Genomic DNA, 57,043 nt, shown 5'->3' on the forward strand with positions numbered 1-57,043 from the left:
GGTGTCCGGGTAGTAGATGTAGCGCGATCGCGGCGGCTCACTCTGCGGACGTTCCACGCTGATCATCTCCACCGCGGTCCGATCATCCAGCGGCAGAACGAAATTCGCATCGGCCTCCTCGAACCAGGCCTGGATGAGTTCCTGGAGTTTCTCCGGATGCTGATCGGCGAGGTCGTGCGCCTCCGCCCGGTCCTCATCGACGTGGTAGAGCTCCCACCGATCCTGGTCGAAGTGGCCCTTGCCGCTGATCGGGGCGTGGATCGCAGACGCCTTCCAGCCGTCCTGCCAGATGCCGCGGGTGCCCAGCATGGCGTAGTACTGCCGCTTCTTGGTGGTCGCAGCGTGTGCGTCGTCGAAGCTGTAGCGCATCGACACGCCGTTGAGCGGGAACTGGTCGACGCCCCGGTACACCGTCGGCATCTCGAGGCCGACGGCGTCGAGGATGGTCGGCACGATGTCGGTGGAGTGGTGGTACTGATGGCGCATCTCGCCCTTGGCCTTGATTCCCTTGGGCCAGTGGATGATCATCGGATCGCAGGTGCCGCCGGCGAACTGCGAGTATCGCTTGAACATCTGGTACGGGGTGGAGAATGCGGCCGCCCAGCCGGTCGGGTAGTGGTTGTAGGCGTCGGGCCCGCCGAGCGCGTCCAGGTAGGACAGATTCTCCTGGAGGTCGTCGGGATAGCCGTTGAAGAACTTGTTCTCGTTGACCGATCCGTTGGGGGTGCCCTCGCCGGAGGCCCCGTTGTCGGCGCAGTAGAAGATCAGGGTGTTGTCGAGTTGGCCTGTGCGCTCGAGGAATTCGACGATCCGGCCGATCTGCACGTCGGTGTACTCGGAGAAACCGGCGAACACCTCGGCCATCCGGCTGAACAACCGCTTCTCGTCTTCGCCCAGCTCGGACCACGGCCGTACGTAGTCGGCGGGGTTGGCCACGTCCTCGGGCATCGGGTTCAGCGGCGTCAGATCGGTTCCCTCGGGAACCACACCGCGTTCGATCATCCGCTGCAGGATCCACTCACGATAGGCGTCGTAGCCGTCATCGAACTTGCGCTTGTACTTGTCGATGTATTCCTGCGGGGCATGATGAGGCGCGTGGTTCGCGCCGGGGCAGAACCACATGAACCACGGCTTGGACGGTGCGACCGAATGCTGATCGCGCAGCATCGTGATCGCCTGATCCGCAAGGTCCTTGGAGAGGTGGTAGCCCTCCTCCGGGGTGGCCGGCGGTTCGGTGAAGTGGTTGTCCACCACCAGATCTGGATACCACTGGTTGGTCTCACCCCCCAGGAAGCCGTAGAACCGATCGAAGCCCTTCGACAACGGCCACTCCGAGCGGTTGCCGCACGCCGAGATGTCCTCCACCGGGACGTTGTGGTTCTTGCCGATCCAGTAGGTGGAAAAACCGTTGTCCTGCAACACCTGACCGATGGTCGCGCACTCGGCGGGCAGGCGCGCGGCGGCGCCCGGGAAGCCGTTGGATCCCTCCGTGATCGAGGCGCACCGGTTGACGTGGTGGTTGCGGCCGGTCAGGAACGTCGACCGCGTCGGTGAGCACAGGGCGGTGGTGTGCCACTGGGTGTACGTCAGGCCGTTGTCGGCCAGCCGATCCAGCGTCGGCATGTTGATCCGGCCGCCGTAGGGCGACCAGGACGCCTGGCCGGTGTCGTCGTAGAGGATCACCAGGACGTTCGGTGCGCCCTCCGGGGCCTTCGGCAGGACGTAGGGCGTCCAGTCCGCAACGGAATCCCGGACATCGAGTTTGATGACGCCATTGAATGTCTTCGAGGGCTTCGAGGCTTCGGTCATGGTTCCTCCTGGTTCTTGATGCAGCGAAATCCGATGTGGCTCATGCCGGTGTCGATGGCCTGCGGGCGCCGGGCCGCGGGGCGGTAGCGCAGGCAGTAGCTGTCGGCGCACAGGAAGGACCCACCCTTGATCACCTTGCGGCCGATCTGGAACTGCGGTTGATCCGGGTCGTAACTCTCCGGGGCACAGCACGGAGTGTGGGCACGGTCCGCGCCGTACCAGTCGGTGGTCCACTCCCAGACGTTGCCCGCCATGTCGTACAGACCGTAGCCGTTGGGTGGGACGCTGCCGACGGGGCTCGTTGTGCCATAACCGGTTTCGGGAAGGTAGGGGAACTCGCCGTGCCAGTAGTTGGCCAGCTGCCGGCCGTGCCCTTCCGGGTCGTCGCCCCAGGTGTAGGTGGCGTGCGGTAGTCCGCCGCGGGCGGCGACCTCCCACTGCGCCTCGGTCGGCAGCTCCACACCGGCCCAGTCGGCGTACGCCTGCGCATCCTCGAAGGCGACGTGCACGACGGGGTGGTGCCCCCGGCCGGTCAGGCCCGAGCGCGGTCCGCGCGGATGGTTCCAGCAGGCGCCGGGCGTCCAGGTCCACCACTGCGAGATGTGCCGCAGATCCACCGGTCCGGGGGTTCGGTGGAAGACCATGGAGCCGGGTTGGAGGTTCTCCGCCGGGGCGCCCGGGTAGTCGGCGGGATCGAGATCGCGTTCGGCCACGGTGAGATAACCGGTGGCCGAGACGAATTCGGTGAATTCGGCGTTGGTGACCTGACGTGCGGCCATCCAGAATCCGTCGACGGTGACCTCGTGCGCGGGTGCTTCCTCGGGGTAGTGCTCGTCGGAGCCGACGACGGTGGTCTGGGCGGGAATCCACACCCAATGCTGTGCATCGAGGTCAGAGCGGTGCTCGGTGCGCTCAGGTGAAGACATTTGCCCAGTCGCTCTTGATGCTGGCGATGGTCCAGCCGCGAGCCTTCGCCTCGTCGAGCGACTTCTCCGCTCCGGCAACGTAATCGAACTCGCGCTGGGCATCGTCGTGCAATACCAGTAGACCGAGCGAGGGGCCCGGGCCGGAAGTGGTGTACTCCAACATTGCGATATCGCCATTGGAGTTTCCGGCGGCGAAGATCGGCCGGCGTCCGATGCGGCCCCAGATCCGGACCGCTTTGACCGGGCCGTCGTTCAGGAACTCCGGGGTGGACGTGGTGACCAGGTTCCCGTCCGCGTAGTCCAGTCCCACCGAGCTGCCGACCACTCGCTCCGGCGGCACCCCGTACATCGACGTGGTGATGGGCCGCATGAAATCCCGGCCGCCGCCCGAGACGATGTAGTTGGTGAAGCCGTTGCCCTCCAGGTAACGCAGCAACTCGACCATGGGCGTGTAGCCGCACGCGGTGTACGGCCGATGCAGGGTGGGGTGTTGCGCATCGGCGAAGAAGCTTCGCACCCGCTGGGCATGGTCCTCCACCGTAAGGCCCTGGTAGGCCGAAAAGATGGCGCCGGCAAGGGCGTTGAAGGCCGAATCGTCACCGTTGTAGTGCTTGGTGACGGCGTCGCCGAACCATTCCAGATCACCCGAAGCGGCGGCCCGGTACGGCGGATTGTCGAGTAATCCCGGATCAGCGGCCGCCTGCTCGGCCAGTCGGCGCACTAGGAAGTCCAGCTGGACGTAGGCCGGCTTTTCGACCCACAGCGTGCCGTCGTTGTCGAACACCGCCACTCGGTCCTCGGCGGCGACATCCTTGACCGCGCGGTTCACGAAGTCGACGATCCCCGACTTCGCGGGCCCGTCGTTCCAACTGTCGAGGTCGCCCATCGTCACCCGGCGGTCGAACCCAGGAAGCGTTCCAGCTCTTCGACCGCATCGTTGATGGTGAACGATGCCGGCTCCTGACGGGGCGGGAACTCCTTGAAGGTATCCAGGAATCGCTTCACCAGTGCCGATGCGTAGAACATCATGAAGATTCGGTCGATCAACCAGTCGTAGTACGTATTCGACGTGATGTCGGCCCGCTCGAACGGGTCGGTGCGCAGATTGAACAGCTTGGGTGCGCGCAGCTTCGTGAACGGTTCGAACCACACCTGCAGCGTGCCCTGGCAGCGCTGCTCCATGAACACGACCTTCCAGTTTCCGAATCGGATGCCCAGCACGTCGCCGTCGTCGGAGAAGTAGATCATTCCCGGCCGGGGGCTCTCGTCGGCCTCGCCGGTCAGATAAGGCAGCAGGTTGTAGCCGTCGATGTGCACGCGGTAGGTCATATCGCCGACGGTGTGACCGGCCTTCAGCTTGTCCATGATGTCCGGGTCGCCCGCGGCGGCCAGGAAGGTGGGCAGCCAATCATGATGTTGTACAACACCATTGGACACCGAACCGGCCTTGATCTTGCCGGGCCAGCGGATCATCTCCGGGATCCGGAACGCACCCTCCCAGTTGGTGGCCTTCTCGCTGCGGAACGGCGTGGTGGCCCCGTCGGGCCAGCTGTTGGCGTGCGGCCCGTTATCGGTGGAGTAGACGACGATGGTGTCCTCGGCGATGCCCAGTTCATCCAGCAGGTCGAGCAACTTCCCCACGTGGCCGTCGTGGTCGATCATCGTGTCGTGGTAGGGCGACTGCCAGCGGCCGGCCTGACCGCGGCTCTCCGGTTTGGTGTGCGTCCGGAAATGCATGTGCGTGGTGTTCATCCAGACGAAGAACGGCGTGTCGGCCTCATGCTGACGTTTGATGAAATCGACACAGGCCGAAGTGGTTTCGTCGTCGATGGTCTCCATCCGCTTCTTGGTCAGCGGCCCGGTGTCCTCGATGCGCTGCTTGCCCACCGGACCGTACCGGTCGTCCACCTCGTCGCTCTCGGAGTCAGTGGCCCAGGAGTGGATCACCCCGCGCGGCTTCAGTGCGTTGTAGAGCAGCGGTGCCTCTTCCGGGGTCGGATAGTCCTCGTGCTCCGGCTCCTCCTCGGCGTTCAGGTGATACAGATTGCCGAAGAACTCGTCGAAACCGTGCACCGTCGGTAGGTGCTTGTTCAGATCGCCCAGGTGGTTCTTGCCGAACTGGCCGGTGGCATATCCCAGCGGCTTGAGCAGTTCGGCGATGGTCGGATCTTCCTTCTGCAGACCAACATCGAAGCCGGGCATGCCCACCTTGGACAGACCGGTGCGGTAGACGCTCTGGCCGGTGATGAACGATGACCGGCCCGCGGTGCAGCTCTGCTCGCCGTAACTGTCGGTGAACAGCATGCCCTCCGCGGCAATCCGATCGATGTTCGGTGTGGAGTAGCCCATCATCCCGCGGCTGTAGCAACTCAGGTTCCAGATTCCGATGTCGTCGCCCCAGATCACCAGGATGTTGGGCTTCTTCGGCATGCATGCTCCAGTTCTCGAGTTCCCCGCAGATCCCCAGCGCGAATGCTAGTCGTGGGCGAGGAACTGGTGCAGCTTTTCCACGGCCTGGTCGACGCTGAAACTGGCCGGTGGGTGGCGCGGCGGAAACTCCTTGAAGGTGTCGAGGAACTTCGCCGCCATTGCCGTCATATAGAAGACGAAGTAGTCGTGCCGCATGAACCATTCGTAGTAGGTGTTGGACGTGATGTTGGCGAACTCATAGGGGTCGGTGCGGAGATTGAACAGCAGTGGCACCCGGAGCACCGTGAACGGCTCCGCCCACACCCGCAGTGTGCCCTGGCAGCGCTGCTCCATGAACACCGCTTTCCAATTCTCGAACCGCATTGCCACCAGATCGCCGTCGTCGGAGAAGTAGAAGAACCCGCGCCGTGGGCTGGCGTCGACCTCGCCCGTCAGATAGGGGAGCAGGTTGTAGCCGTCGATATGGACCTTGTACTCGGTCTTACCGTCCGCGCCGGCGGTGTGCCCCTTCTTCAGCCTCTCGACGATGTCCGGTTCCCCGGCAGCTGCCAGCAGGGTGGGCAGCCAGTCGTGATGCTGGATGATCTCGTTGGAGACCGTGCCCGCCGTGATCTTGCCGGGCCACCGGATCATCTCCGGCACCCGGAAAGCGCCCTCCCAGTTGGTGTCCTTCTCACTGCGGAACGGTGTGGTGCCACCGTCGGGCCAGGTGTTGCGGTGCGGGCCGTTATCGGTGGAGTAGATGACGATGGTGTCCTCGGCGATGCCGAGTTCATCCAGGCAGTCCAGCACGGCGCCGACATTACGGTCGTGGTCGATCATCGTGTCGTGGTAGGCCGACTGCCACAGCCCGGCCTGCCCGCGGCTCTCCGGTTTGGTGTGGGTGTACAGGTGCATGTGCGTGGTGTTCATCCACACGAACCACGGTTTGTCAGTGCCCTGCTGGCGCTTGATGTAGTCGATGGTGGCGCTGGTGATGTCGTCGTCGATGGTCTCCATCCGCTTGGTGTTCAGCGGGCCGGTGTCCTCGATGGTCTGCTTGCCGACGGGACCGAACTTCGGGTGGTCCGGTTCGGTGGACACCTCGGCGGTGGCCTTGCACTTGAGCACGCCGCGCGGCAGCGCGAAGTCGTGCAACCGCGGGAATTGATCGGCGTGCGGGTAGTCGTAGTTCTCCGGTTCCTCTTCGGCGTTGAGGTGGTACAGGTTGCCGAAGAACTCGTCGAACCCGTGCACCGTCGGCAGGTACTTGTTGAGATCGCCGAAGTGGTTCTTGCCGAATTGTGCGGTGGCGTAGCCCAGCGGCTTGAGCAGTTCGGCGATCGTCGGATCCTCGGCGGCCCAGCCGATATCGACGCCCGGCACGCCGACTTTGCTCATCCCGGTGCGGTACACACTCTGGCCACTGATGAACGCGGCCCGGCCCGCGGTGCAGCTTTGCTCGCCGTAGGAGTCGGTGAAGCGCATTCCCTCGTTGGCGATCCGGTCGATGTTCGGTGTGCGATAGCCCATCAGGCCGTCGCTGTAGCAACTGAGATTGCTGATTCCGATGTCATCGCCCCAGATGACCAGAATGTTGGGCTTTCCGTCAGGCATCGATGCCCCCTCGGTCGGTGGATTGAAGCTGTCCCGAAATTCACCGTAGGCGACAACGAGCCCGCTGGAAAGGTGCTCGACCAGTTCTCAGCCAGAGCTCAGCCGGCGAACATTGGTTAGTGGCAATAGCTTTCGATGCCTTTTTAGGGCTACTGCCGCGCCGTCCCGCCCTCGCGGCGCTGCACCCCGGCCAGTACGTCGTCGGCGGCGCGGAATTGCAGATGGCCCACCCGTCCGCCCTCGACCGTGAAGTCGAACGCCACCTTGACCTCGCCGCGGTGGATCCACGCGGCGCCGGGACGACCGTCGACGAAGACGGGGAAGGCGGCCTTCGCGGCGCCATTGAAGAAGCCCGCAACCTGTCCGCGACCCTCCATCCGGGCCGGCGTGCCGAGCGCCACGGCGGCCGCGTCGGCGGACACCACCACATCAGGAGCGAGCAACTCGAGTAGCCGCCGGAAGTCACCCTCACGAGCGGCGGTCATGAAGGCGTCCACCACCTCCCAGTCGGCCAGCGCGTCCTCGGGTGCGGCCGGGCGTACTTTGGCCCGCGCCCGGGACGCTAGCTTGCGTGCCGCGGCCGGCGTCGAATCGAGCATCGCGGCGATGGATGCGAAGTCCACCCTGAAGCTCTCGTGCAACACGAAGGCCACCCGCTCGGCGGGCGTGAGCCGGTCGAGAACCACCTGCAGCGCGATGCCGACGGTATCGGCCAGCACCACGTCATCGATCGGATCGGGCGCAGTCGCCTCGATCTCGATCGTCTCCGTCGGTGTGGGTATTCGCGCGCGCAGCCGGTCCAGGCACAACCGTGAGGTCACCGTGGTCAACCAGCCCGCCAGGTTGTCGATCTGGCCGTCGTTGCCGTGCAGCCGCAGCCACGCCTGCTGTACGACGTCCTGCGCGGCGTCGGCGTCGCCGAGGATCGCACTGGCGACGCGCTGCAGGCGCGCACGCTGGGCCTCGAAATCCTCGAGAAGGTTGTCGCTCGGCATACCGGTCACACTTTCGTCGTCGGGCGCGTCACCATCCTGACGTACCCGGACCACCGGGTGTGACCACCAGAAGGAGGACCCCTATGAAAGCGATGACGTGTCAGGACCTCGGCGGCCCCTGTGGCCTCGTGCATCACGGTGAGAGCGCCGACCAGATCATTAACGCGCAGGACCAGCATCTGAAGGAATTGGTCAAGGGCGGCGATGACGCTCATGTGCCCGCTCGCGAGGACATGAAGGGGCGCTGGCGCCATCCGATCAAGTCGATGGGTTGGTACAACGACGTCAAGAAGAGGTTCGCCGAGTTGCCGGACCAATGACGGCGAAAGGTAGTAATGGATTGAACGGAAGGCTAAATTCGATTGATGGCCAACTCCGAGGAATCCCCGTCCACTGAAGCCGCTGGAACCAATACTGCCGCCGGATACTGGTCGCGCCGAATGATGTTGGGCCGTCTCGGCCTGCTCGGTGTGGGCGGCGTTGCGGCAACGAGTTTGTTGAGCGGATGCGACAACGGCAACGGTGGTGGTTCGGCGTCCAACGGCGGTGGCGATCACCAGCTGGACAACTCGGTCAAGGGGGCCACCGACGCCACCAAGGCGGCCAACAGAAAGATCGCCGACTCGCTGCCGTTCAACGAGCGCGGCGATTTCGACGACGCCAAGCGCGGCCTGATCGCCCGACCGGACACGCTCACGATCAAGAACGACAAGGGTGACGTCGTCTGGGACCTCGAGGAGTACAAGAAATACATCGGCGACGACAAGGCCGCCCCGGATACCGTCAACCCCAGCCTGTGGCGCAACGCCCAACTCTGCATGGAATACGGTCTTTTCGAGGTCGTCAAGGACAAGATCTACCAGGTCCGCGGCTACGATCTGTCCAACATCACCTTCATCAAGGGTGACACCGGCTGGCTGGTCTACGACACCCTGATCTCACCCGAGACCGCTAGGGCGGCGCTCGACCTGGTCAACGAGAAGCTGGGCCCGAGGCCGATCATCGCTGTGCTGCACAGTCATTCGCACGTCGACCATTACGGCGGCGTGCGTGGGATCATCGATCAGGCCGACGTCGATGCCGGCAAGGTGAAGGTGATCGCCCCGGCGAACTTCGTCGAGGATGCCGTCAGTGAGAACGTGATCGCCGGCAACGCGATGTCGCGGCGCGCGGTGTACATGTATGGGGCGCTCTTGCCGCGGAACCCGCAAGGTGGTGTCAACGGCGGTCTGGGTCAGACCGTTTCGACCGGTGTGCCCACATTGATCATTCCGACCGACATTGTCACGGCAACCGGGCAGAAGATGACCATCGACGGCGTGGACATGGAGTTCCAGTTCACCCCGGGCACCGAGGCGCCGACGGAGATGAACACGTTCTTCCCGCAATTCAAAGCGATGTGGATGGCGGAGAACACCACGAACACCATGCACAACCTGCTGACACTGCGGGGCGCGCAGGTGCGTGATGCCCGGATCTGGGCACAGTTCCTCAACGACACCATCAACACGTACGGGCCCAACACCGAGGTCAAGTTCCAGAGCCACCACTGGCCGATGTGGGGGCATGACAAGATCATCGACTACTGGAAGCGTCAGCGTGACATGTACAAGTACATGCACGACCAGTCGGTGCGCATGATGAACAACGGCATGATCGGGTCGGAGATCGCCGAAGAGATCCAGATGCCGCCGGAACTGAACAACTTCTGGCCCGACCGCGGGTATTACGGGACACTGAAGCACAATTCGCGCGCGGTGTACCAGCGCTACATGGGTTGGTACGACGGTAACCCGTCCGACCTCGACGACCTGCCACCGGAGCCGGCAGGAAAGAAGTACGTCGATTACATGGGTGGTGCGGACGCCATCATCGACAAGGCCAAGAAGGACTTCGACAACGGTGAATACCGTTGGGTGGCAATGGTGCTCAAGCATGTGGTGTTCGCCGATCCCAATAACACCGACGCCAAGAATCTGCTGGCCGATAGCTACGAGCAGATGGGCTATCAGGCCGAGTCCGGTCCGTGGCGATCGGTCTACCTGCAGGGCGCCCATGAGCTGCGCAACGGTGTGCCCACTGCCGGCGGCACTGATACTGCCAGCCCGGACACCATCGAGGCGATGCCGCCGGAAATGATGTTCGACTATCTGGCGGTCCGGCTCAACGGACAGAAGGCCGCCGGTCAGAACATCAAGCTGAACGTGACATTCGACGATCTGAAGAAGGACTACACCCTGACCGTCGAGAACGGTGTACTCAACTATGCACCCGGCCATGTTCCCGATCCGAGTGCGAGTCTGACGTTGTCCAAGGAGACGATGAACCAGATCCAGCTGGGCAAGCTCAAGCTCACCGACGGTATCGATCAGAAGAAGGTCACCCTCGACGGCGACCGACAGTCGGTGGACCAGTTCGTCGGCATGCTCGACACATTCCCATTCTGGTTCAACATCGTCACTCCGTAGCCGCGGGTGCTTCGCTCGGTCGTCCTGCTGTGGCTGTTGCTTCTCGTTGCCCTTTCGGGCTGCGGGAGGTCCGCCGAGCCAGCTGGCCCGGGGGAGCCCGGGGCGGGCACGGTGGTCGCCGCCGCCCCGCTGCCCGACCTGGACCCGGCGTTGCGGGATGCCGCCGCCTGGTCGAGTGGCATGACCTATCGGTCCCGCTCGGGGATCGACGATGACAACACCCACGTCACCGGTTCGGTGTTCGTGCCCAGGGGCAACGCGCCCGCCGGTGGCTTCCCCGTGGTGGCGCTGGCGCCCCGGTCCGTCGGCACCACGCCCGAATGCGCCGCGTCATTGTCGCCGGATCTGCTCGGGAATTCGGCCGCCGCACGGGCATTGCTCGACGCCGGGTACGTGGTCTTCGTCCCCGACTACCAGGGTCTGGGGCAGACGGGTGACAAGGCCGGCTATCACCCCTATCTGGACTCCACCACCGCCGGCTACGTGCTGATCGACGGTGTCCGGGCCACCAAAGCCCTTGTGCCCGTGCCGACATCGAATTCCTGGGCCGCGCTGGGCAGCGTCGAGGGCGGGCAGGCCGCGTGGGCCGCCAACGAACTGGTGGAGGACTACGGATCCGGTCTGGACCTGATCGCCACCGCCAGCCTGTCGCCGGCGGCTGATTTCGAGGGGCTGGCCGACGCGGCGGCCGCGGGCGCACTCACCGCCGAGCAGAAGCTGATGTACGTCAGGTTCCTGGCGGCGTTGAAGAACGAACACCGCTACGACCTGGAGCTCGACGACTACCGGCGCGGTGTGGCACAACAGAATTGGGACGCGCTGCTGGCCTGCCGCGGCGCCGACGCCTTGGCGCTGGCCGCGCAGATTCCGCCGCAGGACCTGCAACCTGTTGACGCGCCGGCGCTGGACAGGCTGCGGGGCTACCTCCAGAAGACCACCTTGCCGCAAGGGCCGACCTCGGCGCCGATGTACGTGATCTACGGCGGCCGCGACCCGGCGACGCCGGCGGCGTGGACCGATCGCGCGCTGACGCGGGCCTGCCAGATGGGCGACAGCATCCAGATGTCGTTTCGGCCCGACGCCGGTGGGGTCGAATCGCTCGCGGCGGTGGGCTGGATCATCGACCGGCTGAAGGGGAGCGGCGCGGCGAACGACTGCGCGGCGTACCTCGCCGCCCGGAACGAGCCGCCGACGACGACCTACGTGCCCTCGCGCGAGCGGCGGGTGCCGAGTGAAGAGTCCGGATCGTCCGCGACATCGGGTGCACCCCATCGTGGCGGGATCTCACTCACCACGGGTTGGCTGCCGATGGCCGTCCAGCTCTTGGCACTGGCGTCCGTGATCGTTTCGGTGGGACGGCGACCCCCTGACTGGATCCGCCGCTGGATTCCGGGTGCGTTGATGGTGGGCTTCGCGACCGCGGCCGCGTTGCGGTTGTTCGTCGCACACCAGGGCTGGACGGCGCGAGCGGTGTCCTGGCAGGCGGTGTTCTGGAACGTCGCGCTCGGCTTCGCCGTGGCGGCCGCGGTGTTCGGGTGGCGCGGCGTTGCGTGGTGGCGCCGCACGGTTTCGCTGCTGGCTGTCGGGTTGTGCGTCCTGTCGGGAGGCCTGGCGCTCAACGCGGCGACCGGCTACTTCCCGACGATGTCCGCGTTGTGGCGGCAGGTTACCGGCAGCCATCCCGACGACTGGGTGGACGAAGAGACGCTCGCGCAGCTGGTTCGGGACGACGTCCGGCCCGCGGAGGGTGTCGTCGTGTGGATCGACACTCCGAACGACCACTCGGGATTCGGCCACCGCCGGGAGCTGGTGTACCTGCCGCCGGCCTGGTTCGGATCCAAACCACCGCCGGAACTTCCGGCGGTGATGATGCTCGGCGGCGAGTTCAGTCAGCCGTCGGACTGGCCCGTTGCCGCGGACGCCGTGACGACGCTCGATCGGTTCGCCGCGGCCCATGGCGGCAATGCGCCGGTTGTCGTCTTCCCGGACACCACCGGCAGCCTGAGCAACGACACCGAATGTGTCAACGGTCCACGCGGCAACGCGGCGGACCATCTGATCAAAGATGTTGTGCCCTTTGTCATTTCGAAGTTCAGAGTCAGCGCCGACCCGTCGCGTTGGGGTCTGGTCGGGTGGTCCTCCGGTGGGACATGTGCGGCCATGACGGCGGTGATGCACCCGGAACTCTTCGGCGCATTCGTCGCGCTCGACGGCCAGCTCGGGCCCAATGCCGGAACCAGGCGGCAGACCATTGCCCGGTTGTTCGGCGGTGACGAGCAGGCGTGGGCGGACTTCGATCCGCGGACGGTCATCGAGCGGCACGGGTCCTATCCCGAGATGGCGGCCTGGTTGGGGGTGTCGGAGAAGATGGCGCCCGAACATTGGGCGGCGGGCAGCGCTCCGCCGTCAGCGCACGAACTCGGTGACTGGGACAACTACTCGGAGGAACACGCAGCGAATGCCCGCAGATTGTGCCTGCTGCTCAGCGGGCACAACGTGGAGTGCTCGGTGGTCGGATACGGCGGTGCGCACGACTTCGCCTCTGCCGGTATGGCTTTCGCTTCGGCGCTGCCATGGCTGGCGGGCCGGCTGGGAACCCCGGAGGTGCCTCGAATCCCGCTGCCCGGGGCGGGCTGACGACCGCCGAGCGTCCGTTTCTGTACGCCTGACCCCGGCGGGTCCCTGTACAGACGGACGTTCGCGGGGAATGCGGGGATCGCGGGGAATGGAGGTCAGCGCATCAGACCTGGGCGAGGGTGTCGGTATTGGGCAGGGCCTTGGTCTTGTGCACGTGCTCCATGGTGTGGAACAGCTCGACGTAGTACGGCAGGCATTCGTCCATCGCCTGGGCGGTGGTGAACACCGGCTCGTAGCCCAGATCGCGCTTGGCCTTGGCGGTGGAGAAGTAGTTGTCGAGGTAGAGCCGTTCCACCGCAGTCGGTTCCAGCGGCGGCTGGGGCAGTCCGAACTTGAAGTGCAGCCGCTGCCACACGGTGACGGCCTTGTGGACCAGCGCGCCGGACACCCAGAACTTCGGCCACGGCCGGCCGCACGCCTCGAGCACCGGGCGGGAGAACTCGAACATGTTGACGGGGTCCGCGTCGTTGATGAAGTACGCCTGACCGGGCGCGGTGCCGCCGGGCACCAGATGCTCGGCGGCCAGGATGAAACCGTGAATCAGGTTGTGCACGTAGGAGTTATCCAGCTTGGCATTCTTGTTGCCGATCAGCACGACGACCAGGCCGGCCAGCACGTTCTCGAACACCTTGCGGAACATGGTCTGATCGCCGCGGCCCCAGATGCCGCTGGGCCGGATGGAGCAGGTGAGCATGCCCTGCTCGCCGTTGCTGGCCAGCACGAACTTCTCGGCGGCGACCTTGGTCTCGGTGTACAGGTCGTTGAAACGCGTTGTGTAGGGCAGGGTCTCGTCGCCACCGGAAATCCGCTGGCCACCCATCACCACACTGTTGGACGCGGTGTAGACGAACCGCTGCACGCCCGCGCGCTGGCCGGCGTGCACCAGGTTCTTGGTGCCCTCCACGTTGACGGCGAAACTGCGCTTGCGGTATTCGTCGGTGACCGCCGCGCCGCCCATCAACTCGATCAGGGCCGCGGTGTGGATGATCGTGTCGATCCCGTCCACGGCCTTCTCGACATCGGCCGTATCGGTGATGTCGCCGACCACCGTCTCGAGCCCAGGATGCTCGGCATGCCGGGACGGCACCCGGTCGAAACTCCGGACCTGCAGTCCGCGGTCGAGAAGTGTCGCGACCAGGTTGGCGCCGACGAAGCCAGAACCCCCGGTGACGAGCACGCGGCCGAGTTCGGTGGTCAGTGATGCATCTCCCATGTGGCGAGGATAACTGAAACGTGTTCTATTTTCGAGTATGGGACCGGGATCAGCCGCGCTCGCGGTCGTCCCCGGCGTCCTCGGCGGCCAGCGCGTCCTCGACCCTGCGGCGTGCTCCGGCCAAGTGCTCCTCGCACCGTTTGGCCAGCTTCTCGCCCCTTTCCCAGAGTTGCAGCGACGCGTCGAGATCCAGCCCGCCCTGCTCCAGGGTCTGCACCACCTCGATGAGTTCGTCGCGGCATTCCTCATACCCGAGCTCACTAATGTCTCTAGTCATCATCCTTCCCTCCACTCACGGCAGTCACCGCGCCGTCGGCGACCCGGATCCTCAGCGCGGTCCCGGCCGGGGCGTCGGAAACCGACCGCAGCACCCGGTCACCGGTTTGTACTACCGCATAACCCCGGGCCAGCGTCGCGGCCGGGCCCAGCGTGCCCAGCCGGGCCGACAGGTGACCGACCCGCTCGGTCTCGGCGCCGATCAGCCGGGTGATATCGCGCCGCGCGGCGGCTCGGGCCCGCGTGACCTCATCGGCGCGCACCTCGAGCATCCGCAGCGGCTCGGCCAGCACCGGCCGGCTGCGCAATTGCGCGACGTGGCGTTCCTCCCGGGCGACCCAGTTGCGCAGGGCGCGTGCGCTGCGCGTCCGCAGTTCCCCAATCAGCGCCTGTTCGGCGACCGCGTCGGGCACGACCCGTTTGGCCGCATCGGTCGGGGTCGCCGCGCGCACGTCGGCCACCAGATCCGACAGTGGGTTGTCCGGTTCGTGCCCCACCGCGCTGACCACCGGCGTCGTGCACGCGGCGATGGCCCGGCACAGCGTCTCGTCGGAGAACGGCAACAAATCCTCCACGCTGCCGCCGCCGCGGGCCATGACGATCACGTCGACCTCGGGGTCGCGATCCAGGGCTGCCAGTGCCTCGACGATCTGGGCCACCGCCGTCGGCCCCTGCACCGCGGTGTTACGCACCGCGAACCGCACCGCGGGCCAGCGGGCCGCAGCCACCGACGTCACGTCGTGCTCGGCGGCGCTGGCTCGCCCGGTGATCAGCCCGACGGTCGACGGCAGGAATGGCAGGCGCCGCTTGAGGCGCGGGTCGAACAATCCCTCGGCGTGCAGCAGCTGGCGCAGCCGCTCGATACGGGCCAACAGCTCGCCCATGCCGACGGCGCGAATCTCGTTGATCCGCAACGAGAATGACCCGTTTCGGGTGTAGAACTGAGGCTTGCCGAGCATGATCACCTGGGTGCCTTCGGTCAGCGGAACCGGGGAATTGGCGACCAGGTCCCGCGGGCAGCTCACCGACAGCGACATATCGGCTGCGGGGTCGCGCAGCACCATCCAGGCGGTCGACTGACGCACCTTGATCTCGGTCAGCTGCCCTTCGACCCAGACCATCCCGAGCCGGTCGATGTACTTGGCCACCCGCGTCGCGACGGCGCGCACCGGCCACGGATTCTCCGGGGACCTACCCTGTTCGGCGCCGCTCCCGGCGTCCCCCGCCGTCACTTCGCCGACGCGCGCGTGATCCTGTTGGCCAGCAGCGTCTGGAAGGGGGCCCGGGCCTTGCCGGTCTCCTCGTAGGCCAGCAGTTCCTCGAGTTCGTTGACCGAGAGCGACTGCAGCCGTGCTCGCACCTGGGCCAGGGTCAGGCTGTCGTAGTCGATCTCCACCGCGACGTCCGGGACGTTGGCGATCACACCGCGCACGGGCTTCGGATCCTCGACCGAGGGCTCGGTGTCCGTCGAGTACAGCGCGAAGCGCCCCTCGGTCCGGCGCGGTCCCTCGGTGCCGGCAACGCCGTCGTCGCCGGCCGGGTTCGTCCCGTCGACCGCAGCCGAGTCGTCCTGGTCCTCGTCGAACGTGGCCCATTCGGGCTGCTCGTCCTTGGGCGGGAAGAAGTTCTCCAGTGTGCTGTCGCCCTTGATCACCAGGTCGGCCACATCCTGCTGCATCTTCATCACCAGCTGTGCCATCTGGCTGGCCAGCGTCATGGGATAGGTCAGGATGGTGTGCGGCAGCTTCATCGTCTCCTCGACGGCCGTCGCAGCGACACCGACCAACAGCCGAACCCCATACGGTGCGTTAGACATGGCTGTCAGAGTACTTCCGGTCTGCGAAGTGGCTCCGCACAGTCAGGGGAAAGTACCCTGGGCACCATGCCGCCAACGGTCAACATGGGAATCCCGGGTGCCTCTCGGTCAGCCGGGATCTCTGCTGCTGAGGGCAAGCGCGTCCTGCTCGCCGAGCCGCGGGGCTACTGCGCCGGAGTGGACCGGGCCGTCGAGACCGTCGAGCGGGCGCTGGAGAAACACGGCGCTCCGGTCTACGTGCGCCACGAGATCGTGCACAACCGGCACGTGGTGGACACTCTGGCCAAGGCCGGCGCGGTCTTCGTCGACGACACCGATGAGGTTCCCGAGGGCGCCATCGTGGTGTTCTCCGCGCACGGGGTCGCGCCGACGGTCCACGAGACGGCCGCCGAGCGTCGCCTGAAGGTGATCGACGCCACCTGCCCGCTGGTCACCAAGGTCCACAATGAGGCGAAGCGCTTCGCCCGCGACGACTACGACATCCTGCTGATCGGCCACGAGGGCCACGAGGAAGTGGTCGGCACGGCCGGGGAGGCGCCCGACCATGTGCAGGTAGTCGACAACCCGGACGCCGTCGACGCTGTCACCGTGCGGGATCCCGCCAAGGTGATCTGGCTGTCCCAGACCACGCTGAGCGTCGACGAGACCATGGAGACCGTCCGCCGGCTGCGCGAGAAGTTCCCGACGCTGCAGGATCCGCCCAGCGACGACATCTGCTACGCGACCCAGAACCGGCAGGTCGCCGTGAAGGCCATGGCTCCCGAATGTGAGCTCGTGATCGTGGTGGGGTCGCGGAACTCATCGAATTCCGTGCGGCTGGTGGAGGTGGCGCTCGGTGCCGGCTCGGACGCCGCCCATCTGGTCGACTACGCCGACGACATCGATCCGGCGTGGTTCGACGGGGTCACCACCGTGGGTGTGACATCCGGCGCGTCGGTGCCCGAGGTGCTCGTGCGAGGCGTGCTCGAGCGGCTGGCCGACTACGGGTACGACACCGTGCAGCCGGTCACCACCGCCAACGAGACCCTCGTGTTCGCGCTCCCGCGCGAGATTCGCCCGGCCCGCGCGTAGGCGGTTCGCCCAGCGTCAGCGCGGCCGCCGGTACCGGCGGTTCTCGTCGTCGTCGTTGTAGCCGTCACCGCCGTCGACGTCGCCGCGATAGCGCACATTCGAGTACGGCAGATGCGTGTCCGGGGGCGGCACATAGGAGTCCCGGCGCGGGGGCTCGTACGGCTGGTAGGGCTCGTACGGTTCATAGGCGTCGGCGTACCGGCTCGCCCGCCGCGGTCGCGGTGCTGCTTCCGGCGCCCGCGGCGACCAGTCTTCCTCGCGCGGCCGGGTCCGGTATTCGCGCGGTGCGCTGCGGGGATCGGCCTCGCGTGCGGGACGCCGGCGTCGTGGCGGAGGTTCGCCGCGGCGCCGCGGCGGGGCGGCCTCCTCGTCGGCGTCCGGTCGGCGGGTGCGTGGGGTCCGCGATCGGGTGGTTGCCTCGGCCGCGGGATCCCGGCGCTGCCGAGGCGTCCTGGCGCTCGCGGTGTGGTCGGCGGTGCGCGGGCGTCGTGCCGGCGCCTCCTTCGTCCCGCGGCTGAACAGCCCCGCGAATGCGGCACCGAACCCGGCGAGCAGGGCGGCCGGCTTGGCCGTCGTGCCCTCCGCCGACCTGGGAGCCGCGGCGCGCACGCGTCCGGGCGCCCCGAAGTACCAGCGGGCCATGCCGATCAGCAGGACGACCACGGTCGCCGTGAACATCAGCAGGAACCGCTCGATCAACGGGTAGCCGCAGTTGATCAGGATGTCCTTGAGTCCGGCGATCTCGTTGCGGTGGAACAGGTAGTACGCCGCCGGCACCGCGACGAACAGGATCAGCGGTGGTTGCACGACGGCGGTGAAGATCCCCGACTGCCGGACCGCGAGGACCGCGGCGACGCAACCGATGACATAGAGCACGGCGAAGATGGAGGTGAGCTCGCCGTGGCCGGAAGCCGCGTCGATCACGAAGCCGGCAAAGGTGCAGGCCACCGCGATCAGAATGGCGCCCCACCACGGCACACCGGGGATGCCCGGGTGGGCCGAGCGATCCTCGGCCGCAACCGTGGATCTCGCCCGCTGCGCTGACACACGTAGACCGTACCGGCTGCCGGTGGCAGGCGGCTGCCAGCATGGTCACCGGGGATTGCGGTGTCGCACTCTCGTAGACTCTGGACTCCGTGAGCCTGAACCTCGGAATCGTCGGTCTGCCCAACGTCGGAAAGTCGACGCTGTTCAACGCGCTGACGCGCAACGACGTGCTGGCGGCCAACTACCCGTTCGCGACCATCGAGCCGAACGAGGGCGTGGTGGCGCTGCCGGATCCACGACTGGACAAGCTGGCCGAGATCTTCGACTCGGAGAAGACGGTGCCCGCGCCGGTGACGTTCGTCGACATCGCCGGCATCGTCAAGGGCGCGTCCGAAGGAGCCGGGCTGGGCAACAAGTTCCTGGCCAACATCCGGGAGTGCGATGCCATCTGCCAGGTGGTCCGGGTGTTCGCCGACGACGATGTGGTGCACGTCGATGGCCGGGTGGATCCCAAGAGTGACATCGAGGTGATCGAGACCGAGTTGATCCTGGCCGACATGCAGACCCTGGAGAAGGCGCTGCCGCGGCTGGAGAAGGAGGCCCGGAACAACAAGGAGCGCAAGCCCGTCCATGAGTTGGCCGTGGCGGCCGCCGCGGTGCTGGACAGTGGCACCACCCTGTTCGGTTCGGGTCAGGATTATGGCCTGCTGCGGGAGCTGAACCTGTTGACCACCAAGCCTTTTCTGTATGTGTTCAACGCCGACGAGTCGATCCTGACCGATGCCGATCGGGTGGCCGAGCTGCGCGCGCTGGTGGCCCCGGCCGACGCGGTGTTCCTGGACGCCAAGATCGAGGCCGAGCTGCAGGAGCTCGACGACGAGTCCGCAGCCGAACTGCTCGAGTCGATCGGCCAGAGCGAGCGTGGTCTGGATGCGTTGGCGCGCGCCGGTTTTCACACCCTGAAGCTGCAGACCTATCTGACGGCGGGCCCGAAGGAGTCCCGCGCCTGGACGATCCACCAGGGTGACACCGCGCCGAAGGCGGCCGGGGTCATCCACACCGACTTCGAAAAGGGCTTCATCAAGGCCGAGATCGTGTCCTTCGACGACCTGGTCGAGGCCGGGTCGATGGCCGCCGCCAAGGCCGCCGGCAAGGTGCGCATGGAGGGCAAGGACTACGTGATGGCCGACGGTGACGTGGTGGAATTCCGGTTCAACGTCTGATCGACCGGGGCGCCGCTCGTTGATTCACGAGCGAGTCCAGCGGAGTTATGGTGACTCCATGCCGGTGAAGAGGGTGCCGACGCTCGAGCTGGACCCGATCGGCGCGCCGCCGAGATGGACGAGCGTGAACGCACCCTTGCACGACGTGAGTTCGAGCAGTCACGGCGTGAACGGGTGGCGTCCGAGCGAGACCGGGTCGCCGATGAACGGGACCGGATCGCCGACAACCGGGAGTGCGCGGCCGATGAGCGCGAGCGCGAGCGACTGCAGCGCCCCGATGAGGGAAAGAGTCGCCTCGAGGCATCCGGAAGACGAGACGACGCCGAGATCAGACGTGCAGTGGCAGAGACTCGCCGGTCGCTCGGTGAAACGCCGTCCGAGTAACGCTGACAAGCTGCGACGTCGACGGAATATGGCGGCACGTGCTAGACGATGATCGAAATCTCTTGTCCCAGCTCGTATCCGGCCTTCAGCGGTAGATCGTCGCCGCTCCAGAACGAACCGGGGTCGAAGAAGTTCTCCCGCTTCTCGGTGACCAGCAGCCCCATCTCCTCGTAGGTGATGGCGACGGTCTCGGCGCAGTAGGCGGTTTCCAGCCCGGTCGAGCGGCGTTCCTGCTTGTCCCGCTCGGCGGAGTTGCGAACAACCTTGTGCAGCAAGGGAACTCCGCGGGTCCAGTCGCTGACGGTCGGCAGCCGGCCGCGCAGCCATCGGCCGGTGAGCCGGGCCGTGGACGGGAACGGCGTGCCGTTCATCCGGGCGACGACGCGCAGCGCGCGGTCCTCCTGGTCCTGACTGGCGTACGGATTGAGTTGACGCAGCCAGCAGCGCTGGTGGTAGGTGCCGGTCCATTGCTCGACGGCGGCCCGCAGATCGTTGAGCTGAACCCCGCGGTGATGGGTACCCGTCCACATGTCCTGCAGCTTGTCGCCCAGTTCGGCATGCCAGATCAGCGGGGGCAGGTCCTCGATCGCCACGGTCATCCCCACGTGGTTGACGGGGCTGTTGGTCAGGGTCTGGATCGCGCGGTCGGGACGCGAGCCGCCCCGGAACAGCCAGATATCACCGGTGCGGGTGGCTTCCAGCGCCTGCTCGAGAGGCGCGCTCGCGGTCACCCCCGCAGCTTAAGTGGCCCGCGTGGAGATGTGCGGCATGGGGCGACAGGTGTCGCCGATTCGACGCCGCGTCACGGTGGTGAATCCTCTTGGTGCTCTTCTGGTTTTGGTGGTTCGTCGGGTCTGGGCGGGTCGAGATAGCGCTCTGGGTGGTGGTAGTTGTTGGTGCGGGTGGGGATGGGGATGCCTGGTGGGGGTTGCCATTCGGTGTGGCCGTAGGGGTTCTTGCGGGTGGTCCAGCCGTGGTTGGTGACCAGCGCGTGGTGGTTGGGGCAGGCGAAGGTGAGGTCGTCGATGTTGGTCTGGCCGTCGTTGATCCAGTCGAGGACGGCGTGTGGACCTGGCAGTGGTAGCCGGGCATGGTTGTGCACAACCGCAACAGGGCAGACTGGGGGAATGGGCAGCGTCTGGAAATGGATCGGTCTGGCGGGGGCAGTCGGTGTAGCGGCGGGCGGTGTTCTCATCGCGCGGGACCAACGCCGGCGCGACTCCTACACACCCGACGACATCCGGGCCCGCCTGCACCAGCGGGCGGCGGGTTCGGATACCGGAGAACGACCTAGCTGAACGCGGCGGTCACCGTCGCCATGTCGAAATAGTCCCGCCAGGCCGCGATCTTGCCGTCGCGGATCTCGAACACACCGGTGACCGGCAGTTCCACCCGGTTGCCGTTCTTCAGCCGCATGATGTCGGTGCGCTCGTTGAACACCAGGTCCCCGTCGGCCACCTGGCGGTGCACGACGAAGTCGATGCCGTCGCACATCGCGGTGAATCCGGCGATGAACTCCCGGATCGCCGCCCGGCCCTGCGACGGCGGCATCGGCATGTTGTGGTAGATCCCGTCCTCGGTGAAGTACTCCGCCAGCTGAGCCGGGTCGGGATCGGCCCACCGGGCGCAGAATTCGGTCACCAGTTGATCGGCAGAATGGGCCATGCCCTGTTGTATACCGCGCGCTGCCCGGCACAGTGGAGAACATGCGGATACTTCTCGTCGGTCGATTCGAGCCGGTCCTGGTCGAGGCGCTCGACGGCCATGACGATCTCATCGAGCTGCCCGAGGGTCCGCAGCGCGATCGTGTCCTGGCAGAACACGGCGAGTCGGTCGGCGCCATCGTCCGATCGGGCAAGGGCCGCGTCGACAAGGCCCTGCTGGATGCGCTGCCCCACCTCGAGGTGATCGTGAACAACAGCGCCGGCGTCGACGCGGTCGATCTGGGGGAGGCGCAGCGGCGGGGGATCGGCGTCTCCAACACTCCCGACGTGCTGACCGACAGCACCGCCGACACCGCGCTCGGGCTGATCCTGATGGCGCTGCGCCGATTCGGTGCCGCCGAGCGTTACCTGCGGGCCGGGCGCTGGGCGGCCGACGGCGACTTCCCCTACGGCCGCGACGTCAGCGGACTTCAGGTCGGGATCCTGGGGCTGGGCCGGATCGGTTCGGCGATCGCCGCCCGATTGAGCGGATTCGATTGCGCCATCGCGTATCACAACCGCCATGAGGTCGCCGGCTCGCCGTACCGGTACGCGGCCTCGGCGCGGGAACTGGCCGAATCGGTCGATCTGCTGGTCGTGGCGACCGCCGGCGGCCGGGGCACCGACGGCCTGGTCGACCGCGAGGTACTGAAAGCGCTTGGCCCGCAAGGGTATTTGATCAACATCGCCCGGGGCAGTGTGGTCGACCAGGCCGCCCTGATCGAGTTGCTCGCCGGCGGCGGCCTTGCCGGTGCCGGGCTCGACGTCTACGCCAACGAGCCGCAGGTGCCCGCCGAACTGCTGGCGCTGGACAACGTGGTGCTGCTCCCGCACGTCGGAAGCGCCACTGAACGCACCCGGGCGGCGATGGCGCGGCTGGCGGTGCGCAACCTCGACAGCTTTCTCACGACGGGCCGGCTGCTGACACCGGTATCCGCACCTAACGAGTGACGAACTCGACGACGACCTCGCTGAACGCGTCGTTGTCGTCGCCGGCGGCGGTATGCCCCGCCTCCGAGAGTTCCACGAATTCGGCGGCCGGAACCTTCGCCAGGAAGTCGTTGACGCCCTCCGTGCTCACCACATCGGACAGCTTTCCGCGGATCAGCAGGATGGGGATCTGCAGCCGCATCGCGGCGTCCTCCATCTTCTCGGCCCGTTCGAACGGATCGTCGCGCGGCTTGGTCAGGAATGCCGGATCCCAGTGCCAGTGCCAGCGCCCGTCACGGAAGCGCAGGTTCTTCTTCAGCCCCTCGGGGCTGCGGGGCTTGGCGCGGTGCGGTAGATATTCGGCCACGGCGGCCGCCGCCTCCTCCAGCGAGTCGAAACCGTGTACGTGGCTGAACATGAAGTCGCGGATGCGCGCCGAACCCGATTTCTCGAAGCGGGGCACCACGTCGACGAGCACGAGCTTGGTCACCTTCTCCGGACCGGCCTCGTCGGCGACCATGATGCCGGTCAGCCCGCCCATCGAGGCCCCGATGAGCACCACCGGCGTGCCGATCTGGTCGATGACGTGGAGCACGTCGCCGGTCAGTGACTCCAGCGCGTAGTCGGCCTCGGGCGCCCGGTCGCTGTCGCCGTGTCCGCGGGTGTCCACCGCGACGACGCGAAACCCCCGGTCCGCCAGGATCTGGCCGGTGTTCTTCCACGAGTGCCGGTTCTGGCCGCCGCCGTGCAGCATCAGGATGGTCGGACGGGCCGTCGATTCGGCACTCCCGTCGTTCCATTCGTCGCCCGCCAGGGTGATGCCGTCGACTCCGCTGTACTGGACCGGCCGTGGTGTGCTCACGGGCTGACGTTACCCAACCGGTGGGTTCGGCGAGCGGACTCAACGGGTGAGTCGGTTGATCAAGGCGATGGCGGCGTCGATCACGAGCTCGGCGTCCGCATCCGTCTCGCACGTCATGAGCATCACCGCGGAGTCAGTGAGCAGGGTGATCGCCGCCCGGCCCAGCAGTCGGCCCGAGGGCGACACATCGATGTCGAGTTCCGACAGCCAATCCCGGAACCACGACCGGATGCCGTCCCGGTAGACGCGCTCGAATCCCGGCGGCACATCGTCCGAACTGAGGACGACGGCGGTGTCGCGGTAGTCCCACACCGTCTGCAGGTAGGACCGGGCCTGTGCGTCGAAAGACTGCTCGGCGTCGGCGATATGGGCCTCGATGACCGCGGCCATGTGGTCGTGGATGGCCAGGAACAGCTCGTTCTTGCCGCCGAAGTGGTGGTAGATGCTGCCGATACTGGCCCCGGAAGCGGTGACGACCTCGCCGATCGTGGCGGCGCTGTAGCCGCGTTCACGAAAAACGGCGGTCGCGGCGCTCAGTATGCGCTGTTGGGTCGCATCCGTCTTCGACCAGCGCCGCCGGGGCTGCGGCATCAGCCGACAGCCCCCGCCGCATCCCCCGTGATCATTCCCAGACCCTAGCCGAATCGGGCCGCAGAAGCCCGTTGACCTGCCCCGTTCCACCGGATGCATTTGCCAAGGTTGCGACTCGCCGACGGAACTGTGCGAAGCCGTACCCGGGTGGCCCGGATGTGCGAAGATCACGGCACTGTGGGAGCCGTTACACGCATCCGCGGTACCTGTAACGAGGTTTGCGGACGTGTTGCTCGGCCGGAAAATGGTGGTGTACGTTCTCCGCAGTCTCGTGGCAGGGGTCACACTTGTCACTTTGGGAACGGGCTCGGGGTAACGGAGGTAAGCAGCGGATGACGTCGTCGGGAACGGCACCGCGGGCCCGTCAGCTCGACTCCGGGCACGGTGGGGTGTGGCGTGGCAGCTGCTGATTCGCTCGCGAAACCCATCCGCTCGATCGGCGGCTTCTTCGCGATGGCGCTGGACACCTTCGTCGCGATGTTCCGGCCGCCGTTCGCCTGGCGGGAGTTCATCCTGCAGTCGTGGTTCGTCGCGCGGGTGTCCATCGTGCCCACCCTGATGCTGGCCATCCCGTTCACCGTCCTGCTGGTCTTCACGTTCAACGTGCTGCTCGTCGAGTTCGGCGCCGCCGACTTCTCCGGAACCGGCGCGGCCATCGGGACGGTGACACAGATCGGCCCGATCGTGACGGTCCTCGTCGTCGCCGGTGCCGGCGCCACGGCGATGTGTGCCGACCTGGGCGCCCGCACCATCCGCGACGAGCTCGACGCCCTGCGCGTCATGGGCATCAATCCCATTCAGTCCCTGGTGGTTCCGCGCGTTCTCGCGGCAACGCTGGTGGCCCTGATGCTCTCCGCCTCGGTGGTCGTGGTGGGCATTGCCGGCGGCTTCTTCTTCTCGGTCTACTTCCAGCACGTGACCCCGGGCGCATTCGTGGCCGGGCTGACGCTGATCACCGGCCCCGCTGACGTGGTCGTCGCGCTGGTCAAGGCCATGCTGTTCGGCCTGTCGGCCGGCCTGATCGCTTGCTACAAGGGCATTTCCGTCGGCGGTGGCCCCGCCGGCGTCGGGAACGCGGTCAACGAGACCGTCGTGTTCACGTTCATCGCGCTGTTCGTGATCAACGTGCTCGCGACGGCGGTCGGCGTGCAGGCCACCGCATGACCGCGCGTTCGATGACCGGCCACCTGCGGTTGCGGCGTTTCATCGACGATTCGGTGGACGGCTGGAACCGGATCGGCCGGCAGACGAAGTTCTACGGCCGCACGCTGCGCGGCATCTGGGACGCGCTGGTCTTCTACCCGGGCGAGGTCATCCGGCTGATCGCCCAGATGGGCCTCGGCGCCGGTGCGTTGGCCGTCATCGGCGGCACCATCGCCATCGTCGGCTTCCTGACGTTGTCCACCGGTGCGCTGGTGGCCGTCCAGGGCTACAACCAGTTCTCCACGGTCGGCGTCGAGGCGCTGACCGGTTTCGCCTCGGCCTTCTTCAACGTGCGGTTGATCGCGCCGCTGACCGCCGGCGTGGGCATGGCCGCCACCATCGGCGCGGGCGCCACCGCCCAGCTCGGCGCCATGCGGATCAACGAGGAGATCGACGCGCTCGAGGTCATCGGCATCCGCGCCATCGCCTACCTGGCGTCGTCGCGCGTCGTGGCCGGCATCATCGTGGTGGTGCCGCTGTACTGTGTGGCCGTGCTGATGTCGTTCCTGGCAGCCCGGTTCGGCACCACCTACATCTACGGCCAGTCCACCGGCGTCTACGACCACTACTTCCGGACGTTCCTGAACCCGACCGACCTGCTCTGGTCGTTCCTGCAGGCCGTCGCGATGGCGTTCGTGATCATGCTCGTGCACACGTTCTACGGGTTCACCGCACACGGTGGGCCGGCCGGCGTGGGTGAGGCGGTCGGCCGTGCGGTGCGCACGTCGCTGATCGTCGCCGCGCTGGTGACGGTGATGATCTCACTGGCCGTTTACGGTCAGTCCGGCAACTTCAACCTGTCCGGATAAGGGGGTGCGGGACCGTAATGGATGAAGATGACGGCACCGGCCTGCATCCGGCGTGGTGGACGGCGATCCTGATCGCCTTCCTGGCGTTCGCGGTGTGGCTGACCGGGGCCCTGTTCACGGGCTCCCTGACGAAGTACGTGGACGTCACGGTCACCTCGGACCGCTCCGGTCTGGTGATGGAGAACGGCGCCAAGGTGAAGATCCGCGGCGTGCAGGTGGGCCGCGTCAGCGGCATCCAGGGCGGCCGGGAGCCGGTGAGCCTGAGGCTGCAGATCGACAGTGACAAGGTGCAGTTCATCCCGGCGAACGTGGGGGCGCAGATCCGCGCGACCACGGTGTTCGGCGCCAAGTTCGTCGACCTGACCTATCCGGATGCGCCTGTCTCGCAACGGCTTCACGACGGACAGGTACTGAAGTCCAGCAATGTCAGCGTCGAGGTCAACACCGTCTTCCAGAATGTTGTCGGCCTGCTCGACCAGGTCGATCCGTCGAAACTGAACGCGGTGCTGACCGCCATCGCCGATGGTGTGCGCGGCCAGGGTGAGCGGATCGGCCAGGCCACCACCGACGCGAATCAGGTTCTGGCAGCGCTCAATCAGCGCAGTGACACCATCCGCGCGGACTGGCAGTCCCTGAAGGGCTTCAGCGACGCCTACAGCGGCGCGGCCACCAACATCGTCAATACCCTCAACGCGCTCAGCACCACCAGCGTGACCATCACCAACAACGCCAAACCGCTGGATGCGTTGCTGCTCAACGTGATCGGCCTCTCCAACAGTGGTATCGCACTGCTCGCGCCGAACCAGGCGAACCTGATCAAGGCCGTCAACGTGCTGGAGCCGACCACCAACCTGCTCTACAAGTACAGCCCCGAGTACACCTGCATGCTGGTCGGCGCGAAGTGGCTGCTGGACAACGGCGCCTACGAGGCCACCGGCGGCAACGGTAAGTCGTTCATCGTCGACGGCGGTGTGCTGGCCGGCGACGATCAGTACCGCTACCCGGACAACCTGCCCATCACGGGCGCCAAGGGCGGCCCGGGCGGAAAGCCGGGCTGCGGTTCGCTGCCCATCGTCGACGACAACTGGCCGGTCCGGCAGTTGATCACCAACACCGGCTGGGGTACCGGCCTGGACATCCGTCCCAACCCGGGTCTGGCGTCGCCGTTCTACATGGACTTCCTGCCCCAGACTCGCGGGAACCCCAAGCCGCCCAGCATCCGGAACCTCATCGAGGGACCGGCACCCGGGCCGAACGCGGGCAACCCGCCCGCGGTGGTACCGATGCCCGGCGACTACCCGTGGAACGCGCAGATGTACAACCCGGATGGCACACCACGGTGGAACAACCTGCCGCCGGCGCCGCCGCCGGGAGCGCCCAAGGATCCCGGTCCACGGCCTGGTTCGGAACCCTTCGTGGTGCCGTTCCCCGGTCAGCCGGCCTGGACACGGTTCCCCAAGCCGCCACCCGTCCCGGCGGCACCGTCGCCGTAACCACCTGACCGCACAACAGCTTTCGACACCTGAGAGGTAACCGGCAGTGAAAGACAACCTGGGAGGCGCCACCTGGCGCTTGGCCATCTTCTTGATGGTCTGCCTGCTGGGTGTCTTCGCGCTGTTCGCGGTCTTCGGTCAGCTGCGGTTCGAGAAGGCGCGCGACTACCACGCCCACTTCGCCAATGTTTCGGGCCTCGAGGCCAACGACTTCGTCCGGATCGCCGGCGTCGAGGTGGGCAAGGTCAAGAAGATCGGCGTCAACGACGACGGCACCCTGACGGTGGACTTCACCGCCGACGACTCGGTGGTGCTCACCGAGGGCAGCCGCGCGGTCATCCGGTACGACGACCTGATCGGCGGCCGGTACCTGGCCCTGGTGGAAGGCGCCGGTGGCACCAAGCGGCTCAACCCCGGCAGCACCATCCCGCTGGCCCAGACCGAACCCGCTCTGGACCTCGACGCCCTCATCGGTGGTTTCCGGCCGTTGTTCCGCGCCCTGGACCCCGATCAGATCAACAAGCTCTCGGGGCAGCTGATCAGCGCACTGCAGGGCCAGGGCGCCACCATCTCGTCGTTCCTGTCGCAGACGGCATCGCTGACCAACACGCTCGCGGATCGCGATCAGTTGATCGGAGAGGTGATCACCAACCTCAACACCGTGCTGGGTTCGCTGTCCGGGCAGAGCGAGCAGTTCGGCAAGGGCGTCGACGCGCTGTCGGATCTGGTGACCGGGCTGGCCGATCGCCGCACCGACATCACCAACGGGCTGGCCTACACCAACGCGGCCGCGGGCAGCATCGCCGATCTGCTGGACCAGTCCCGTGCGCCGCTGCACGAGACCATCAAGCAGACCGACCGTGCGGCCGGCATCGTCGTCGCCGACCACGACTACTTCGACAATCTGATCAACACCTTGCCGGAGGCCTATCAAGTGCTCAATCGCCAGGGCCTCTACGGCGACTTCTTCAGCTTCTATCTCTGCGACATCGTCCTCAAGCTCAACGGCAAGGGCGGACAACCGGTCTATGTGAAGGTCGTGGGCCAGGACACGGGGAGGTGCACACCGCGATGAAATCCTTCGGTGAGCGCAACCTGTTCGTCATCGGCCTGGTCGGAATCCTGGCACTGACCGGATTCGTCATCACGGCGGTGAACTACCAGAAGCTGCCGTTCTTCTCGCCCGGCAAGAGCTATTCGGCGTACTTCGCCGAGGCGGGCGGGCTGGCCGGCAACGCCGAGGTCCAGGTGTCCGGCCTCAAGGCGGGCCAGGTCACCGGCATCGAGCTCGACGGTCAGCACGTGCTGGTCAAGTTCAAGGTCAACAAGAACATCCGGCTGGGCGACCGGACCGAGGCGTCGATCAAGACCAAGAGCCTGCTGGGCACCAAATACCTCGAGGTCACCCCGCGTGGCGACGGACGGTTGTCCCAGACCATCCCGCAGGACCGCACCACCTCGCCGTACCAGCTGCCCGACGCGCTCGGCGATCTGGCCACCACCATCAGCGGCCTGAACACCGACCAGCTCTCGGATTCGCTGCGCGTGATCAGCGAAACGTTCTCCCAGACACCGCCGTCGCTGAAGGTCGCGGTCGAGGGCGTGGCCCGGTTCTCCGACACGCTGAACCAGAAGGATGCGCAGCTGCGTGACCTGCTGGCCAACGCGAACAAGGCGACCGGCGTGCTGTCGGACCGCAGCAACCAGATCGTCAAGCTGGTCAACAACACCAACTCGCTGATGGCCGAACTGCAGACACAGAGCGCGGCCCTCGACGAGATCTCCGGCAATATCTCGATGCTCAGCAAGAGCCTGCAGGGTTTCATCGCGGAGAACCGCGAAACCATGAAGCCCGCGCTGGACAAGCTCAACGGTGTGCTGACCATCATCGACAACCGCAAGGACCGGGTGCAGAAGTCGATCAAGCTGCTGGGCACCTACGTGATGGCACTGGGTGAGTCGGTGGGTGCCGGACCGTTCTTCAAGTCCTACATCGCGAACCTGCTGCCCGGCCAGTTCGTGCAGCCGTTCATCGACGCCGCTTTCTCCGATCTCGGCCTCGATCCCAATGTGCTCAAGCCGTCCGAACTCACCGACCCGCAGATCGGCCAGCCCGGCACGCCGGCGCTGCCGGTTCCGTTCCCGCGCACGGGCCAGGGCGGCGAGCCGCACCTGAACCTGCCCGACGCCATCACCGGAACGCCGGAGGGTCAGCAGTGCGGACTGCTCGCGCTGTCGGGACCCGGGTGTTACCCGTACCGTGAGCCGCTGCCGGCACCCCCGCCCGGCGGGGCACCGCCCGGACCTCCCGCAGACGCACCGCCGGGGGTGGCCACCACGCCAGTCCCATCGGTGGTCCCGCAGGTCCAGCCGGCGCCCGGCCAGGTACCCGAGGTGACCCAGACGCTGGGCCCGCCACCCGGCCCCGTCGATAGCGCCGGGGGTGGCCAATGAACCTGTCCCGCAATTCGAAGATCGGCATCGCCGCCGTTCTGGTGCTGACGTTGCTGGCCGGCGTCGCGGTGCTGCTGCGCAGCGGGGGTCCGGCCAACCGGGTCAACGTCACCGCCTACTTCGACAACAGCAACATGGTGTTCGTCGGGGACGACGTGCGCATCCTGGGTGTGCCTGTCGGCCGGATCGAGAAGATCGAGCCGGAGGCCAAGCGCGCCAAGATCACCTTCTGGTACGACGGCAAGTACAAGGTGCCCGCCGACGTCAAGGCCGCGATCCTGTCGCCGGCGCTGGTGACGGGCCGCTCCATCCAGCTGACCCCGGTGTACTCCGGTGGCGCGGCCCTGCAGGACGGCGCGGTGATCCCGCAGGAACGCACCGTCGTCCCGATGGAGTGGAACGACATCCGCACGCAGCTCGAGCGGATCGCCGACAATCTGCAGCCCACCGAACCCGGTGGCGTCAGCACGTTGGGCTCGGCGATCAACTCCGCCGCCGACAACCTGCGCGGCCAGGGCGCCAACATCCGCGACACCCTGATCAAGGTGTCCCAGGCGTTCTCGGCGCTCGGCGACCACAGCACCGACATCTTCAGCACCGTGAAGAATCTGTCGATCCTGGTCTCCGCGCTGCAGGACAGCACCACGGTGATGCGTCAGCTGAACCAGAACCTGGCCAACGTCACGGGTCTGCTGGCCGACGATCCCGGCGAGGTGGCCGCGGCCGTCAGCGATCTCAACAACGCCGTCGGCGATGTGCAGTCGTTCGTCTCGGAGAACCGCGAGGCGCTGGGCACCACCTCGGACAAACTGGCCGGCGTCACGACAGCGCTCAACGACAGTCTCGACGACATCAAGCAATTGCTGCACGTCGCGCCGAACACGCTGCAGAACTACGTGAACATCTACCAGCCGGCCCAGGGCGCGGCCACCAGCGCGCTGGCGATCGCCAACTTCCAGAATCCGGTGTCGTTCATCTGCGGCGCCATCCAGGCGGCCTCCCGGCTCGGGGCCGAACAGTCGGCCAAGCTGTGCACCCAGTACCTCGCCCCGATCGTCAAGAACCGGCAGTACAACTTCCTGCCGATCGGGCAGAACATGGCGGTCGGCGCGCAGGCGCGACCGAACGAGGTCACCTACAGCGAGGACTGGCTGCGGCCCGATTACATCCCGCCGGCCGGCGCCAACCCGCTGGCCGCACCGGTCATGCCACCCGATCCGGCCCAGGCGCCGGCTCCCGCGCCCGCCGAAGTCGCACCGCCGGGGCCGCCCTCGCCGATGGCCGCCGAAGCGACGAACCCGCAAGAGGGCTTGCAGGGCATGATGGTTCCGGCCGGAGGCGGATCATGAACAACCGCTGGACCAGGATCCTCACCGGTGGGCTGATCGCCGCGGCGGTCACCGCGCTGCCGGCCTGCTCGGAGTGGCAGGGCCTGAACACCCTCGACCTGCCGGGTACCGAGGGCAAGGGGCCGGGCGCGTACACCATCCAGGCGCAGATGCCCGACGTCGACAACCTGGAACGCAACTCGCGGGTCCGGGTGGGTGACGTCAACGTCGGCAACGTCGTCAAGATCGAACGCCAGGGCTGGAACGCCCTGGTGACGATGCGCCTCAACGGCGATGTGCAATTGCCCGAGAACGCCACCGCGCGCGTCGGGCAGACCAGCCTGCTGGGCTCGCTGCACATCGAGCTGGCCCCGCCGGTGGGCACCGCGCCCGAAGGCCGCCTGCACGAGGGCTCGCTGATCCCGCTGTCGTCGGGCAGCAGCTACCCGACCACCGAGCAGACGCTGGCCGCTGTCTCGTTGCTGCTCAACGGCGGCGGCGTCGGCCAGATCCAGGACATCACGAAGACGTTCGCGACGGCGTTCGACGGTCGCGAGCAGGATCTGCGGGATGTGATCCAGCAGCTGGACACCTTCATCAGCTACAACAACGACCAGAAACAGGACATCATCTCGGCCACCGAGAGCCTGAACAGTCTGGTCGGTCAGTTCGCGGCCCAGAAGCCGGTGGTCGACAAGGCGCTCCAGACCATTCCGGACGCGCTGACCGTGCTCAAGGACCAGCGCAACCAGCTGGCCGACGCGCTCGCCCAGCTCGGCAAGTTCAGCGCGATCGCCGCCGACTCGGCGAATCAGACGAAAGAGGCTCTGGTCCAAGAGTTTCGGGATCTTGGTCCGGTGCTGAAGTCGCTGGCCGACGCCGGCACGGACATGACCCGCGCGCTGAGTCTGTTCCTGACGTTCCCGTGGCCCAAGGAGACGCTCGACAACTGGATGCGTGGGGATTACGGCAACCTGAGCCTGATCTTCGATCTGACCCTGAGCCGTATCGACAGCGGCCTGTTCACCGGCACCCGGTGGGAAGGTGACCTGACGGAGCTGGAGATGCAGTGGGGCCGCACCATCGGCCAGCTGCCCAGCCCGTACACGCACACCAACCCGCTGGTCGTGCCGTACCACTGGGATCAGGGGCGCTGATGAGGCATCTGCATCTGAAACGCAAGACCATCATCCAGATGGCCGTCCTCTCCGTGGTCGCCATCGTCGCCGGTGCGGTGATGGTGTTCAGCTTCATCGGATTGCCCGGCATGCTGTTCGGCATCGGGCAGTACAAGGTCACCCTGAAACTGAACGAGGCCGGCGGTCTCTATCCGCGGGCCAACGTCACCTGGCGCGGAACCGAGGTAGGTCGGGTCAAGAGCGTGAATCTGACCGACCACGGCGTCGAGGCGGACCTCGCGATGAGTTCCAAGTTCAAGATCCCCGCCGACCTGGACGCGGCCGTGCTCTCCGTCTCGGCCGTCGGCGAGCAGTACGTCGCGCTCTCGCCGCGCACCGACAACGGTCCGTACCTGTCCGACGGCGACGTGATCCCGGCCGATCGGACGTACATCCCGCCGGATGTGAACTCGGTCCTGGAAGCGACCAACCGTGGGCTGCAATCGATTCCGCACGACAACCTCAAGACGGTCATCGACGAGTCCTACACCGCGTTCGGTGGGTTGGGCCCGGAGATCTCCCGTTTCGTCAAGGGCTCGACCGCGCTGGCGACTGATGCCCGCAAGAACCTCGACCAGCTGACGGGCCTGGTCGACCAGTCCAAACCGGTGCTCGATTCGCAGGCCGACACCTCCGGGGCGATCCAGCAGTGGGCGGCACACCTGGACAGCATTACCGGCCAGTTGCAGCAGCAGGATCAGGCCGTCGCCGGCGTGATCAACAAGGGCGCCCCAGCCGCCGATGAGGTCCGCGCACTGTTCGACCGCCTGCAACCCACCCTGCCGATCGTGCTGGCGAACCTGGTGAGCCTCGGCGAGGTCGCGATCACCTACCAGCCCAACCTCGAGCAGTTGCTGGTGCTGCTGCCGCAGGGTGCGGCGGTCACGTCGGCGATCGGTGTGGCGAACCGCCATACCCGTCAGGACTACCGCGGCGCATACCTGAGCTTCAACCTGAACCTGAACCTGCCGCCACCATGTGTCACCGGCTTCCTGCCCGCGCAGCAGAAGCGGGTGCCCTCCGACGTCGATGCTCCCGAACGGGCAGCGGGCGACCTCTACTGCCGCATTCCGCAGGACTCGACGTTCAACGTTCGCGGCGCCCGCAACATCCCGTGTGAGACCGTGCCCGGCAAACGGGCCGCGACGGTCAAGCTGTGCGAGAGCAACGAGTTCTATCAGCCGCTGAACGACGGTTACAACTGGAAGGGCGACCCCAACGCAACGCTGTCGGGGCAGGGCATCCCAGATCTCGGTCCGGGCACGCGACCTGCACCGGAGCAGGGTCAGGCCGCTCCGCCACCCACGGCGATCGCCGCCGCTGAATACGATCCCAGGACCGGCACGTACGTTGGACCGGACGGCCAGGTGTACACCCAGGCCAATCTGGCGACGCGTGCGCAAGGAGAGCAAACATGGCAGACGATGCTGCTGCCCCCGAAGATGAACTGATCGAGGCTTCGGACCAGAAGGACGACACCGCGTCCGACGACGCCACGGCCGAGAAGTCCACCGACGAGGCAACGGAATCGCCCGAACCGGACACCGACAGCGACGCCGCCGAGGAGGACACCGCGGAGGACTTCGATGCGGCCGCCGCTTCCGAGCCCCGGCAGCCCGTTTCGCGGGTCAAGCTGGCCACCATCTTCGGCCTGGTCGTCGTGCTCGCCCTGGGCGGGCTGGTGGGCTGGGTCGGCTGGCGGGCCTATCAGTCGCACGAGACCGCCGAGCAGCGGGCGCTGTTCCTGCAGGTCGGGAAGCAGGCGGCACTCAACCTGACCACCATCGACTTCGAGCACGCGGACGCCGACGTCAAGCGGATCCTGGACTCGGCCACCGACGCCTTCTACGACGACTTCTCCCGGCGCTCGCAGCCGTTCATCGATGTGGTCAAGCAGGCGAAGTCGAAGTCGACCGGTGAGATCGCCGCGGCGGGGCTCGAGTCCGACGACAAGGACGGCGCCCAGGTGCTCGTCGCGGTCACGGTCAAGACGTCCAACGCCGGCGCTCCCGAGCAGGCGCCCCGCGCGTGGCGGATGCGCATCTCGGTCCGCAAGATCGGTGACGAGGCCAAGGTGTCGAACGTGGAGTTCGTCCCGTGAGCGCCAAGAAGCCGTCCACCGACGAAACGGTCGAGGAGAAAGCCGCAGTGACCACCGAGATCACCGAGTCCGACGCCGACGTGGCCGATGTCGCCGAGTCCGATGTCGACGACGACGCCGATGCGCTGGCCCTGACCGGCGAGGCTGGCGACGAAAAGGACGGCGACGAGGCCGACGGCGAATCGGAACCGCCGGTGGCCGCATCGAAGGCCGGTGTCGACTGGACCCGGGTGTTCGCCTTCGCCGTTCTGCCGGCGCTGGCGCTGCTGCTGGCCGGCGCGGCCGCGTTCCTGAAGTGGCAGGACGCCAAGGTCCGGGAATCCGAGGTGGCGCGGGCGGAATCCGTTCAGGTCGCGAAGGATTCGACCATCCGGTTGCTGTCCTACAAGCCCGACACCGTCGAACAGGAGCTGACGTCGGCGCGCGATCTGCTGACCGGCAACTTCCGTGACTCCTACACCCAGCTGACCAACGACGTCGTGATCCCCGGCGCCAAGGAGAAGAAGATCGCGGCGCTGGCGAATGTGCCTGCCGTGGCGTCGATCTCGGCCACCCCGAGCGAGGCGGTGGCACTGGTCTTCGTCAACCAGACCGTGACCGTCGGCAACGACGCGCCGACATCGACGAACTCCAGCGTCAAGGTCACGTTGGACAAGGTGGGTGACCGGTGGCTGATCTCGGAGTTCGACCCGGTCTGACCTTTCGCCGAAACGCACGTTCGGGCGCCGACGTTCGAGTAGGTCACACCATTTCGTCGATCTCGACTGCGCCGTCGGAGGACGTTCGGTGACAACGCTGGCCGCCGTCGACGCACAGACCTTCTGGATGTCGGCCAAGGTGCCCAACGACCAGTTCCTGCTGTACGCCTTCGAGGGCGACCCGGGTGACCTGGACGCCACGTTGGCGGCGCTGTGCCGGCGCGCCGCCGGGTGTCCGGATTTGCGGATGCGCATCGCCGACGACTGCCGGACCCGTTATCCGCGCTGGGCGCCGCGGGCCGTCGCCGGGGATCAGTTCGTCCGGCATCCGGCCGGCGCCGACTGGGCCGGCTGCCTGGACGCGGTCGCCGGCCTCGCGGGCGATCAGCTGGATCCGGTGTTCGCGGCGTGGCGGCTGCACGTGTTCCCGCAGGTGTCCGGGGTGCCGGGGACGGACACGGCGATTGTCGCGGTGTTGCAGATCGCGCACGCCCTGGCCGACGGCACCCGCACCGCCGAACTGGCCGGGTGGCTGTTCGGCCGTGACGTGCCGGTGCCGCGGATCGCACCGGTCCGGCGCGGTAACCCGTTGAAGCGCGGGCTGGCCGCTGCTCGCGCCCACCGCCAACTGCTGGCCGATATCGAGGCGGGCCGGGTGCCGGCGCCCCCACCACCGCGGCCGTTATTGCCGACGAACACGTCGCCGGCGGGCCGGGCCCGGGTTCGCGCCCTGGTGCGGGACCGGCCTGCCCTGACCGCGAACCTGCCGGGAGCGACGGTGACGGTGGCGGCGCTGGCGGCGATCGGGGAGGCACTGGCGGCTCAGCTCGGCGGTCTCGACGTGGACCGGCTGGGTGCCGAGGTCCCCATGCGAAACAGCGGAATCCCACACGCGCACAACCACTTTCACAATGTAGGTATCGGCCTGTACCCGCAGGCCGGCCGGATCGAACGGGCAGCCCTGATCGCGACGGACCTGCGGGATGCGCGAACCCGTGATGCGCATCCGGTTTACGCGACGGAGCGCGCCGCGCTCGCGGCGACGCCGGCGGCGCTGCTGCGCTGGGGCACCGGACGCTTCGACCTTGGTGCCCGACCCTCGGCGGTCACCGGCAACACCGTCGTCTCGAGCATCAACCGCGGGGCGGCCGATCTGCGGTTCGGCGCGGCGCCGGTGCTGCTGACGGCGGGCTTCCCGGCGCTGTCGCCGATGATGGGTCTGACCCACGGGGTGCACGGCATCGGCGACACCGTGGTGGTCAGCGTCCATGCCGCGGATTGGCCACGCGGGGTCTTCAATCTCGACGAATACGTGGACCGATTGGACGCTGCGCTGGGGTGATTGCCCCGGCGGCTTAACAGATGGCCTAAGTTCTGTATATGACTGCTGTTGATTTCGGCCTGCTGCTGCTGCGGGTCGTCCTGGGGTTGACGATGGCCGCGCACGGCTACAACAAGTTCTTCGGCGGGGGCCGCATCAAGGGCACCGCCGGCTGGTTCGAGAGCATCGGGATGAAGCCGGGCACCCTCCATGCCAGGGTGGCGGCCAGCACCGAGATGGCCGCGGGTATCGGGCTGGCGGTCGGGCTCCTGACGCCGGTCACCGCCGCCGGATTCGTGGCCCTGATGCTGGTGGCCGCGTGGACCGTGCATCGCAAGAACGGCTTCTTCATCGTCAAGGAGGGCTGGGAGTACAACCTGATCCTCGCGGTGGCGGCGGTGGCGATCGCCGCGCTCGGCGCCGGGAAGTACAGCCTGGACTACGCCCTGTTCCGCAACAACAGCGACATCTACCCGCTGCTGCACGGCTGGTGTGGCTTCGTGATCGCCGTGGGCCTGGGCCTGGCCGGCGGCATCGGCCAGCTGGCGATCTTCTACCGCCCGCCGGCCAAACAGGCGGGCTGACCCCCGGGCGACTAGAACACGTTCTAGTCTTGGAGCCATGGGTTTTCTGAAGCCGGAACTGCCCGTCGTCGACTTCGAGCGGTGGAGCCGCGGCACCTGGGAACAGAAGCTGCGGCCGATGGCCCGGCACTGGGCCGAGGTCGGTTTCGGCACCCCCGTGGTGCTGCACCTGTTCTACGTCCTCAAGATCCTGCTCTACATCCTGGGCGCCTGGCTGGTGGTGCTGACCACCCGCGGGATCGACGGCTTCACGGCGGTGGCGCAGTGGGGCGCCGAGCCGATCGTCTTCCAGAAGGTCGTGCTCTACACCATGCTGTTCGAGGTCATCGGCCTGGGCTGCGGCTTCGGTCCGCTCAACAACCGCTACCTGCCACCCATGGGATCCATCCTGTACTGGTTGCGGCCCAACACCATTCGGCTGCCACCGTGGCCCACCCGGGTGCCCTTCACCCGCGGTGACAACCGCGAGCCCGTCGACGTCCTGCTCTACGCGGCACTGCTGGTGCTACTCGTCGTCGCGTTGTTCTCCGACGGCACGGGCCCGCGGCCCGCGCTGGGCACCCAGGTCGGAGTGCTGCCGATGTGTTGGATCTGGGCCATCCTCGGTGTGCTCGCGCTGGCCGGTCTGCGCGACAAGGTGATCTTCCTGGCCGCCCGCGGCGAGGTGTACGCCTCGTTCACCGTCGCATTCCTGTTCGCCGGCTTCGGCGTCGACACGATCATCGCCGCCAAGCTGGTGTGCCTGGCGATCTGGGTGGGTGCGGCCACCTCGAAGCTCAACAAGCACTTCCCGTTCGTCATCTCCACGATGATGTCCAACAGCCCGGTGGTGCGGCCGCGCGCACTGAAACGGCTCTTCTTCGAACGCTTCCCGGACGATCTGCGCCCTGGCCGGCTGGCCCGGATCGTGGCGCACTTCTCCACTGCGATCGAGATGCTGATTCCGCTGGCGTTGTTCTTCTTCCATGGCGGGTGGCCCACGGCGATCGCGGCGATCGTGATGGTGGTGTTCCATCTGGGCATCCTGACGGCGATCCCGATGGGCGTGCCGCTGGAGTGGAACGTGTTCATGATCTTCAGCGTGCTGGCGCTGTTCGTCGGGCACGCCGCGGTTGGCATCACCGACCTGAGCACGCCCTGGCCCGTCGTCCTGTTCGCGGTGCTGGTGTGCAGCGTGACCTTGGGAAACCTGTTCCCGCGCAAGGTTTCCTTCCTGCCCGGCATGCGGTACTACGCGGGGAACTGGGATTCGTCGCTGTGGTGCATCAAGCCGTCGGCGAGCGAGAAGATCGCCAAGAACCTGGTGGCAATCGCCAGCATGCCGCAGGCGCAGTTGGAGAAGGTCTACGGCAGCCCGGAAGCGGCGCAGGTGCTGCAATATCTTGGGTATTCGTTCCGCTGTTTCAACACCCACGGCCGGATGATGTACACCCTGGCCCACCGGGCGATGGCCGGTGAGCCCGAATCCGGGTACGTGATGACCGACGGTGAGCGGATCTGCTCGACGGCCATCGGCTGGAACTTCGGCGACGGGCACATGCACAACGAGCAGTTGATCGCGGCCATGCAGCGGCGGTGTCACTTCGAGCCGGGCGAGGTCAGGGTGGTGTTGATCGACGCGCAGCCGATCCACATCCAGGCTCAGCGCTACCGGTTGGTGGATGCCGCGACCGGCGAGTTCGAGTCCGGCTACATCCGGGTGTCCGACGCGGTGACCCGCCAGCCGTGGGACGACAACCTGCCGGTGCATGTCACGGGCGGAGCACGTCAGTAGGTCAGGCCGGTGATGCCACCGTGCTGACCGCTGGTCCGGCTGACCCATGTGTCGAATCATCAGATTCCGGGTTGGAGCGGCGTTGGATGCGTGCCTCGGGTTGGAACCCCAGTTTCCCTGCGGGGCGCGGTGGTGCTATGAACGATCTACCAACCAACTAGTTGAGAGGAAGTTCCATGGCTGAAGCCGTGATCGTCGAGGCGGTGCGCTCGCCCGTCGGTAAGCGCAATGGCGGCCTGTCCGGGGTGCATCCGGCAGAGCTGTCCGCGCAGGTGCTCAACGCACTGGTGGAACGTGCCGGGGTCGACCCGGCCCTGGTCGATGATGTGATCTGGGGCTGTGTGATGCAGGCCGGCGAGCAGGCTCTCGATATCGGCCGCACCGCCCTGCTGACCGCCGGTTGGCCCGAATCGGTTCCGGGTGTGACCGTCGACCGGCAGTGCGGTTCGAGCCAGCAGTCGGTGCACTTCGCCGCGGCCGGTGTGGTGGCCGGCCACTACGACGTCGTCGTCGCCGGCGGCGTCGAATCGATGTCGCGCACCCCGATGGGCGCCTCACTGGCCAACGGCGGCAACCCGTACTCGGCCGGCTTCAAGGCGCGCTACGACCGCACCCCCAACCAGGGCGTCGGCGCCGAGATGATCGCCGAGCAGTGGGGGCTCTCCCGCGAGGACGTTGACCAGTTCTCCCTGGGCTCGCACGAGAAGGCCGCCGCCGCACAGGATTCCGGTGCCTTCGACGACCAGATCGCCGCGATCAAGGATCAGGATGGCAACGCCGTTCTGAAGGACGAGGGAATCCGCCGGGGCGGCACCCTGGAGTCGATGGCCAAGATCAAGACGGCGTTCAAGGACGACGGTGTGATCACGGCCGGCAACTCGTCGCAGATCTCGGACGGTTCGGCCGCGCTGCTGTTCATGTCGGCGGAGAAGGCAGCAGAGCTCGGGCTCAAACCCCTTGCCCGCGTGCACACCGCGGTGCTGGCCGGTGCGGATCCCGTCATCATGTTGACCGCACCGATCCCGGCCACCCAGAAGGCGCTGAAGCGTTCGGGTCTGCGCCTGGACCAGATCGGCGTGTTCGAGGTCAACGAGGCATTCGCCCCGGTTCCGCTGGCGTGGCTGAAGGACATCGGCGCCGACGAGAAGAAGCTCAACCCCAATGGCGGCGCGATCGCACTGGGTCACCCGCTGGGCGGTTCGGGTGCCCGCATCATGACCACGATGCTGCATCACATGCGCGACAAGGGAATTCAGTACGGTCTGCAGACGATGTGCGAGGGCGGCGGCCAGGCCAACGCCACCATCCTCGAGCTGCTGTGACCGATCAGCACACGGACGCCCCCGCCGCTCTGACCGAGCGGCGGGGCAACGTCATGATCATCACGATCAACCGGCCCGATGCGCGCAATGCGGTCAACGCCGCGGTGTCCACGGCGGTGGGTGATGCCCTGCAGGCCGCCCAGGACGATCCCGAGGTCCGGGCGGTGGTCATCACCGGTGCGGGCGAGAGCTTCTGCGCCGGTGCCGATCTCAAGGCGATCTCGCGGCGCGAGAGCATCTTTCACCCCGACCGCGGGGAGTGGGGGTTCGCCGGCTACGTGCAGCACTACATCGACAAGCCGACCATCGCGGCCGTCAACGGCAACGCGTTGGGCGGTGGCACGGAGCTGGCGCTGGCCAGCGATCTGGTGATCGCCGAGGAACGGTCGAAATTCGGTCTGCCCGAAGTGAAGCGCGGTCTGATCGCCGCGGCCGGCGGGGTGTTCCGGATCGTCGATCAGCTGCCGCGCAAGGTCGCGATGGAGCTGCTGTTCACCGGTGAGCCGATCACGGCGGCGCAGGCGCGCGAGTGGGGTCTGATCAACGAGGTGGTGCCCGACGGCACCGTCGTCGAGGCTGCGCTGGCGCTGGCCGAACGGATCACCTGCAACGCCCCGCTGGCCGTCTGGGCCAGCAAGCGGGTGGCCTACGGCGTCGACGACAGCGTGATCGCCGGCGACGAGGCCGGCTGGCAGCGCACCATGCGCGAAATCGGCGCGGTCCTGCGATCCGAGGATGCCAAAGAAGGGCCGCGGGCATTTGCCGAGAAGCGCGCGCCCGTATGGAAAGCCAAGTAGGAGAGGACAACACATGAAGCGCACCATTTACGACGAAGAGCACGAAGCGTTCCGCGACACCGTTCGCGGCTACATCGAGACCGAGCTGGTTCCGCATGCCGAGAAGTGGGAGGCCGAGCGCCTGGTCGACCGGTCCGCCTACGTGGCGGCGGGCAAGCACGGACTGATCGGGTTCAACATGCCCGAGGAGTACGGCGGCGGCGGTTCCGACGATTTCCGGTTCAACGCCATCATCGACGAGGAGATCGCCAAGGCTGGTGTCGCGGCACCCGCACTGAGCCTGCACAACGATGTGGTTGGGCCGTACTTCAAGGATCTGGCCAACGATGAGCAGAAGCAGCGCTGGCTGCCCGGCATCGCCAGCGGTGAGCTGATCATCGCCATCGCCATGACCGAGCCCGGTGCGGGCAGCGATCTGGCGGGTATCCGGACCTCGGCGGTGCGCGACGGTGACGACTGGATCATCAACGGCTCCAAGACATTCATCTCGTCGGGCATCAATGCCGACCTGGTGGTGGTGGTGGCCCGGACCGATCCGGAGGCCGGCCACAAGGGCTTCACGCTGCTGGTGGTGGAACGCGGTATGGAGGGCTTCACCCGCGGTCGCAAGCTGGACAAGGTCGGTCTGCACGCGCAGGACACTTCGGAGCTGCACTTCGAGAACGTCCGGGTGCCGAATGCCAACCTGCTGGGCAAGGAGGGGCGCGGCTTCTACCACCTGATGCAGAACCTTCCGTCGGAGCGGCTCTCGATCGCCATCACCGCGATCGCCGGTGCGCGCGAAACCTGGCGGCAAACACTGCAATACGCCAAGGATCGCAAGGCGTTCGGCCAGCCGATCGGCAGCTTCCAGCACAACCGGTTCCTGCTCGCCGAGATGGACACCGAACTCGAGGTCACCGAGCAGTACATCGACCGATGCCTGCAGGGTGTGGTCGACGGTGAGCTGACCGCGGTCGAGGCGGCCAAGGCCAAGTGGTGGGCCACCGAGGTGGCCAAGAAGGTCGTCGACCAATGTGTTCAGCTGCACGGCGGATACGGCTTCATGCTCGAATACCGCGTGGCGCGTGACTATTGCGACGGACGCGTGCAGACGATCTTCGGTGGCACCACCGAGATCATGAAGGAGATCATCGGCCGCGATCTGGGGCTCTGACCCCGCCCTGAACGACGAAAGTCGGCTCCCGCCAAGGTTTTAGCCAGGCGAAGGGCCGACTTTCGTCGTATCGGAGACTCAGGCCGCAGGTGCCGGTGCCGGTGCCGGGGCCGCCGAGGTGGTGGTCGCGGTCGCGGAAGTGGTCGCCTCGGCCGACGTCGTCGCGGTCGCGGACGTGGGCGTCTCGCCGTTGGGCGAGAGCGCGTTGTCCGGGCTCAGCACGGTGTCGATCATGTAGATCTTGGCGTCCTTGGCCGCGATGCCGCCGCAGATCAGCTTGGCCGTCTGGTCGAACTTCAGGTCGCCACCCTTGCCGTCGATGGTGATCTGCTTGCCCTGCTGGGTGGTCAGGTTCCCGTGGATGTCGTCGGGACCGAGCAGGCCCAGGGCCATGTGGTAGTACAGCACGCTGGTCAGCTGGGCCGGATCGGCCTTCAGCGCCGCGAGTTCGGCCGGGTCGATCTTGGCGAAGGCGTCGTTGGTCGGCGCGAACACGTTGTACGGACCGTTGTCGAGGACGCTGACCAGGTTGACGGCCGGGTTCCACTGGCCGGAGAGTGCCGCGTAGAAGTCGCTGAGATCGGGGGTGGAGGCCAGCGCCTGCGACGCGGTCTGCTCACTCACGGTGGTGGGCGAACCGCCGGCGGCGGTCAGCGTCTTCTTGTAGGCGTCGCAGCCGGGGCCCTGCACGTCGGGAATCCGGGCCACCGGGGTGGACACCGAGGTGCTCGGGGTGGCCGGTGCGGGCGCCGGAGCCGGCGCCGGGTCGGCGAACGCGCTCACGGCGGTGGGGATGGACGTGGCAATCGCGGCGAACGCGACAGCGGCGCCCACGGTCTTCAGGCGGGTGTTCATGGGTCCCTTTCGAGGCTTTCGGGCCGTCGTCCGTCGTTGGAGCGGCCCCGGGTGCAGCGTGCGTGGTCGCTCGTCCACGTCTCGTTACGTCGCCATCCCGGTGTCGATCGTTACCGGCCGAGATCGCCGCACGTCGCTGAAAATCGTACGCAAGGCCCGCTTGCGTACCCAAAACGCGCTGGTAGGACGCCTGTGTGGCGGGCCGTCGCACGGCGCGCACGACGCCGAGACGACGACCGCAGCGTCTGTGGGGTAATCGGCCCGATCTACCATGGCGACCATGCCGGAGCCGCTGATCGTCGCCATCAAGGGCGAGAGCCCCGAAGTGCATCCCGAGGCGTGGGTCGCTCCCAACGCCGCCCTGATCGGCCGGGTCAGCCTGGCCGAGCGCGCCAGTGTCTGGTACTCGGCGACGTTGCGCGCCGAGTTCGAGCCCATCGAGATCGGCGCCGGGTCCAACATCCAGGACGGTGTCACCGTGCACGTCGACCCCGGCTTTCCCGCGCGGATCGGCGCGGGGGTGACCGTCGGGCACAACGCGGTCCTGCACGGCTGCACCATCGAGGACACCGTGCTGGTCGGCATGAGCGCCACCGTGCTCAATGGCGCGGTGATCGGCGCTGGGTCGCTGATCGCGGCGGGCGCGGTGGTCGCACAGGGCGCGGTGATCCCGCCCCGCTCCCTGGTGGCCGGTGTCCCGGGCAAGGTGCGCCGTGAGCTGAACGACCACGAGCTCGAGCACAACCGGCTCAACGCGCTGGCCTACGAGCACCTGGTCGACCTGCACCGCGCCTGACGACGATGACCTGGCTCCTCACCAATGTTGCCGAGCCGCAACGGGAATCGTCGTGGAGCACGCACCGACGCCGGTTGGTGGTGGTGGCCGTGCTGGTGGCCGGAGCGATCCTGCTGTCGGTCTCGCTGACCCGCCGGCCCGGCGAAACCAGCTTCTACTGGCTGACCCTGGCGCTCGCCGCGGTATGGGCCGGCGGCGCGGGGCTGTCCGGTCCGCTGCACCTGGGAACCGACCGCCGGGGCCGGCCGCCGGTGCTGATCGGCACGGCGGCCGGACTGCTCACCGGCGGACTGTTCGTCGTGGGTGCTCTGGTGGTCCGCCGGATCGACGCGCTGGCCGAACCCGTCGCCCGCGTGCTGGCCTTCGCGAATCAGGGCACGCTGCCGCTGGTTGTCGCCATCACGCTGGTCAACGGGGTGGCCGAGGAACTGTTCTTCCGCGGCGCGCTCTACACCGCGTTGGGCCGCACCCGTCCCGTGCTGATCTCGACGGTGCTCTACGTGATCGCGACGTCGGCGTCGGGCAATCCGATGCTGGGCTTCGCCGCGGTCATCCTGGGCACGGTGTGCGCGCTGGAACGACGGGCGACCGGCGGGGTGTTGGCACCCGTGCTCACCCACCTGGTGTGGGGCGCCATCATGGTGCTGGCGCTACCCCCGCTGTTCGGCCTGTGACGCCGGGCTCCGCGAGCACGAGGCTCGGCGGCAGATCAATCGCGAATCACCGGAGTGGGTGGGCGATTTCGTCGTGCGGCATCCGGGCGGCCAACAGTGCGATCACTGCCAGGACGATCGGTCCGAGGCCGGCGACGGTGAAGATGGTCTGCATCGAGACGACCTTCGACAGGGGGCCGGCGATCGCCATCGAGACCGGCATCAGTGCCAGCGACACGAAGAAGTCCAGGCTCGACACCCGGCCCAGCATCGCGGCCGGGACCCGGCGCTGCAGCAGCGTCCCCCAGATGACCATGCCGGCGCCGTCGGTCACCCCGATGACGAAGAGGGCCGTCGCCATCACCGGGAACGACCAGGTGGCGCCGACGAGCACCAGCGGCAGCGAGCCCAGACCCCACATCAGCATCATGACCGTCAGGTAGCGCCGCGGCAGCCGGCCCGACGACACCGCCAGTGCGCCCAGGGCACCGCCGATGCCGTATGCCGTCAGCGCGAAGCCGTACATCCGCGCGCCGTCGGCGAAGCGCTCCGCGGTGACGAACGGCAGCAGCACCTCGATCGGCCCGATGATCAACAGCACGGCGCCCGTGGCGAACAGGACGGTCGCCAGCAACCAGGGCGTGCCGACCACGAAACGCAGTCCGGCCCGCAGATCATCGAGCAGGTGCGGTCGCCCGGTGGGTTCGGTCACGGGCCGACCGGTGGCGGGCCGGGTGGCTACCAACAGCCCCAGCGCGAGAGCGAACAACACCGCGACGGCGCCTGCGCCCAACGTCGGGAAGGTGGCCCCGACGAGCACACCCGCGACCGCGGGTCCGGCGGCGCGCTGCAGCACCGGTCGTACCACGCCCTCGACTCCGTTGGCGGCCAGTAACTGTTCGGCCGGCAGGATCCGGGGCAGGTAGGCGCTGTAGGCGGGGAAGAAGAATGCCGCCGCGATGCCCAGCACGGCCGCCGCCACCGCCATGTGCCAGATCTGCAATCGGTCCGTCGCACCCAGCAGGGCCACCGACCCGACCGCGACGGTGTTCACGGCTTCTACGCCAATGATGATGGTGCGCTGCGGAATTCGATCCGCGGCGATCCCGCCGACGAGGACGAAAGCGACCAGGCCCACGCTGAGGCAGGCGGCCACCAGGGAGAGTGCCGACGGATCGTGGGTGAGTTGGATGACCTCGAGAGCCATCACGACCGTCCACATGCCTTCGGCGAAGATGACGATGGACAGCGCGGCGATCAGCAGGCGGTATTCGCGGAACCGGAACGGGGCGAGCACCCGCCAGCCGCCGGGCGCATGGGAATGCTCCGGTTGGTGGTCGGTCTGGGTGCTCACCGAACGATGGTGCCGGATGCGGAACATTGGCGTCCAACGGTTTTCCGCTCGCCGAACCCGCGGGTCCTGTTGTCGTCGGGCCTCGTGCTCGCGGGACCACACCGCTCGCCGAACCCGCGGGTCCTGTTGTCGTCGGGCCTCGTGCTCGCGGGACCACACCGCTCGCCGAACCCGACGAAATGGCGACGTCTACTCGAACTTCTCCGCCGGAACGTACGTTTCGGCGTGGTGGGTGGGACGCGTCGGGTCAGGTGTCGGTGAAGGTGGGGTCGCGCTTCTCCTGGAAGGCCCGAATGCCTTCGCGCAGATCGGCGGAGTTCAGCAGGATGTGCTGGCCGGCCGTCTCCCGGGCGAGGGCCGCGTCGAAATCGGGCAGGGTGGCGCCGTTGATGGCGTGCTTGGTCTTGGCGTACGCCACGGCGGGTCCGGCGAGCAGGCGCGCGATCACCTTGTCGGCCGCGGCCTCGAGCTCCTCGGCGGGATGCACGGACGCGACGAGCCCGGCGGCGTAGGCGTCGGCGGCGGACAGCCGTTCGGCCAGCAGCGCCATCTTCATCGCCCGGGCACGGCCGATCGCGGCGGCCACCAGGGCAGAGGCGCCGCCGTCGGGCATCAGGCCGATCTTGGTGAAGGCGAGCAGGAAAAACGCCTTCTCCGAAGCGATTACGAGATCGCAGGCCAGTGCCAGGGACACCCCGACGCCGGCGGTGGGGCCCTGCACCACGGCGACGACGGGCCGCGGCAGGTTGACGATCGCCTTGGTGGCGCGATTGGCCTGCAGCAGCGTCTCGACGGGCTCGTGTCCGTCGCCGGTCTCCTCGGCACCGATGCCGGCGCCGGAGCTGAAGCCGCGACCGCTGCCGCCGAGTCGGACCACCCGAACCCGGGGATCGGTGGCGGCGCGCTCGAAGGCATCGGCCAGGCCGTCGAGCACCTTGGGCGTCAGCGAGTTCAGACTGTCGGGCCGGTCGATGGTGACCGACAGGACTCCGTTTTCGAGTTTCACGAGGAGGCCGTCCACCGGCGCGAGCGCGTCCAACCCCGATTCAGCGATCGTCATGCCACACACGATAGAGAGGTGCCGCCGGCGTTCAGCAACCCACCCGTTGGTTGGCTCGGCCCGGTTGAGAAGATGCACCCATTCGCAGACCAACGGAGGTGCAGATCATGGCGGGACCATTGCAGGGATTGCGTGTCATCGAACTGGCGGGAATCGGGCCCGGCCCGCACGCGGCGATGATCCTCGGTGATCTGGGCGCCGACGTGGTTCGGATCGAGCGGCCGGCGAAGGTCGCGGCGACCAAACCGTCGCGGGACAACCTGCTGCGCAGCCGTCGGTCGGTGACCGCCGACCTCAAGGCGCCCGAGGGCCGCGATCTGGTGCTGCAGCTGGTCGCCAAGGCCGACGTCCTGATCGAGGGGTTCCGGCCCGGCGTCACCGAGCGGCTCGGGCTGGGGCCGGAGGACTGCGCCAAGCTCAACGAGCGTCTGGTGTATGCGCGGATGACGGGTTGGGGTCAGACGGGTCCGCGTGCCCTGCAGGCGGGCCACGACATCAACTACATCTCGCTGAACGGGCTGTTGCACGCGGTCGGGCGCAAGGGCGAGAAGCCCGTTCCGCCGCTGAACATCGCCGGCGATTTCGGCGGTGGATCGATGTTCCTGCTGGTCGGCATCCTTGCGGCGCTCTTCGAGCGCCAGACGTCCGGCAAGGGCCAGGTGGTCGACGCCGCCATGGTCGACGGCTCGAGCGTGCTGGTCCAGATGATGTGGGCGTTCCGATCGACCGGGCTGTGGTCCGACGAACGTGGTGTCAACATGCTCGACACCGGCGCGCCGTACTACGACACCTACGAGACCGCCGACGGCAAGTACATCTCGGTCGGTGCCATCGAGCCGCAGTTCTACGCCGAACTCATCGAGAAGTTGGACCTGGCCCCAGAAGTGCGAGCGGGTCTGCCGGACCAGAACGACATGGCCCGCTGGCCCGAGCTGCGCACCGCACTCACCGAGGCCATCGCCAAGCACGACCGTGATCACTGGGCGGCGGTGTTCGCCGGTTCGGACGCCTGTGTCGCGCCGGTGCTGGCGTTCAACGAGGTGCTCGACGAGCCGCACAACACCGAACGCGACATCTTCTACGACGACGGCACGGGGCTGCAGCCGCGGCCGGCGCCGCGGTTCTCCCGCACCCAGCCCGGCACCCCGACCGCGCCGCGGATCCCGGGTGAGGACACCGAGGCCGTGCTGAAGGACTGGACCTGAGCCTGTTACCCTCCCAACCAATTGGTTGGTAGATCGAACGGGAAGGGAACTCGCACGTGGAGATCAAGGACGCGGTGGCCGTCGTCACCGGGGGAGCATCGGGCCTGGGCCTGGCGACCACCAAGCGACTGCTCGATCGGGGCGCTTCGGTGGTGGTCATCGACCTCAAGGGCGAGGACGCGGTCAAGGCACTCGGTGGCAGGGCGAAGTTCGTGGAGACCAATGTGGTCGACGCGGAGCAGGTGAGCGCCGCGCTGGACGCCGCCGAGGAGATGGGTCCGCTGCGCATCGACGTGAACTGCGCCGGCATCGGCAACGCCATCAAGACACTGAGCAAGGACGGCCCGTTCCCGCTGGACGGTTTTCGCAAGGTGGTCGAGGTCAACCTGATCGGCACCTTCAACGTGATCCGGCTGGCGGCCGAGCGCATCGCGAAGACCGAACCCATCGATGGGGAGCGTGGCGTCATCATCAACACCGCGTCGGTGGCCGCGTTCGAGGGCCAGATCGGGCAGGCCGCCTACTCCGCCTCCAAGGGCGGCGTGGTGGGCATGACCCTGCCGATCGCGCGTGATCTCTCCCGCGACCTGATCCGGGTGTGCACGATCGCGCCGGGTCTGTTCAAGACCCCGTTGCTCGGCTCGCTGCCCGAAGAGGCGCAGGCATCCCTCGGCAAGCAGGTGCCGCACCCGGCGCGTCTCGGCGACCCCGACGAGTACGGCGCACTGGCGGTGCATATCGTGGAGAATCCCATGCTCAACGGCGAAACGATCCGCCTGGACGGCGCGATCCGGATGGCCCCCCGGTAGGAAGAGGACGAATGGCAATCAAGACCAAGTTCACCGAGGCGTTCGGTGTCGAGCATCCGATCGCCCAGGGCGGCATGCAATGGGTCGGTCGCGCCGAACTCGTTGCCGCCGTGGCGAATTCGGGTGCACTCGGCTTCATCACCGCACTGACCCAGCCGACGCCGGCCGACCTGGCCAACGAGATCGCCAAGACCCGGGATCTGACCGACAAGCCGTTCGGGGTCAACCTGACCATCCTGCCGGCCATCAACCCGCCGCCCTACGACGAGTACCGCCAGGTGATCGTCGATGCCGGCATCAAGATCGTCGAGACCGCGGGCTCCAACCCGGCCCCGCACCTGCCGATGTTCCACGACAACGGGATCAAGGTGCTGCACAAGTGCACCTCGGTGCGGCACGCCGTCAAGGCGCAGAGCCTCGGGGTCGACGGCATCAGCATCGACGGATTCGAATGCGCCGGGCATCCCGGTGAGGACGACATCCCCGGTCTGGTGCTGATCCCGGCGGCCGCCGAGAAGATCGAGATCCCGATGATCGCCTCCGGTGGCTTCGCCGACTCCCGCGGGCTGGTCGCCGCTCTGGCGCTGGGCGCCGACGGCATCAACATGGGCTCGCGGTTCATGTGCACCGTCGAGTCGTGCATCCACCAGAACGTCAAGGAAGCGATCGTCGCCGGCGACGAGCGGGGCACCGAGCTGATCTTCCGCTCGCTGCACAACACCGCACGCGTCGCGAGCAATGAGGTTTCGCGTGAGGTCGTACAGATCCTCAGGGAGGGCGGTCAGTTCGAGGACGTCAAGGATCTGGTGGCCGGTGTGCGTGGCCGCAAGGTGTTCGACGACGGCGACGTCGATGCGGGCATCTGGACCGTGGGCACGGCGATGGGCCTGATCAACGACATCCCGACGGTCGGCGATCTGGTGTCGCGCATCGTGTCCGAGGCCGAGGAGCTGATCACCGGGCGTCTGGCCGGGATGGTCGCGGCGCCCAGCCTGGCCTGAGCCACCTGAGGCAGATAGCACAAGAGGCCCGCCTTTCGGCGGGCCTCTTGTCGTTGTCGATCAGATGGCGCGGTACTGCGCGATCTGTGTTGTCCATGCGCGCGTGGGCGCGGGACAGGTCAGCTGGCGATCAGATGGAGATTGTCGTCGAGCTGCTCGGAGGTGTCGCCCTCGACCAGGAAGTCGCCGTGGTACAGGGCGTCGAAATCAATCTTGATGACATCAGCGTTGGTGTCGTCGATCCACATGACTCTGAGCGTAAGTACGGCGATTAAGAGATTGTTGAGCCAAGTGTCGGAAATTGGTGGCAATTCTTACTCGACGGTAGGGACCTTGGTCACAGTGCAACATGCCGAGCGTGCCTCGCCATGGCAGCGTTCCACGTCAGAGCTATGTACTGACGAGTAGCTGTACCCGCATCGCGGCGCATCGAAACCATTTCGAGACCGGTCTCCAGCTAACTTCTCGGGGCGGTCAGGTGAAGGGGATTTGTCCCGTTGAGCACGACCCATGTCGCGACAGCCGCGGAAATGGCAACAACGAGGAGTGTGACGGATACCACACGCGGCCATGTTGCCCGACCCCACAGCTGATGATCCAGCGAATGGGTGCCCGCGCCGGCCAGCAGCACCGCGGTCCCGGCGAACGCGAGAACGAACGGAACATTGAACGGATCCGACCAGAACGCCGCCCCGGACACGTTCACCAGCCAGGCGTCGATCATGGCGGCGACCACCGCCGTCGCCGCCAGCGGGGTCAGCAGTCCCAGCAACAGGAAGGCGCCGCCGACCGTCTCGGCGATCGACACCATCAGGGCGGCCGCCGTCGGTGAACTCCAGCCGCCGGTCTGCATGTAGTCGATGACGGTCCGCAGATCGAGGAATTTCACCAGTCCGGCCTGCAGTGCGGGCGCACCGACGCCGATGCGCAGCACGAGCAGCCCGAGGTCGCGGGCCGAGGTGTTCAGATCGGGTTGGTAGTCGGTCATGAACCCGACCCTAGGCGCCGTCGTGATAAAGGTGTTGACGTCGGTAAGTTATCGCTGTTAAGTCATAGGCGGCCCGGTCCGGGTCGGCAGATCGAGATCCTGGGGAGGCGGCCGGTGCTGCACCGAATTGCGCTCATGGCCATCGCCGCGCCCAAGCGAATCGTCGCGGTGGCGCTATTGACCATGGTCGGCGCTGCCCTGTTCGGTATCCCTGTCGCCAAGAGCCTGTCGGCCGGTGGCTTCCAGGATCCGACGTCGGAGTCAACCCGCGCCAGTCACGTGCTCAGCGACAAGTTCCATCAGGGTGATATGCAGCTGGTGTTCACCGTCACCGCGCCCGGTGGCGCCCGGTCCACCGAGGCGCGGGCAACCGGCCAGGCGATCGTCGACCACGCCGCGAATTTCCCGAATGTCGCCAACGTGACGTCGCTGTGGACCGCGCCGCCCACCGCCACTTCCGGGCTGATCAGCAAGGACGGCGCCACCGGCCTGGTCATCATAGGGGTCACCGGTGGTGAGAACAATGCCCAGCACCACGCTCAGGACCTCGCCGACGAGGTCATCGATTCGATCCTGCCGGCCCATCCCGGTGCCACCGTGCACGCCGGCGGATCGGCCATGGTGTATTCCCAGATCAACAGCCAGAACCAGCACGACCTGCTGCTGATGGAATCCATCGCGCTGCCGCTGAGCTTTTTGGTGCTGGTGTGGGTGTTCGGCGGCCTGCTGGCCGCCGCGCTGCCGCTGGCGGTCGGCGGGCTGGCCATCGTCGGCACCATGTCGGTGCTGCGGCTCATCACCTTCGGCACCGACGTCTCGATCTTCGCACTCAACCTGAGCACCGCAATGGGGCTGGCGCTGGCCATCGACTACACGCTGCTGATCATCAGCCGCTACCGCGACGAGCTCGCCGACGGCGCGGACCGCGATCAGGCCGTGATCCGGACCATCGCCACGGCCGGGCGCACGGTGCTGTTCTCCGCGGTGACGGTGGCGCTGTCGATGGTCGCGATGGTGTTGTTCCCGATGTACTTCCTGCGGTCGTTCGCTTACGCCGGCGTCGCGACCGTCGCCTTCGCCGCCGTGGCCGCCATCGTGGTGACCCCGGCCGCCATCGTCCTGCTGGGTCCGCGGCTGGACTCTCTCGATGTCCGCCGGCTGTTCCGCCGCATGCTCGGCCGCCCGGAGCCGGCGCCGAAAGCGGTTTCGGACCTGTTCTGGTACCGCTCGACGAAGTTCGTGATGTCGCGGGCCATCCCGATCGGCGTGGCCGGGGTGGCCCTGCTGCTGTTCCTCGGGCTGCCGTTCCTCGGCGTCAAATGGGGTTACCCGGACGAGCGGGTGCTGCCCAAGTCGGCTTCGGCACATCAGGTGGGCGACCAGCTGCGGTCCAACTTCGCCGACAACTCCGAGACCGCCGTCACCGTGGTGATCCCCGATGCCGACGGGCTGACCCCCGCCGATTTCGACCGGTACGCCACCGAGTTGTCGACGACTCCCGACGTGCCCGTCGTGACGGCTCCCACGGGTACCTTCGTCGCGGGCCGCAAGGTCGGTCCGGCCCCGGCGTCGGCCGGAATCGCCGATGGCAGTGCCTATCTGACGATCGGCAGCAACGCCGCGCTGTTCTCCGATGCCTCCGACACCCAGTTGGACAGACTGCGTGCCGTACCCGGGCCCGGTGGCCGCGATGTCGACTTCACCGGCGTGGCGCAGGTGAACCGGGACAGCGTGCAGGCCATCACCTCACGGCTGCCGACGGTGCTCGTGGTGATCGCGGTGATCACCTTTGCGCTGCTGTTCCTGCTCACCGGGAGCGTAGTACTGCCGCTGAAAGCCATTGTGCTCAACGTGCTCTCGCTGACCGCGGCGTTCGGCGCGCTGGTCTGGATCTTCCAGGACGGCCATCTCGGGGCGTTCGGGACGACCCCGACCGGCACATTGGTGGCGAACATGCCGGTGCTGTTGTTCTGCATCGCGTTCGGACTGTCGATGGACTACGAGGTGTTCCTGATCTCGCGGATCCGGGAGTTCTGGTTGCAGAGCGGGCAGACAGCCGCGGACAACGACGAGAGTGTGGCGCTCGGCGTGGCCCGCACCGGCCGGGTCATCACCGCCGCCGCGCTGGTGATGTCGATCTCGTTCGCGGCGCTGATCGCGGCCAAGGTGTCGTTCATGCGGATGTTCGGCACCGGACTCGCGCTGGCCGTCCTCGTCGACGCGACATTGGTCCGAATGGTGATGGTGCCCGCCTTCATGCACGTCCTGGGCCGATGGAACTGGTGGGCACCCAAGCCGTTGACCCGCTTGCACCAGCGGTTCGGCATCAGTGAGTCGGGTAACCAGCCCGACCCGGATTCCACCGCCGTGCCGGCGGCGGATCCGAGGTAGCCGCGATGCCAGGTTCCGCCCAGCGCCGGCAGCGGTCCCCGCGCGGATCAGGTGAGCAGCTGCGCGACGAAATACTCGATGCGGCAACCGAATTGCTGCTGGTGACCGGCGACGCCAAGGCGGTGTCGATCCGCTCGGTGGCGCAGCGGGTGGGCGTCACGCCGCCGTCGATCTACCTGCACTTCGCCGACAAGGAGGCGCTGCTGGACGCGGTGTGCGCGCGGTACTTCGAGAAGCTGCACGTGCAGATGCAGCGCGCGGCCGTGGGCCGCCCGAGCGCCATCGAGATCCTGCGGGCCCAGGGGCATGCCTACATCCGCTTCGCCGTGGCCAACCCCGAGCTGTACCGGATCGCGACCATGGGGGAGGGCCGGCCCGGCAGCGACATCGACACCGTGCTGGCCAGTTCGGCGTTCGGCTACCTGCGCGGGTCGGTCCAGGCGTTGATGGACCAGGGCATCTACGCGCCCGGGGATCCCACGACGATCACGCTCGAACTCTGGTCCGCCGTGCACGGGATCGCGGCGCTGCTGATCTGCAAGCCGCACCTGCCGTTCGGTGACGTCGAGGCGTTCACCGACCGGGTACTGCGCGCGCTGTGCTGCGGGCAGATCGTCATCGGGTGCGTCGGCGTCGACGCCACCCCGCAGGAGACAATCGACTGGCTGTTCGAACCGAGGAGGGTGTCGTCGTGAGTGGTCCGAGGAATTCGGACGGGGTGTCCAATCCGTTCTTCGCGCGGGTCTGGACGTTGATGTCCGCGCACGAGACCGAGGCGTTGACGCGGTTGCGACAGGACAACCTCGACGCCTTGAGCGGCCGGGTGCTCGAGGTCGGCGCCGGAACCGGCACCAACTTCGCCCACTATCCCCCCACCGTTGCCGAGGTGCTGGCCGTCGAGCCGGAGCCGCTGCTGGCCGGGCATGCCCGGACGGCGGCCACCGCGGCGCCCGTGCCAGTGCACGTGACCGAGCAGACGGTCGAATCCCTCACCGACACCGAGCCGTTCGACGCAATCGTCTGCTCGTTGGTGCTGTGCACGGTCGATGATGCCGAACATGTTGCACGGCAGCTCTTCTCGGTGCTCAAACCCGGCGGCGAGCTGCGCTACATGGAGCACGTCGCCAGCGGCGGCTGGCGCGGCGGGGTGCAGCGGGCTGCCGATGCGACGCTCTGGCCGCGGCTGTTCGGCGGCTGCCACACCCACCGCAACACCGAAGCCACGCTGAGCGGAGCCGGTTTCGAGCTGCAGGGTGCGCGCCATCAGTGGACGCTGCCGCGCTGGCTGCCACTGCCGGTTGCCGAGTTCGCGCTCGGCCGGGCGGTCAAGCCGGCCTGAGCGGGCCGCTCTCAGTCCAGCAGTTGCGGCAGCCGCTGCAGCAGCATCGGCAGGGCCGTGCTGGCACTCTCGCGCACCGTCGCGGTCACCGACGACGACAGTGGGGTCGGTTCGGGGTTGACCTCCACCACCACGGTGCCGCGGGCCAACGCCAACTCCGGCAGGCCGGCGGCCGGGTACACGATGGCGGACGTGCCGACCACCACCAGCAGGTCGGCGTCGCGCACCGCGTCGACCGCGGCGTTCCACGGGGCGTCCGGGAGCGGCTCGCCGAACCACACGATGTCGGGCCGGATCAGCCCGCCGCACGCGCACTGCGGGGGCTCGACCTCCAGCGTGGGTTCGGGCATGTCCGGCAACGGCCCGGTGTACGGCAGTCCGCACCGGTCGCACCGGAATTCGAACAGGCTGCCGTGCAGGTGGTGCACCGCGGTGCTGCCCGCGCGCTCGTGCAGGTTGTCGACGTTCTGGGTGATCACCGAGACCTCGTCGATGCCGCCGTGTCGCTCCCAGGCCGCCAGCGCGTGGTGACCGTCGTTCGGGTCGACCCGCTGCACCAGGTGGTGCCGCCACAGGTACCAGCCCCACACCCGTTCGGGATGACTCCGCCAGCCCTCGGTGCTGGACAGCTCGTACGGGTCGAAGCGGGCCCACAGCCCGTTCTTGTCGTCGCGGAAGGTGGGTACGCCGCTCTCCGCGGAGATTCCCGCACCGCTGAGCACCGCAATCCGCACCTCACCAAAATAGCGGGCGTGCTGAATAATCGAATCCATGGACGTGGGGGAGTTCGTCGTGGTGGATCCGGATGCGGCCAGGCCGTTGTTCGACCAGCTGCGCGGCCAGCTCATCGACGCGATCCGGGACGGCCGGCTGCCGGCCGGTGCCCGGTTGCCCACGGTTCGCGAGCTGGCCGCGCAGTTGGGTCTGGCGGTCAACACCGTTGCTCGCGCCTACCGTGAGCTCGAGGCGGCGGGGATCGTCGAAACCCGGGGCCGCTTCGGCACTTTCGTGGCACGTGCCGACCCCGCCGACGGTGCGATGGCGGCGGCGGCCAGCACCTACGTGGCGGCGGCCCGCTCGCTGGGGCTGGACAAGGCCGCGGCGCTGCGTTACGTCGAGGCCGCCTTCGGCTGACGCGGTGCTATCCACGCCAGCGCACCACCTCGAGCGCGACCGCGACCGGGACGGTCGACTCGGCCAGCGGGCGGGGTAGCAGTTCGTCGGCGCGGGCCAGTCGGCGCAGCAGGGTGTTGCGGTGGGTGTAGAGCCGCGCCGCGGCGCGGGAGGCGTTGCACTGCTCGGCGACGAACACCCGGACGGTTTCCTGCAATTCGCGGCCGGCCGATTCGAGGTCACCCAGAGTCTGCCGGACGAAGTCGCCGGCCCGGTCGGGGTCGGCGGTGAGCAGCGCGACGAACTGGATGTCGGTGAACCGCGCGACCGGCTGTGGCGAGCGCAGACGTGCCATCATCTGCTGCGTGGTCAGCGCGTCCAGATGGCTGCGGCGGAACCCGTCGACGCCGTCGGCCGTGGGGCCGATCGCGATGTGGACGTCCCCGGGTGCGCTCAGCCAATCCTGCAGTGCCGCAATGTCGATCCGGCCGGGGCCCGGTATCCACACCCACCGGGTGGCGGCACTGGCGAGCACGCTGAGCGGGCGGGTGCCGGCGGCCCGGCCGAGTTGGGTGACCAGGGTGTCCAGCCGGGCCAGATCGCCGGCGGGATCGTCGCTCCACACCACCGCCGCGGTGTGCTGGCCGGTCAGCGCGTAGCCCAGCCGGGCCTCGGCCCGGCCCAGGGGGATCGGCGCGCCCTCCAGGAGCAGCGCGACGGTTTCGCGCCGTTCGGCGTGGGTGCCGCGGGTCAGCTCGTCGCGTTCGGCCTCGATCTGCGCCGCGATGAAGGCCAGTGTGGCGTCCACGAATTCGCTGATGGATCGCGAGCAGACATCGAGCAGCTCGTGCAGTTCGCCCGGGTCGGAGGTCAGTTCGAAGGCGATGTCCATCAGCCGGCGCCAGGCCGCTCCCTGGCCCACTCGGTAGGCGTCCAGCGCGTATGTGCTCAGACCGCGGCGCACCAGGTCGCGGGCGATGTTCATTGGTTCGGGTCCGGTGTTGGGTGGCACCGGCGCGCCCGGATCGCGCAGGTTGGCCGTGCCCCAGAACAGAAAGTTGGCGTGCGTGCTCGCGTTGATGGCGGCCGCCAGTTCCGGGTCGGCCGCGATCGCCGGGTTGGCGGCCAGCACCACGGCGTCGAGCTCGGCCAACCACTCCGGGCGAGGGTTGACGACGCGTTGGGCGCACTGCCGGATGAGGTCCTGTACCGCGGGTGATGGCCGCTGCCATGGCATGCCGTCAGCATAAGAGTGTGGTGCACTTTGCACCGCCAGATCCGAATTCTGGGTGGTATTGCCCTATTCTCCGCCGCTGGCCGGACGGCACGATTCTTGCATCGAAC

54 protein-coding genes (1 of these 54 running past the window's edge) are annotated in these 57,043 nt (G+C 67.2%); 31 read left to right on the top strand and 23 right to left on the bottom strand.

Annotation, left to right across the window (positions count from 1 at the left end; all coding sequences use genetic code 11):
* The 6 genes from U0R18_RS08855 to U0R18_RS08880 form a co-directional block, all read right to left on the bottom strand.
* A protein-coding gene (locus tag U0R18_RS08855) for an arylsulfatase (RefSeq protein ID WP_526367822.1) crosses the window boundary here: on the bottom strand, positions 1-1,809 show its 5' portion. The gene continues 534 nt to the left of window position 1, outside the view; 1,809 of the gene's 2,343 nt are visible here — the first part of the coding sequence; it begins with the start codon at positions 1,807-1,809; its stop codon lies beyond the left edge, outside the window.
* Entirely contained in the window at positions 1,806-2,735 is a 930-nt protein-coding gene (locus U0R18_RS08860; RefSeq protein WP_526367823.1) for a formylglycine-generating enzyme family protein, read from the bottom strand. The genes U0R18_RS08855 and U0R18_RS08860 overlap by 4 nt, the downstream gene beginning before the upstream one ends.
* Positions 2,722-3,621 (bottom strand): HAD family hydrolase, encoded by a 900-nt coding sequence (locus U0R18_RS08865; protein WP_526368262.1) that lies wholly within the window; start codon positions 3,619-3,621, stop codon positions 2,722-2,724. Before U0R18_RS08865 ends, U0R18_RS08860 begins: the two co-directional genes overlap by 14 nt.
* 2 nt (positions 3,622-3,623) lie before the next feature.
* Positions 3,624-5,165, bottom strand: coding sequence for an arylsulfatase (locus U0R18_RS08870; protein ID WP_526367824.1), 1,542 nt, complete (start codon positions 5,163-5,165; stop codon positions 3,624-3,626).
* A 45-nt stretch (positions 5,166-5,210) separates the two neighbouring features.
* Positions 5,211-6,761, bottom strand: coding sequence for an arylsulfatase (locus tag U0R18_RS08875; RefSeq protein WP_526367825.1), 1,551 nt, complete (start codon positions 6,759-6,761; stop codon positions 5,211-5,213).
* Positions 6,762-6,910: 149 nt separating this feature from the next.
* The gene (locus U0R18_RS08880) at positions 6,911-7,756 is read right to left on the bottom strand and encodes an RNA polymerase sigma factor (protein WP_526367826.1); all 846 of its coding nucleotides are present in this window, start codon (positions 7,754-7,756) and stop codon (positions 6,911-6,913) included.
* A gap of 83 nt (positions 7,757-7,839) precedes the next feature.
* On the opposite strand from U0R18_RS08880, the gene U0R18_RS08885 reads away from it, so the two are divergent.
* The 3 genes from U0R18_RS08885 to U0R18_RS08895 all read left to right on the top strand — a co-directional run bounded on the left by U0R18_RS08885 (position 7,840) and on the right by U0R18_RS08895 (position 12,861).
* On the top strand, positions 7,840-8,076 hold the full coding sequence (locus U0R18_RS08885) for a hypothetical protein (RefSeq protein ID WP_526367827.1): 237 nt from the start codon (positions 7,840-7,842) through the stop codon (positions 8,074-8,076).
* Positions 8,077-8,121: 45 nt separating this feature from the next.
* Complete coding sequence (locus U0R18_RS08890; RefSeq protein WP_526367828.1) at positions 8,122-10,224, top strand: alkyl/aryl-sulfatase; 2,103 nt, start codon at positions 8,122-8,124, stop codon at positions 10,222-10,224.
* Positions 10,225-10,335: 111 nt separating this feature from the next.
* Entirely contained in the window at positions 10,336-12,861 is a 2,526-nt protein-coding gene (locus U0R18_RS08895) for an alpha/beta hydrolase (RefSeq protein WP_526367829.1), read from the top strand.
* Between the two features lie 103 nt (positions 12,862-12,964).
* Here the strand turns inward: U0R18_RS08895 and U0R18_RS08900 are convergent, their stop codons facing one another.
* The 4 genes from U0R18_RS08900 to U0R18_RS08915 are packed head-to-tail and all read right to left on the bottom strand — an operon-like array spanning position 12,965 to position 16,166.
* On the bottom strand, positions 12,965-14,074 hold the full coding sequence (locus U0R18_RS08900; protein WP_526367830.1) for a 3-beta-hydroxysteroid dehydrogenase: 1,110 nt from the start codon (positions 14,072-14,074) through the stop codon (positions 12,965-12,967).
* Positions 14,075-14,123: 49 nt separating this feature from the next.
* Positions 14,124-14,354 carry an exodeoxyribonuclease VII small subunit gene (locus U0R18_RS08905; RefSeq protein WP_526367831.1) on the bottom strand — a complete coding sequence of 77 codons (231 nt, stop codon included), beginning with the start codon at positions 14,352-14,354 and terminating at the stop codon, positions 14,124-14,126.
* On the bottom strand, positions 14,344-15,582 hold the full coding sequence (gene xseA / locus U0R18_RS08910) for an exodeoxyribonuclease VII large subunit (RefSeq protein ID WP_526367832.1): 1,239 nt from the start codon (positions 15,580-15,582) through the stop codon (positions 14,344-14,346). The genes U0R18_RS08905 and xseA overlap by 11 nt, the downstream gene beginning before the upstream one ends.
* Positions 15,579-16,166: a lipid droplet-associated protein gene (locus U0R18_RS08915; protein WP_526367833.1), complete on the bottom strand. Its 588-nt coding sequence runs from the start codon at positions 16,164-16,166 to the stop codon at positions 15,579-15,581. The genes xseA and U0R18_RS08915 overlap by 4 nt, the downstream gene beginning before the upstream one ends.
* 66 nt (positions 16,167-16,232) lie before the next feature.
* Here U0R18_RS08915 and U0R18_RS08920 point away from each other — a divergent pair, with 66 nt between their 5' ends.
* A complete protein-coding gene (locus U0R18_RS08920) occupies positions 16,233-17,237 on the top strand; it encodes a 4-hydroxy-3-methylbut-2-enyl diphosphate reductase (RefSeq protein ID WP_526367834.1) in 1,005 nt (334 codons plus the stop codon).
* A 15-nt stretch (positions 17,238-17,252) separates the two neighbouring features.
* Here the strand turns inward: U0R18_RS08920 and U0R18_RS08925 are convergent, their stop codons facing one another.
* Positions 17,253-18,284 (bottom strand): DUF6542 domain-containing protein, encoded by a 1,032-nt coding sequence (locus U0R18_RS08925; protein WP_526367835.1) that lies wholly within the window; start codon positions 18,282-18,284, stop codon positions 17,253-17,255.
* 89 nt (positions 18,285-18,373) lie between these two features.
* Between U0R18_RS08925 and ychF the strand changes: the two genes are divergently transcribed.
* Positions 18,374-19,447: a redox-regulated ATPase YchF gene (gene ychF / locus U0R18_RS08930; RefSeq protein WP_526367836.1), complete on the top strand. Its 1,074-nt coding sequence runs from the start codon at positions 18,374-18,376 to the stop codon at positions 19,445-19,447.
* Positions 19,448-19,872: 425 nt separating this feature from the next.
* On the opposite strand, the gene U0R18_RS08935 is transcribed toward ychF, so the two are convergent.
* The 3 genes from U0R18_RS08935 to U0R18_RS08945 form a co-directional block, all read right to left on the bottom strand.
* The gene (locus U0R18_RS08935) at positions 19,873-20,562 is read right to left on the bottom strand and encodes a guanylate cyclase (protein WP_526367837.1); all 690 of its coding nucleotides are present in this window, start codon (positions 20,560-20,562) and stop codon (positions 19,873-19,875) included.
* Positions 20,563-20,633: 71 nt separating this feature from the next.
* On the bottom strand, positions 20,634-20,933 hold the full coding sequence (locus U0R18_RS08940; protein ID WP_526367838.1) for a hypothetical protein: 300 nt from the start codon (positions 20,931-20,933) through the stop codon (positions 20,634-20,636).
* 188 nt (positions 20,934-21,121) lie between these two features.
* Positions 21,122-21,496 carry a limonene-1,2-epoxide hydrolase family protein gene (locus U0R18_RS08945; RefSeq protein WP_526367839.1) on the bottom strand — a complete coding sequence of 125 codons (375 nt, stop codon included), beginning with the start codon at positions 21,494-21,496 and terminating at the stop codon, positions 21,122-21,124.
* Positions 21,497-21,537: 41 nt separating this feature from the next.
* On the opposite strand from U0R18_RS08945, the gene U0R18_RS08950 reads away from it, so the two are divergent.
* Positions 21,538-22,485, top strand: coding sequence for a 2-hydroxyacid dehydrogenase (locus U0R18_RS08950; protein WP_526367840.1), 948 nt, complete (start codon positions 21,538-21,540; stop codon positions 22,483-22,485).
* On the opposite strand, the gene U0R18_RS08955 is transcribed toward U0R18_RS08950, so the two are convergent.
* Complete coding sequence (locus U0R18_RS08955) at positions 22,475-23,326, bottom strand: alpha/beta fold hydrolase (RefSeq protein ID WP_526367841.1); 852 nt, start codon at positions 23,324-23,326, stop codon at positions 22,475-22,477. The genes U0R18_RS08950 and U0R18_RS08955 overlap by 11 nt on opposite strands.
* A gap of 39 nt (positions 23,327-23,365) precedes the next feature.
* A complete protein-coding gene (locus U0R18_RS08960; protein ID WP_526367842.1) occupies positions 23,366-23,917 on the bottom strand; it encodes a TetR/AcrR family transcriptional regulator in 552 nt (183 codons plus the stop codon).
* 453 nt (positions 23,918-24,370) lie between these two features.
* Here U0R18_RS08960 and U0R18_RS08965 point away from each other — a divergent pair, with 453 nt between their 5' ends.
* The 16 genes from U0R18_RS08965 to U0R18_RS09040 all read left to right on the top strand — a co-directional run bounded on the left by U0R18_RS08965 (position 24,371) and on the right by U0R18_RS09040 (position 42,135).
* Positions 24,371-25,081 (top strand): MlaE family ABC transporter permease, encoded by a 711-nt coding sequence (locus U0R18_RS08965; RefSeq protein WP_526368263.1) that lies wholly within the window; start codon positions 24,371-24,373, stop codon positions 25,079-25,081.
* 11 nt (positions 25,082-25,092) lie between these two features.
* The gene (locus U0R18_RS08970) at positions 25,093-25,929 is read left to right on the top strand and encodes an MlaE family ABC transporter permease (protein ID WP_526368264.1); all 837 of its coding nucleotides are present in this window, start codon (positions 25,093-25,095) and stop codon (positions 25,927-25,929) included.
* 17 nt (positions 25,930-25,946) lie between these two features.
* On the top strand, positions 25,947-27,422 hold the full coding sequence (locus tag U0R18_RS08975) for an MCE family protein (protein ID WP_526367843.1): 1,476 nt from the start codon (positions 25,947-25,949) through the stop codon (positions 27,420-27,422).
* 46 nt (positions 27,423-27,468) lie between these two features.
* Positions 27,469-28,497 (top strand): virulence factor Mce family protein, encoded by a 1,029-nt coding sequence (locus U0R18_RS08980; RefSeq protein WP_526367844.1) that lies wholly within the window; start codon positions 27,469-27,471, stop codon positions 28,495-28,497.
* The gene (locus tag U0R18_RS08985) at positions 28,494-29,876 is read left to right on the top strand and encodes an MCE family protein (RefSeq protein WP_526367845.1); all 1,383 of its coding nucleotides are present in this window, start codon (positions 28,494-28,496) and stop codon (positions 29,874-29,876) included. The genes U0R18_RS08980 and U0R18_RS08985 overlap by 4 nt, the downstream gene beginning before the upstream one ends.
* 2 nt (positions 29,877-29,878) lie before the next feature.
* Entirely contained in the window at positions 29,879-31,225 is a 1,347-nt protein-coding gene (locus U0R18_RS08990; protein ID WP_526368265.1) for an MCE family protein, read from the top strand.
* Positions 31,219-32,361, top strand: coding sequence for an MCE family protein (locus U0R18_RS08995; RefSeq protein ID WP_526368266.1), 1,143 nt, complete (start codon positions 31,219-31,221; stop codon positions 32,359-32,361). The genes U0R18_RS08990 and U0R18_RS08995 overlap by 7 nt, the downstream gene beginning before the upstream one ends.
* A gap of 8 nt (positions 32,362-32,369) precedes the next feature.
* Positions 32,370-33,833, top strand: a complete 1,464-nt coding sequence (locus U0R18_RS09000; RefSeq protein WP_526368267.1) for an MCE family protein — start codon at positions 32,370-32,372, stop codon at positions 33,831-33,833.
* A complete protein-coding gene (locus U0R18_RS09005) occupies positions 33,797-34,483 on the top strand; it encodes an Rv1363c family protein (protein ID WP_526367846.1) in 687 nt (228 codons plus the stop codon). Before U0R18_RS09000 ends, U0R18_RS09005 begins: the two co-directional genes overlap by 37 nt.
* Positions 34,480-35,181, top strand: coding sequence for an Rv1363c family protein (locus U0R18_RS09010; protein ID WP_526367847.1), 702 nt, complete (start codon positions 34,480-34,482; stop codon positions 35,179-35,181). The genes U0R18_RS09005 and U0R18_RS09010 overlap by 4 nt, the downstream gene beginning before the upstream one ends.
* Positions 35,182-35,308: 127 nt before the next feature.
* The gene (locus tag U0R18_RS09015; RefSeq protein ID WP_526368268.1) at positions 35,309-36,523 is read left to right on the top strand and encodes a WS/DGAT/MGAT family O-acyltransferase; all 1,215 of its coding nucleotides are present in this window, start codon (positions 35,309-35,311) and stop codon (positions 36,521-36,523) included.
* A gap of 38 nt (positions 36,524-36,561) precedes the next feature.
* Complete coding sequence (locus U0R18_RS09020) at positions 36,562-37,086, top strand: DoxX family protein (protein ID WP_526367848.1); 525 nt, start codon at positions 36,562-36,564, stop codon at positions 37,084-37,086.
* A gap of 37 nt (positions 37,087-37,123) precedes the next feature.
* A complete protein-coding gene (locus U0R18_RS09025; RefSeq protein WP_526367849.1) occupies positions 37,124-38,860 on the top strand; it encodes a DUF3556 domain-containing protein in 1,737 nt (578 codons plus the stop codon).
* A gap of 176 nt (positions 38,861-39,036) precedes the next feature.
* Positions 39,037-40,182 (top strand): thiolase family protein, encoded by a 1,146-nt coding sequence (locus U0R18_RS09030; RefSeq protein ID WP_526367850.1) that lies wholly within the window; start codon positions 39,037-39,039, stop codon positions 40,180-40,182.
* On the top strand, positions 40,179-40,979 hold the full coding sequence (locus U0R18_RS09035; protein WP_526367851.1) for an enoyl-CoA hydratase/isomerase family protein: 801 nt from the start codon (positions 40,179-40,181) through the stop codon (positions 40,977-40,979). The genes U0R18_RS09030 and U0R18_RS09035 overlap by 4 nt, the downstream gene beginning before the upstream one ends.
* 13 nt (positions 40,980-40,992) lie before the next feature.
* Entirely contained in the window at positions 40,993-42,135 is a 1,143-nt protein-coding gene (locus U0R18_RS09040; RefSeq protein WP_526367852.1) for an acyl-CoA dehydrogenase family protein, read from the top strand.
* 78 nt (positions 42,136-42,213) lie between these two features.
* On the opposite strand, the gene U0R18_RS09045 is transcribed toward U0R18_RS09040, so the two are convergent.
* Positions 42,214-42,990: a fasciclin domain-containing protein gene (locus U0R18_RS09045; RefSeq protein WP_526367853.1), complete on the bottom strand. Its 777-nt coding sequence runs from the start codon at positions 42,988-42,990 to the stop codon at positions 42,214-42,216.
* 280 nt (positions 42,991-43,270) lie between these two features.
* On the opposite strand from U0R18_RS09045, the gene U0R18_RS09050 reads away from it, so the two are divergent.
* Both U0R18_RS09050 and U0R18_RS09055 read left to right on the top strand, forming a co-directional pair.
* Positions 43,271-43,786: a gamma carbonic anhydrase family protein gene (locus U0R18_RS09050; protein WP_526367854.1), complete on the top strand. Its 516-nt coding sequence runs from the start codon at positions 43,271-43,273 to the stop codon at positions 43,784-43,786.
* A gap of 5 nt (positions 43,787-43,791) precedes the next feature.
* Positions 43,792-44,460, top strand: coding sequence for a CPBP family intramembrane glutamic endopeptidase (locus U0R18_RS09055; RefSeq protein WP_526367855.1), 669 nt, complete (start codon positions 43,792-43,794; stop codon positions 44,458-44,460).
* 46 nt (positions 44,461-44,506) lie between these two features.
* Here the strand turns inward: U0R18_RS09055 and tet(V) are convergent, their stop codons facing one another.
* On the bottom strand, positions 44,507-45,793 hold the full coding sequence (tet(V), locus tag U0R18_RS09060; RefSeq protein ID WP_526367856.1) for a tetracycline efflux MFS transporter Tet(V): 1,287 nt from the start codon (positions 45,791-45,793) through the stop codon (positions 44,507-44,509).
* 247 nt (positions 45,794-46,040) lie between these two features.
* On the bottom strand, positions 46,041-46,847 hold the full coding sequence (locus U0R18_RS09065; protein WP_526368269.1) for an enoyl-CoA hydratase/isomerase family protein: 807 nt from the start codon (positions 46,845-46,847) through the stop codon (positions 46,041-46,043).
* A gap of 113 nt (positions 46,848-46,960) precedes the next feature.
* Between U0R18_RS09065 and U0R18_RS09070 the strand changes: the two genes are divergently transcribed.
* From U0R18_RS09070 to U0R18_RS09080, 3 genes are read left to right on the top strand one after another with little or no spacing between them, the layout of a single operon-like run.
* Positions 46,961-48,058: a CaiB/BaiF CoA transferase family protein gene (locus U0R18_RS09070; RefSeq protein WP_526367857.1), complete on the top strand. Its 1,098-nt coding sequence runs from the start codon at positions 46,961-46,963 to the stop codon at positions 48,056-48,058.
* A 56-nt stretch (positions 48,059-48,114) separates the two neighbouring features.
* A complete protein-coding gene (locus tag U0R18_RS09075) occupies positions 48,115-48,867 on the top strand; it encodes a 3-hydroxyacyl-CoA dehydrogenase (RefSeq protein ID WP_526367858.1) in 753 nt (250 codons plus the stop codon).
* 11 nt (positions 48,868-48,878) lie between these two features.
* Positions 48,879-49,868 (top strand): NAD(P)H-dependent flavin oxidoreductase, encoded by a 990-nt coding sequence (locus U0R18_RS09080; RefSeq protein WP_526367859.1) that lies wholly within the window; start codon positions 48,879-48,881, stop codon positions 49,866-49,868.
* Between the two features lie 119 nt (positions 49,869-49,987).
* Here U0R18_RS09080 and U0R18_RS09085 read toward each other — a convergent pair whose 3' ends face one another.
* Both U0R18_RS09085 and U0R18_RS09090 read right to left on the bottom strand, forming a co-directional pair.
* Positions 49,988-50,116, bottom strand: a complete 129-nt coding sequence (locus tag U0R18_RS09085; RefSeq protein ID WP_526367860.1) for a hypothetical protein — start codon at positions 50,114-50,116, stop codon at positions 49,988-49,990.
* Positions 50,117-50,325: 209 nt separating this feature from the next.
* Positions 50,326-50,856 (bottom strand): DoxX family protein, encoded by a 531-nt coding sequence (locus U0R18_RS09090; RefSeq protein ID WP_526367861.1) that lies wholly within the window; start codon positions 50,854-50,856, stop codon positions 50,326-50,328.
* Between the two features lie 114 nt (positions 50,857-50,970).
* Between U0R18_RS09090 and U0R18_RS09095 the strand changes: the two genes are divergently transcribed.
* From U0R18_RS09095 to U0R18_RS09105, 3 genes are read left to right on the top strand one after another with little or no spacing between them, the layout of a single operon-like run.
* On the top strand, positions 50,971-53,247 hold the full coding sequence (locus U0R18_RS09095; RefSeq protein WP_526367862.1) for an MMPL family transporter: 2,277 nt from the start codon (positions 50,971-50,973) through the stop codon (positions 53,245-53,247).
* Between the two features lie 5 nt (positions 53,248-53,252).
* Complete coding sequence (locus tag U0R18_RS09100) at positions 53,253-53,942, top strand: TetR/AcrR family transcriptional regulator (protein ID WP_526367863.1); 690 nt, start codon at positions 53,253-53,255, stop codon at positions 53,940-53,942.
* 59 nt (positions 53,943-54,001) lie between these two features.
* Entirely contained in the window at positions 54,002-54,586 is a 585-nt protein-coding gene (locus U0R18_RS09105; RefSeq protein WP_526368270.1) for a class I SAM-dependent methyltransferase, read from the top strand.
* An 11-nt stretch (positions 54,587-54,597) separates the two neighbouring features.
* Here the strand turns inward: U0R18_RS09105 and U0R18_RS09110 are convergent, their stop codons facing one another.
* Positions 54,598-55,320, bottom strand: a complete 723-nt coding sequence (locus U0R18_RS09110) for an SIR2 family NAD-dependent protein deacylase (protein WP_526368271.1) — start codon at positions 55,318-55,320, stop codon at positions 54,598-54,600.
* 37 nt (positions 55,321-55,357) lie between these two features.
* Here U0R18_RS09110 and U0R18_RS09115 point away from each other — a divergent pair, with 37 nt between their 5' ends.
* Positions 55,358-55,720, top strand: a complete 363-nt coding sequence (locus U0R18_RS09115) for an Rv1152 family transcriptional regulator (RefSeq protein WP_526367864.1) — start codon at positions 55,358-55,360, stop codon at positions 55,718-55,720.
* A gap of 7 nt (positions 55,721-55,727) precedes the next feature.
* On the opposite strand, the gene U0R18_RS09120 is transcribed toward U0R18_RS09115, so the two are convergent.
* Positions 55,728-56,936, bottom strand: a complete 1,209-nt coding sequence (locus U0R18_RS09120; RefSeq protein ID WP_526367865.1) for an Rv1453 family transcriptional regulator — start codon at positions 56,934-56,936, stop codon at positions 55,728-55,730.
* Positions 56,937-57,043 lie beyond the last annotated feature (107 nt).

Origin of the sequence: Mycobacterium sp., assembly GCF_046330795.1 — a bacterium.
Lineage (GTDB): Bacteria > Actinomycetota > Actinomycetes > Mycobacteriales > Mycobacteriaceae > Mycobacterium.

What these genes read in the sequence shown, in the direction of transcription:
- U0R18_RS08860 (WP_526367823.1), bottom strand. Translation starts at nt 2,735, where the DNA reads ATGTCTTCACCTGAGCGCACCGAGCACCGCTCTGACCTCGATGCACAG.
- U0R18_RS08865 (WP_526368262.1), bottom strand. Translation starts at nt 3,621, where the DNA reads ATGGGCGACCTCGACAGTTGGAACGACGGGCCCGCGAAGTCGGGGATC.
- U0R18_RS08870 (WP_526367824.1), bottom strand. Translation starts at nt 5,165, where the DNA reads ATGCCGAAGAAGCCCAACATCCTGGTGATCTGGGGCGACGACATCGGA.
- U0R18_RS08875 (WP_526367825.1), bottom strand. Translation starts at nt 6,761, where the DNA reads ATGCCTGACGGAAAGCCCAACATTCTGGTCATCTGGGGCGATGACATC.
- U0R18_RS08880 (WP_526367826.1), bottom strand. Translation starts at nt 7,756, where the DNA reads ATGCCGAGCGACAACCTTCTCGAGGATTTCGAGGCCCAGCGTGCGCGC.
- U0R18_RS08885 (WP_526367827.1), top strand. Translation starts at nt 7,840, where the DNA reads ATGAAAGCGATGACGTGTCAGGACCTCGGCGGCCCCTGTGGCCTCGTG.
- U0R18_RS08890 (WP_526367828.1), top strand. Translation starts at nt 8,122, where the DNA reads ATGGCCAACTCCGAGGAATCCCCGTCCACTGAAGCCGCTGGAACCAAT.
- U0R18_RS08900 (WP_526367830.1), bottom strand. Translation starts at nt 14,074, where the DNA reads ATGGGAGATGCATCACTGACCACCGAACTCGGCCGCGTGCTCGTCACC.
- U0R18_RS08905 (WP_526367831.1), bottom strand. Translation starts at nt 14,354, where the DNA reads ATGATGACTAGAGACATTAGTGAGCTCGGGTATGAGGAATGCCGCGAC.
- U0R18_RS08915 (WP_526367833.1), bottom strand. Translation starts at nt 16,166, where the DNA reads ATGTCTAACGCACCGTATGGGGTTCGGCTGTTGGTCGGTGTCGCTGCG.
- U0R18_RS08920 (WP_526367834.1), top strand. Translation starts at nt 16,233, where the DNA reads ATGCCGCCAACGGTCAACATGGGAATCCCGGGTGCCTCTCGGTCAGCC.
- U0R18_RS08945 (WP_526367839.1), bottom strand. Translation starts at nt 21,496, where the DNA reads ATGGCCCATTCTGCCGATCAACTGGTGACCGAATTCTGCGCCCGGTGG.
- U0R18_RS08950 (WP_526367840.1), top strand. Translation starts at nt 21,538, where the DNA reads ATGCGGATACTTCTCGTCGGTCGATTCGAGCCGGTCCTGGTCGAGGCG.
- U0R18_RS08960 (WP_526367842.1), bottom strand. Translation starts at nt 23,917, where the DNA reads ATGCCGCAGCCCCGGCGGCGCTGGTCGAAGACGGATGCGACCCAACAG.
- U0R18_RS08965 (WP_526368263.1), top strand. Translation starts at nt 24,371, where the DNA reads ATGGCGCTGGACACCTTCGTCGCGATGTTCCGGCCGCCGTTCGCCTGG.
- U0R18_RS08970 (WP_526368264.1), top strand. Translation starts at nt 25,093, where the DNA reads ATGACCGGCCACCTGCGGTTGCGGCGTTTCATCGACGATTCGGTGGAC.
- U0R18_RS08975 (WP_526367843.1), top strand. Translation starts at nt 25,947, where the DNA reads ATGGATGAAGATGACGGCACCGGCCTGCATCCGGCGTGGTGGACGGCG.
- U0R18_RS08985 (WP_526367845.1), top strand. Translation starts at nt 28,494, where the DNA reads ATGAAATCCTTCGGTGAGCGCAACCTGTTCGTCATCGGCCTGGTCGGA.
- U0R18_RS09005 (WP_526367846.1), top strand. Translation starts at nt 33,797, where the DNA reads ATGGCAGACGATGCTGCTGCCCCCGAAGATGAACTGATCGAGGCTTCG.
- U0R18_RS09015 (WP_526368268.1), top strand. Translation starts at nt 35,309, where the DNA reads ATGTCGGCCAAGGTGCCCAACGACCAGTTCCTGCTGTACGCCTTCGAG.
- U0R18_RS09020 (WP_526367848.1), top strand. Translation starts at nt 36,562, where the DNA reads ATGACTGCTGTTGATTTCGGCCTGCTGCTGCTGCGGGTCGTCCTGGGG.
- U0R18_RS09025 (WP_526367849.1), top strand. Translation starts at nt 37,124, where the DNA reads ATGGGTTTTCTGAAGCCGGAACTGCCCGTCGTCGACTTCGAGCGGTGG.
- U0R18_RS09030 (WP_526367850.1), top strand. Translation starts at nt 39,037, where the DNA reads ATGGCTGAAGCCGTGATCGTCGAGGCGGTGCGCTCGCCCGTCGGTAAG.
- U0R18_RS09040 (WP_526367852.1), top strand. Translation starts at nt 40,993, where the DNA reads ATGAAGCGCACCATTTACGACGAAGAGCACGAAGCGTTCCGCGACACC.
- U0R18_RS09045 (WP_526367853.1), bottom strand. Translation starts at nt 42,990, where the DNA reads ATGAACACCCGCCTGAAGACCGTGGGCGCCGCTGTCGCGTTCGCCGCG.
- U0R18_RS09050 (WP_526367854.1), top strand. Translation starts at nt 43,271, where the DNA reads ATGCCGGAGCCGCTGATCGTCGCCATCAAGGGCGAGAGCCCCGAAGTG.
- U0R18_RS09055 (WP_526367855.1), top strand. Translation starts at nt 43,792, where the DNA reads ATGACCTGGCTCCTCACCAATGTTGCCGAGCCGCAACGGGAATCGTCG.
- U0R18_RS09070 (WP_526367857.1), top strand. Translation starts at nt 46,961, where the DNA reads ATGGCGGGACCATTGCAGGGATTGCGTGTCATCGAACTGGCGGGAATC.
- U0R18_RS09080 (WP_526367859.1), top strand. Translation starts at nt 48,879, where the DNA reads ATGGCAATCAAGACCAAGTTCACCGAGGCGTTCGGTGTCGAGCATCCG.
- U0R18_RS09085 (WP_526367860.1), bottom strand. Translation starts at nt 50,116, where the DNA reads ATGTGGATCGACGACACCAACGCTGATGTCATCAAGATTGATTTCGAC.
- U0R18_RS09090 (WP_526367861.1), bottom strand. Translation starts at nt 50,856, where the DNA reads ATGACCGACTACCAACCCGATCTGAACACCTCGGCCCGCGACCTCGGG.
- U0R18_RS09100 (WP_526367863.1), top strand. Translation starts at nt 53,253, where the DNA reads ATGCCAGGTTCCGCCCAGCGCCGGCAGCGGTCCCCGCGCGGATCAGGT.
- U0R18_RS09105 (WP_526368270.1), top strand. Translation starts at nt 54,002, where the DNA reads ATGTCCGCGCACGAGACCGAGGCGTTGACGCGGTTGCGACAGGACAAC.
- U0R18_RS09115 (WP_526367864.1), top strand. Translation starts at nt 55,358, where the DNA reads ATGGACGTGGGGGAGTTCGTCGTGGTGGATCCGGATGCGGCCAGGCCG.
- U0R18_RS09120 (WP_526367865.1), bottom strand. Translation starts at nt 56,936, where the DNA reads ATGCCATGGCAGCGGCCATCACCCGCGGTACAGGACCTCATCCGGCAG.